Source organism: Agromyces zhanjiangensis, from assembly GCF_040496055.1.
GTDB lineage: Bacteria > Actinomycetota > Actinomycetes > Actinomycetales > Microbacteriaceae > Agromyces > Agromyces zhanjiangensis.
The window spans coordinates 115,344-171,336 of sequence record NZ_JBEPKB010000009.1; the positions used below are offsets into that span (position 1 = coordinate 115,344).

The following is a 55,993-nucleotide window of genomic DNA, read 5'->3' on the forward strand; positions in this document are numbered from 1 at the left end:
CGCGGTGAGGTCGTCGATGTGCGCCTTCGTGGCGACCTGCTCGGCCTCGTTCGTCTCGCTCACGCGTTCGACGATCCACGACGCGAGCGTGCCCGTGACCACGCCGATCAGCGCGATGCCGCCGACCATGACGCCGACCGCGACGAGCTGGCCGGTCGGCGTCACGGGGAAGAAGTCGCCGTACCCCACGGTCGTGATGGTCACGAACGCCCACCACAGGCCGTCGCCGAAGGTCTCGATCGAACCGCCGTTCCCGCGCTCGGCGTCGAGCACGGCGAGCGCGGCGACGTAGACGAGCAGCACCGAGGCGCCCGCCGCGTAGAGGATCACCTTGCCGCGGAGCATGGCGCCCGCCGTCCGGCCGATCACGGTGAGGATCGTCACCACACGCAGCAGCCGTAGTGGGCGCAGCACGGGCAGCACCACCACGGCGAGGTCGAGCAGGTGCCGCACGAACCATCGACGGCGTTCGTCGGCGAGCGCGAGGTTCACGACGTAGTCGAGGGCGAACAGCCCCCACGTGCCCCAGATGACGGACTCGGCGAGCACCGCGTCCGGCCCGTGCAGGTCGCCGATCACCTCCCACGAGTACGCCGCCAGGAACAGGAGGGCGGCGATGAAGAGGGGCCATTCGACGAGCTTCTGCCAGGACTGCTGGGACATCCGTCCACCGTAGGAAGCCGAGGTCACGGTTCGGTCACGTGCACAGGGGCACGGGATGTCGCGGCCGCCGCCTCGCGGCTCGGGCCCGCGACATCCGCCCCACACCGGACCGGACCTCGGGCGGCGCGCGCGTCAGCCGGTGGCGATGACGACCTGCTCCTGGTTGGCCCCCTTCTTGCCCGGCTTGTAGTTGCGTTCGACGTTGCCCGACTCGTCGACCGAGAACCACTTCACGGTCGTCGTGGCGTCGATCAGGATCGATTCGCCTCCCTCTCGGATGCCGGCCGACTCGTAGACGGGCGACGAGTACGTCGGGTTCGACCCGTCGAGCGTGTAGTGGATGGTGACGGGCTCGGTCGCGTCGAACTGGACCGCCACCGGTCCGGAGTACGGGCTCGATCCCGGCTGCACGAGCCACGAGCGCGGCTTCGTGCGGTCGTCGGTCCAGTCCTTCGCGACCTGGTACAGCTCGACGACGCCGTTGGAGAACTCCATCATCTGCTCGTACGCCTCGCTCCACTCCGGCTGGAACGAGGTGCCGACCTCGAAGTTCCAGGCGTAGATGTCGTGCACGTACCAGAGCTGGTCGCCCGAGTTGCCGGCGGCCGAGTAGAGGACGTCGGCGATGGGGCCGGTGCGCGCGGGCGTGACGCTCAGGCCGCGCCACTCCTTGATCGCCGAGAGGATCCGCTCGGACGAGTCGTAGAAGTACTGCTCCGTCCCGAGCGAGGGACGCGGGAGGGTGACGCGCCCCGGCAGCGAGTACGCGCCGGGCGACCACATGAAGTAGTTGCCGGAGCTGTGGATGTTCATCGCGAACTCGATGTTCGGGTATTCGGTCGCGATCCAGTCCAGGTTCCGGCTCTCCGGCTCCGACTGCTCGAACGGCCCGGCGTAGGTGGCGGAGGTGCACGACGTCGATGCTCCGTCGTAGCCGTCGAAGATCGACCCGTACGTCTGGTTTCGGTTGTTGTCGACGCCCCACGCGTTGCGGGCGTTGACGTCGTTCGCGTCTCCCGGCCCGCAGTAGTTGGTCATGTTCTTCCGCTGCGCCGCGAAATCGTAGTAGCTGTACAGGGCGCCGTCGGGGTTCACCGTCGGCACGATGAAGATGTCGAGGTTGTCGACGAGCCGGCGCGTGTCGGAGTCGAGCTGGTAGTTGTGCAGCATCCGGTACGCGCTCTCGATGTTCACCAGCGGCGTCTGCCATTCGCGAGCGTGCTCCTGCGAGTAGGTGAGCACCCCCGTCTTCGAGCCGTCGCGGTGCGTGCCGATCCGGAGCGCCTTGACCTGGAACGGCTCCCGCGGGGTGCTCTCGGACGCCCCGAGCTGGTCGTCGAGCGAGGCCGGTCCGGCGGCGACCACGGCGCCGCTGCCCGCATTGCCGCGGTAGGTGCTCGCGGTGACGAGCAGCGACGCCGCGGCATCCGCGTTGATCGCCGCGACCACCTGGGCCGCCGTCGATGTCGGCGTGCCGGCGGCATTCGTCGCCAGCCGCACCAGGATGTCGTCGCCGCTCACCGTGACGCCGAGGGTCGCGTTCGGACTGGTCGACGCGTACTCGATGGTGAGGTCGTTGCCGCCCTCGTGGCCCCAGGCCAGCGAGGTCAACACCACACGCTGCGACGTGCCGCCGCCCGAGAGGTGCATCGCAGCTCGGCGATACCCGTTCGTCTCGTAGGGCAGGTCGATGATCTCGGTCAGCTCGGGGAACTCGGCGTGCATCTGCTCGATGATGTCCATGAGCTCGTGCGCGTCGGGGTAGTGGTCGAGGAAGCCCGACTCGTACCCGATGCCCGGGGCGTGGGCCGGTGCGCTGCCCGATTCGGTGTCGGCCAGCCACTCGGTCACGTCGACCTCTGCCGATCCACCGCCGGAGCTGGTGACTCGGACCTGCGTCGGCGGCGGGAGAGCCGGCAGGACCGCGAGGGTGCCGGTGGCCGGGAGGCCGGTGCGGATGATCGCGCCGTCGTCCTGCGAGATCATCGCCGACGGAATGGTGATCGACGGGTCGGTGCCGGTCATCGCGAACGGCGCGCTCGCGTTGTTGTTCACCACGACGACCGCCGCGGCGCCGGCGGCCTGCGCGTTGGCGACCTTCACGACGAACGCGCAGCTGCCGCGATCGACGAGCGCGATGCTCCCCGGCGTGAAGCCGATCAGCGGGTCGCACGCGAGCGTCGATCCGCCCGCACCCTGGGCGAGTTCGACGGCACCCGCCAGGCCGATCTCGTCGAGCGGCGGGCCGAACGCGGACCCGACCGCGGTGTAGCTGCCGGCCGCGGAGCCGCCCGCGATCACGAGCGCGGCGCGGTTGTTCAGCTCGACCTGCACCCGGTGGTAGAGGTACTCCCCCGCGTCGACGAAGGCGTCCATTGTCGCGCTTCCGCCGTCGCCGATCGCGGTGCCCGGCCCGGCGTCCCACTCGACGGTGAGGTCGGCGGCGGCGGCATCGCTGCTCTTCGCCTCGACCGACAGGAACTCGGTGTCACCCGTCGACGTGAAGTAGTCGGCACGTGCGATGACGACCTCGTCGGTCGTGAGCAGGTTCGCCTCGGCCTCGGCCGCGGCCTCGATCGCCGCGTCGCGCTCGGCCATCCGGGCCTCGCGCGTCGCCTCGATCGCGCCCTCGTCGGCGACGATCTCGACGCCGACGCCAATGGCCTCGAGTTCGGCGATCTGGGCGTTCGTCACGATGCCGGTCACGGCGAACCCGTCGGCGGTGCGGTCGACGTCGTGGTCGAGGTCGTACCCGCCGCTCACGACGGCCCCGAGCAGCTCGCCGTCGGGCATCGTCAGCGTGACGATGGAGACGTCGTCGGGGTCGACCGGTTCGCCGGGCGGCTCGGCGTGCGCGCCCGCTCCGGTGAGCGAGGCGCCGAGCGCGAGGGCGGCGCTGACGCCGATGACGGTGAGGCGGCGGTACCAGGAGCGAGACATCGCGAGGTCCATCCCGGTGCGCATCCGGTTCGCCCGTCGGTGGACGACTCGCGACGCACCTGCGGCACACGATTCCGAGTCCCGACCGGCGCCTCAACCCCCAGAACCGGTGCCAGTGTCTGCGCGGTCTGCGGTCAGTGGAACACCGACCTGGCGTCGGCCGTCACCTCGATCGGGACGGTGACCGGCACGAGGTCGGTCGAGATGGGCGCGTGCCAGATGGCGCGGAGCGTCACGCTCGCGCTGCGGCCGTCGTTCGAGTCGGCGTGCACGAGTTCGAGCCCGTGCAGCGAATGGCGTGCGTCGCCGAGGTACTCGGCCGCGGCCGAGGCGACGGATGTCCCGTCGAGGTCGAACGCGAGCGCGTCACCCTGAACGCGGACCTCGTCGAGCCGCCACGACTCGGCCGCCGCCAACGCCGCACCGTCGGCGAGGGTGAACAGCCGCTTCCGTTCGAGGTAGAGCGAGGTCGCCGAGGTCACCACCATGATCAGGGCGAGCGCCACCACGCCGGAGAAGATCGTGAGCAGCAGCGTCGAACCGGCCTCGTCGTCGCGCAGCGGGTCGGGCAGCCGAGCACTCATTGCGCACCCGCGAACCGCGACATCGTCTGCGTCGCCCGCGACTCGAGCCGCACCGTCCCGATGCCGCTCGATGCCAGCACCTGCGGCACGAGGGGCAGGGCGACCGCCGCGCGCACGACGACGGTCACTCGCGTTCCCGACCTCGCGCACGCCCCGCCGCAGTCGACGCCGACGGATGCCGCTCCGGCATCGACCCCGTAATCGGCGAGCACCACGTGCACGGTGCGCTCGACGGAGGCCGCGGGCTCACCGGCATCGGCCCGCATCACCGCGACGCGCGCCGCCTGCCGCGCCGCACCCTCGACGCCGAGCGCGGCCGCCTGGATCGAGGACAGCGCGAGCACGAGGTAGACCAGCGGAACGAGGAGGATCATTCCGACGGTGAGGAACTCGAGCGAGGCGGATCCCGCCTCGTCGACGGGCCGGTACCAGCACCGGCTCGCGTCAGTCGATCGTCTCGATCGCCGCATGCCCCGTCACCTCCATGGCGCGTTCGGGTCCGAGCAGGCCGATGACGGGCAGCGAGGTCCGAACGGTGACCGCGATCGCGGGGACACCACCGACCGTGGCCGACGCGGCGGAGACATCCGCGGCGTAGTCGGCGGCGATCGCCGCGTCGATCAGCAGGCGGGTCCGCTCGACCCCCGCTGCGGGCGAGGACCCGGCGAGCGCCGCATAGCGGGCGCCCTCGGCGGCCGCGTCGAGCACCGTGTTGCGCACGTGGAGCGCGAGCGCGAGCTGCACGACCGCGAGCAGCAGCGCCGTCAGGAGGACGCCGACGAGCGAGAACTCCGCGACCGCGGATCCCCGATCGTCGGCGAGCCGGATCAGAATCCGACGACGCGGTCGATGGCCTGGTCGAAGACGCCCGAGAGGGCGGGACCGGCGAGCCCCCAGATCACGATCACCAACCCCGCGGTCATGAGCGTGATCAGCACCCATCCGGGCACGTCGCCGCGTTCGTCGGCGAGGCGTCGGGCGATCCAGCTGGGCATGCGGGGTCCTTTCGTCGGGTGGCGCGGTGCGGCGGCGCATCAGAAGCCCGCCTGGAGCACGAGGTAGCCGGGGAACAGCGCGAAGGCGATCGTGACCGGCAGGATGAGGAAGATCAGGGGCACCAGCATGGCGTTAAAGTACCTTCATGGACGCCGTCATCTACACCCGCGTCAGCCTCGACCGCGACGGCGAGGCTCTCGCCGTCGCCCGCCAGGAGCAGGAGTGCCGAGCGCTGGCTGAGCGCCTAGGGCTCGACGTACTAGCGGTGTACTCCGACAACGACATCAGCGCAACGAGCGGCAAGGCACGCCCAGGCTTTGAGGCCATGCTCGACGCACAGCCGGAAGCGATCATCGCCTGGCATCAGGACCGGCTGCTGCGCCTAACCCGCGACCTGGAACTGGTAATCGCGCTGAACGTGCCCGTGTACACCGTGACGGCTGGCACCCTCGACCTGACCACACCGGCGGGACGTGCCGTGGCGCGCACCGTGGCGGCGTGGAGCCAGTACGAGGGCGAGCAGAAGGCGACGCGGCAGGTCGCTGCCAATGTGCAGCGGGCAGCCAACGGGGTCCACTCGGGCCGCGTGGGATACGGCTACCGGCGCGAGGGTGCCGCCATCGTGCTGAACGACAAGGAGGCAGCAACGATTCGTATGGCGGTGCGGCGAGTGCTCGATGGTGAGTCGCTGCGGGCGATCTGCAAGGACCTGGACGCCGAGGAGACTCCGACCCCCGGCAATGGGGCGGGGTGGAACACGACGACACTCAAGCAGCTTCTCCTTCGCCCGAGCCTCGCTGGGCTGACTGTCCACCGCGGCGAGGTAGTAGGCCGTGTGCCGAGGGAAGCCCCACATGTGATTGACGAGGACACGCACGAGCGGCTCAAGGCGACGCTGACCGATCCGCTGCGCCGGACTGCACCCGTGGGCCGCGCACCCAGGTACCTGCTTGGGGGCATCGCCCGGTGTGGACGGTGTGGCGGGGCAATGCGGCGCGCGGTCGGGAGGATGACAAGCACTAGAGCAGGCGGGGCCAAGCGGCAGCCGCCGAGTTACGTATGCAGCGAGTGTTTCCGGGTGCGTCGCAAGCAGGCAGACGTGGACGCACTGGTCGAGGGCATCATCGTCGGCCGGTTGCAGATGCCCGACGCCGCACAGTTGTTCGCCACCGGCGACCCGAGCGCGCTCGCCGAGGCGCGCGACGCCATCGAGGCGATCGACGCACGGCTGGCGAATGCTGCCGACATGTTCGCAGCCGGCGACATCGACGCGGCTCAGCTGGCGCGTATCACGGAACGGCTGCGGGCCGACCGCGCTCGCGCTGCCGCGGACCTCGAAGCTGCACTTCCCGCCTCCGTGCCCGCCGACTTGATGGGCGACGCCGCTGCCGAGACATGGGCCGCGCTCAGCATGGACAGCAAGCGTGCCGTGCTCGACACCCTCGTCACCGTGACGATCATGCCGAGCGGCAGCGGCAAGGCGTTCGACCCGGCGACAGTGCACGTGGACTGGCGGAGCTGACTGTTCGGTCAGCTGCACAGGCAGAACAGGCCGCCCACGCCTTGTGCCTTAGAAGCGGCGGCCTGCGCAGGGGTTTTGGGCCCTGCGGGGGTCGGTGCCCGCGTCTCTCAAGTCTCGCCGGGTGCCGTCAACGGCCAGCCGCCGACCCAAAACCCATACCCTGGCAGCGCAACGACGCAAGCGGGCGTTGAGAGCCGCGACACGCGCGACTCGCCAGCTGACCTGGGATTTTACCCAACGCTTGGCCCCCGAGTGGGGGGCGGCAATAATTGTAGTCGTGGCTTCTACTGTCAACCTGCTCTCGCGCGGCACTCTCGTGTCGAGGTGGAACGACCGTCGAGGCGCGTGGGTGCCGTTGCCGGGCTTCGAGCCGAAGTTCGGTGAGGGCTATGCAATCATCTGGAGTCCGACAGACGACGACCTGAACGGTGAGATTCACGTTCGCTATAAGTTCCCGGGCGGCGCGGAGGTCACTCAGGCACGGCTCCACTCGCTCTTGGACACGGCACGCTCTCTCGGCCTCCCGGAGATCAGTCTCGACTGACCCCGCCTGCACTTGGTCCTCACGACCCGCATTGACGGGTAAGTCGACTGCTAACTGAAAAGACCTAAGGCTCCTCAGCGGGAACCTCCATGCCGGGCGCGTTTCGTAAGCGCCTCCCGCTAGAGGGGCCGTTCCTTTGAAATCCCAACTTCAGTCTGCCGCCATGAGGAAGGCGCAGGCGTATCGCTCTGAAGACCCCGAGCGCATCGCAGACGCCAGCCGCGATCTCGCTGAACTGCTCATCGAGCAGGCAATCGAGAAGGCACTCGCTGTCGCGCCGCCATTGAAGCCCGAGCAGGCCCGACGGCTCGCGGGCCTTCTGAAGGGTGCTCAGAGATGAGCATCCGCGTCAGTTGGCCCGGGAAGCACAACCTTACAGATCGCGAAGCGGATGAAGTGCTGCGTAGCGGTCCGAAGCCCAGCTGGTTCGAGCCTGCGTATCGGCGCGCCATCTTGCTGGCCGATGTGCGTCATCGCTACGGGCTTGTCCGCGTCTTCACCGACGGCACCGAATCGGTTCACTACGACTTCGAGTTCTTCGACGACCGACAGGGCCTCGCCTGGGCGCTGGACGCCCAGTGGGGGCGCCGCTCTCAGGAATCGGACAGACCGCGTCTGCCGTACGACGTCTACTACTTCGTCCCGGACGAACCGCTGCGGCTCCGACTGGTCATCGAGTACGACGACGAGGACGAAGCCGGCGAAGAGAACTCCGAGGAGGCCGACCAGTGAACCGCATGCTGCACGCCGCGTTGGAGCTCGCCGAGGCCGGTTGGGACGTGCTCCCCCTAAAGGGCAAGCAGCCGACGACCGGTCTCACCGCCCACGGCCATTACGACGCCACCCGACGACCGAAGCTGATCCGCGAGTGGTGGGCCGACGACGACTGGAACATCGGCTGCCCGGTGCCTGAGAACGTCGTCGTGTTCGACATCGACCCGCGCAATGGAGGCTCGCGTCGTGCACTGAAGTACGCAGCCGGGGTGCCGCTCCCTCCCACCCTGACCACCAAGAGCGGATCGGGCGGCTGGCATCTGTACTACGTCCGACCGTGGGACCGCGTCACCGGGCGGAGGCTGCCTCGAGGCATCGATTTCAAGACCAACGGCTACATGGTCATGCCTCCTTCCGTCCATCCCGAAACCGGAGAGGCCTATCGGTGGAACCGTCGTCCGATCGCGCACATGCCTCTGGAGCTCGCTCGACTCGTCCTTGAGATGCCGTCGGAGCGCCGCGCGACGAGCCAGGCAGGCACCTACGACATCGCCGGGCTGGTCTCGTGGGTCCGCGATCTGCCGAAGGGCGAGCGTCACAACGGCCTCCATTGGGCGGCACGGCGGCTCCATGAGGCCGACGCCGGTACGCGCCACATCGAACAGTTGATCGAAGCCGCCGAGGACATCGGCTTCCCCCCGTACGAGGCTCGCCGCGTGGTCGAGTCTGCAAAGAAAGGACCCCGCACGTGACTCCCGCCAATACCCCCGGCCAGTCCTCAAGCAAGGCCCCCCGTCGGCGTCGCCCCGTACCACGGACAGCCCTGAAGGATGTAGACCCCACCTTCGACGAGGAAGCCGCCGAGGCTCTCTCGAACCCCGCCCCGAAGAAAGGTAGCGACCTGCTCAAACGGGAGTTCCCCGAGCTGAACTGGATCGTGCCGGGAGTGATCCCGGACGGGTGCCACCTGCTGATCGCGGCTCCCAAGATCGGGAAGAGCCTGCTCACGCTCGGACTCGGCATCGCCTGTGCTTCGGGCGGGAAGGCTCTCGGGTTGGTCAAGGTCCGCGAACGACCGGTGCTCCTACTCGATCTCGAATCCGGAGAGCGCCGACTCCAGAACCGTCTGATGACGCTCCTCGGCGACCAGCCCCTGCCCGAATCCTTCGAGTACCACATCGACGCCGACACTGCGCTCAACGTGCTGCACACCTTCCTCGGGAAGCACAAGGGGCGGTCACCACTGGTGATCCTCGACACCCTCTCGGGAGTGATGGGTAGCCGCCCTCGCGACATGACTCAGTTCCAGCACGAGAAGGCGACCCTCCAGCCGTTGCAGAAGCTGTGCGCCGACGACCCCGGAGCGTCGATCCTCGTCGTGCACCACAACCGCAAGTCAAGGGAAGGCGACAGCGTCGATGCCTCCTCGGGGACGCACGGGCTCACGGCCGCCGTGGACGGCATCCTCGCGCTCAACCGTCCGTCACGGCGCGAGGCCGTAGCGACGCTGATCTGCGAGCTGCGGGACATCGAAGGCGACGAGTACGCCATTCTCCTGAGTGTCGACGGCTGGGTGTTCGACGGCGCGAGCCTCGTTGAGTCCCGGATGAACGCCATGGAGCGCCGCCGCCAGGAGAAAGCTGCGATACAAGGGGACCTCAACAGCGAGCTCATGGACCTCCTTCGGCTGCATGGCCCAATGACGCCCGCCGAGGCGTACGAGGTGTACCGGCGTGACCCGAAGGCGACCGCCAAGGATCAATCGGTTCGGAACGCGCTGGCCCGCCTGCGTAGTCGAGGGCTTGTGTCAAAGAACTCCGCTGGCCGGTACGCGCTATTGAATGCAACCCCTGAGTTGGGTGAGTTGCGAGTTGCAGAGCAGTCCCCTGATGTCAGTACCCCTGATTTGAAGAGAGTTGGAGGCACCTCCAACTCAGGCAACTCAGGGGCTAATGCTAAGCGCGCTGCTGCTCGGAGGACCCGCCGATGAACCGCCAGGAGCGTCGAGGGCGGGCGAAGAGCGCACCCCTAGACCGTCGAGCAGTCGAGTACGTCGAGTCGTACAAGTGCCCCGACTGCGACTCCGTCGTCGGAGAAGTGACGCGCGACCAGCGCGGCGTTCATCACGCCACGATCCTGCACGACCCAACGTGTCCCCGACTGAACGGCATCACGGGTTAGTCCCCCGGCTGTGTGGCGATCAATCGGACGGCGCAGGAAGGCACAGCCATGAACCCGTCGAGAAGCCACGCGAGTGCAGGCCGCGTACGAACGAGCGCCTCTCGCCGGCTCCGACGACGCACGACGGTCAGGCGGATTCGGGCACATACGACTTCCGCCTTCATCTGCCTCAGCCACCCATCACCTGAAAGGACATCTAGATCATGACCGAGCGTGACACCACCGACCTCGAGGCCCTGCACGGCCAGCACGTCGAGGTAGTCGACGTCGACTTCGTGGAAGACACAGATGGCATCCCGTCGTGGATCAAGGTCGAGCGCGAGATGGCTTCGGTCGTCATCTCGCCCAGGCTCCTGACCCATCCCACTTCCCAACCTGTCACCCCACCCTCCGCAGACCGCGAGGGCACCGCACCCAGGCACCGTCGAGAAGGAGTCGCATCATGACCGGCAAGCGCAAGACCACCGAGCCGACCGAGGCACCGGCCAACGAAGACGCTCCCCAGCAGGGCTTCAACGCGTTCCTCACCGTCATCGAGCTCGACGGAGACGCCCGCGCGCCCCGCATGACCGAGGGCTGGGAGGCGATCAAGGAGGTGCTGTCGGACCGCGAGGTTCACCCGCTCGAAGACCTCGTGACAGCGGCATCTGGTTTGGCGGAGAACTCCGTCAGGAAGTTGCTTCGCAGCGCGATCGACGCAGGCAAGGTCGTGGTCGTCTACAACGAACGGAAGGGGCGCAGGACCACGACAGGCCGTGCTCCGCGCGAGTACCGGCTTGCCAAGTGAACGTCGAAGCTGCGTGGGAGGCGCTTCGCGACGCGCTGCAGAGCTACACCCCGCCATGCAGGGGGAGCGCACTGTTCACGGCCAATCGACTCTCGCCCAAGGAGCGAGCGCTGTGTGCGTCGATCTGTGCTCGATGTCGCATCGCGGGTCTGTGCGACGCCTACGCGACGGCAGAGCCGGCAGCCGCTGGCTTCTGGGGCGGGCACTACTACGCCCAGAACGGGAAGCGGCAACCCGCTCCCCCGCGACCCCAGGCAGGCAAGCGGGCCGCGCCCTAGCCCCGCACCTAGGCCACATGCCCCCAACGACCCAGCGGGGCGCAGAGGACCGCTGAGAGAGACCCAGAGACCACCGCGCCGGGCGGTTCCCGGTACCCAACGAAAGGAAACACCAATGCGCACCTACAACTCGGCCACCGTCGAGAAGAACCTCAAGTCGAAGACCGAGGGCTTCCACGCTCGTGCACGCGCGGCCAAGGAGGCTCACCGCGCCAAGCGGGACGAGATCCTCGCGGACGACCGCCTGACCCGGGAGGCCAAGCAGGAGGACCTGACCAAGCTGGCCGAGCTGACCAACAACCAGCTCCGCTCGATCAAGGAGGAGCAGGTCGCATTCGTCAACGGCCTCCGGTCCGAGATCGAGCGCGCTGTGCTCGGCAACCAGCCCACGGACGCGAATAGCGTGCTGCTGCGCCGCGACGCCGCCGACCGAGCCCGTCGCATCAAGGACGAGAAGGAGGCGGTCGAGGTGCTGAATGACGCCGCCCGCAGCGGTGACGAGTCGCTCGCCCACGCGGTCGGCTACCGTGCCCGCAACTCCGGCTGGATCGACGCGCTCGAGGCGTACCGCGCGGTACAGCCGACCGGAGCTGAGAACGCGACCGCCCTGGCCGTGGTCGAGAACCTGTCGTCGGACACCGGTTACAACCTCGCCAACCAGATCAACTACGCGGAGGTTTCGGGCTCCTGACCGGAACCCCCGGCGCGGCACGAGAGACCCCTGGCAGTCGCTGGGGGTCTCTCGCGTACCGACTCTGCGCAGTCTGCACGGTTCGCCCGGTCTCGATTGAGCAGTTTGCGAGTATTCGTCACGTTCAGGCAAAGTTCAGGCGCAAGGCGAGTTCGTACGGTTCCGCCTCAACGTCACGCCATCAAGGAGCACAACATGACCCGCTACACCGCAGTCCGAACCCGGCAGGCTCACGCACGCACGACCATTGGCCGTGACTACGCGGCTATCGCCGAACACACGGCTGGCAATCAGGCTAACGTCGGTGAGACGGGCCTCAGCCGTGGAAGGGGGATCAGCGCATGACGAAGCGAGTCGACGCGGACACGAGCGTCCTGAGCTACCACGAGCGGATCGAATACCAGCGGCTCCTAGACGAGGCATCGAAGAACGGCCCTCTCCCGGACGCCAGCGCGCGTCGGCTGAAGACGGTGGGGTGGGTGTACGCGACCATCTTGGCGGTGTGCATCGCCGCTGCCGGGATCGTCGGGTATGCGATGTACGGCACGGGCTTCAGCGTCGGTGCCGCGATGTGCGTCGCATTCACGCTGGGGTGCCTGTTCGGCGTCGCTCACGAGATACAGACGGCTTTCGCGGTGGACCGCTTCAGGAAGGACCGCCTGCAGCGGGCCGACGCCTACCTCCAGCAGAAGCGTGTGGAGCGGCAGCAACACCGCACCGCCCACGCGAGTCGGGGCGACGACATTCCGTTTTGGTGGGTCGAGGGCTATGACCACTCGCGGCACCACGGCAGGTTCTCGCGGTCCGACCGGGCCTACATGAACGAGCACGGTATGGACGCAGACACGTACATCAGCAACGTCCTCGAGAACGACAAGGACTGAGGGACGAGCCGATGACCAAGCACATGATCGGCTACATCCGCGTCAGCACCGAGGAGCAGCACCGCTCCGGCCTCGGCATCGAGGCACAGGAGACCGCGATCATCGCTGAGTGCGAGCGCCGGGGCTGGACCTACGAGTTGTTCCGGGACCTCGGGTGCTCTGGCAAGCACGTGAACCCCGAGCTGCGCCGCGGCCTCGACATGCTCTCGTCGGGGCAGTTCGACGGCCTGATCGTCGCGAAGCTCGACCGCCTCGCCCGGTCGGTTCGGCACGCGTCCGCCATCATCGACTCGGCCATCACGCAGGCATGGGCGCTCGTCGTGTTGGACAACGCGCTCGACCTCACCACCCCAGGCGGTCGAGCGATGGCCAACATGCTCGCCACCTTCGCAGAGCTTGAGCGCGACCTCATCGCCAGCCGCACCCGTGAAGCCCTTGCGGCACGCAAGGCACGGGGCGAGCGCAACGGACGCCGCACGGCCATTCCGCCCGCAGTGCTGCGGCGCATCGTGATCACCCGCGAGCAAGAGGGACTGAGCTTCTGGCGGATCGCCCAAGGGCTGACGGCGGACGGCGTGCTGTCACCGACCGGCCTGCCCCATTGGCAGGAGTCCACCGTGCGCCGCGCCTATGCGTCAGCCACAGCGGCGCTCGCCGCTTGACACCGGCTGCAACCGAGACCCCTGGGACGCGCTCCTGGGGGGTCTCTTGCATGCGCGGGGCTACCCGCCACCTAGGACCGGCCACGCGGGCGACCCCTGGGTCGGTCTCAGCGACTGCGGGCGAGACATGCCCCTAGCCCACCCCGTGCGCTGGCCCCGGAGCTGGGGCGGAAACCTCCGGCTACGCCTTGTGCCTTGCCCTGAACCTCGCTCGATCTGCGGTTTGCGCACCCTGATCGACGTCAGGCAAAGTGCCCTTGTTCGAACACATGTTCGAGTTTCGGAACCTCAAGGAGAGCACCATCATGGCCACCAAGACCACCACAACGTCAGCCGTCGAGACCACGGAGACCGTCGAGCTCACGCCCCTGCAGATCGTCAACGAGGGCATCATGCGGGTAATTGACGACCACGACATCAACGTCCAGAAGAACCGCTACAAGGCCATGCGGGCCATCGCCTGGCAGGCGTTCGTCGAAGCCATCGAGGCCGGCGAGTTCGACGCGCTGGTCGAGCGGGCCAGCGCCAACGTGGACGAGCTGCCCTCCGGATGGGAGCTTGAAGCTGCATCCAAGCCTGCCGCGAAGCGGCCCCAGGCCAAGGCACCGGCCAGGAAGGCACCGGTCAAGCAGGCTCCCGCCGGGAGGGCTCCCGTCAAGAAGGCGGCTGAATGAAGGCCAACATCGCCTGAACGATCCCCTCGGGGCACTCCTAGTTCACGCGCTGGGGGTGCCCCGCTCCTGTGCTCGACGACGAAGGGCCGACCACTGCTACCGGGGCTCTCTGGTCATCCAACGCCGTCGCGAAGGTTCACAAGCCTCAACCGTATCGACCCCCATCGCGACGTCCTTACTCGTACGTGGACGACGCCAGCCGGTACACCTGCTCAGCGTCGATCGCTTCGAGGACATGCGCACGGACATCGGCGAGCGTGAAGTCGAGTACGCAGAGCTGCCCGTCCACGCGCGAGATCGACTCCACCCGGTGGAACCGGTCACCGTACAGCTCCGCGAATCGTGCCATCCCGCGCAGCTTCGCGAGGGCGTCCGGCAACCACGCGCCGTGCGGGTCGACGATGTTCGCGCGCACTCCCGCGTCGGTGTCGATGAAGAACAAGAAGTCGGGACGAAGGGTGCGCCAATCACCGTGGCGGTCGAGGTACGCGATGCTCATCGAATCGCGGCCCCCAGTGGGGTTGCGGTACCAGCCAAGCAGATTCCCCCGCCCGATCTCCGTGTCTAGAACCTGGATCTCGTCGGGGTTTAGCTTGCCGACAGGGAACATGCCCTCCTCATCAGAGAGCAGATGCATCGACCGGCGTTCGAGGAGCTCCTCGGACTCGCCGACGGCGCGTTTGGTTTCCTCCTGCCGGTTTTTCGGCAGCGCCATTGAGATCAACTGTGGGTCGGTGCTCATGGCGGTGATCTCGGCATAAAGGCTCTGACGAGACTCCGAGAGTCCCTTTACCGCGACGCGGTGCTGGTCGAGCCATTCCTTAGCGATAGCATCCGCCGTTGCGTCGAGGCTTCGCCGCGTTTGCGGAAGCATCGCGAGCGCGGCGACCTTCACGTGGGCGTCGCGGAGAGCATCCTCATCGTCCGCGTCCTCAGCGAGGTGGTCGATGTAGGTACGAGCGATGTCCGGGGTGATCGTTCTCGCGCCATGGCGATACGCTTCCTGGATCGCGCGATCGTCGGCGACTTCTGTCCACGACCCATCTGCACGCAGGCCGTGTCGCGCGCGGACCGTGCCGCCCTCCACGGTGAGGACATCTTCCTCGGCCTTCGCCATTTCCTTCGGGTACTGGGCGGCCAGCCCGTTGAGCACGCCATGGAGGCGCTCATGCGCTCGCCTGCCCGCATCAGGAACGAGCTTGTCCGCCGCCAGCGCATGCGCGAGGGATGTTAGTCGCTTGATGGGGTTGGCGTGCTTGCGCGGCAGCGTCTCGGCCGGAAGTGAGGCAAACAGCTCCCACACATCGCTGGGGATCGCCGAATTCGGCGTCATCAGCTGCGGGTCGATCAGCACGCGCTGGCCGGTTTCGCCCGCGTCGATGACATCGTTGCCCATGATCTTCTCGAGCACGAGGCTCGCGGTCGATCTGTTGAATTTCGGCAGGATGCACTCGACGCTGTTGAGGAGGTCGTCACCCTCGATTCGTCGGGCGAGCGGCGTCCGGATCATCCGACCGAGGAGCTGCGTGATGTGTGTCTCGTCCTTCGCCGGCCGGAAGGACACCATGACCTCGGCGCGTGGGCAGTCCCAGCCCGTGCTAATCGCGTCCTTCGCGAGCAACACCCGTATGTAATCGGCATCCTGGACGCGTTCGGGCGATATGTACGGCACGCTGTGCGCCTCGAACGTCTGGGCCGTGTGCTCGCCAAACACGTGCGCAATCGCCTCGGCGTCGAGTTCCGGCCATTCGTCCATGATCACGTCAATCGCGGCCGCGACCTCCGCCGGTGCTGGTTTGTTCGGCACCTGCAGGACGAGCAGCGGCTTGATCGCCTCGCTATCTCCCTGCTGCACGGCGTAACGTGCCCAGGCTTCGGAGAGCGCCTTCACCTTGCGGACGCCTCGTCGGAGCAAGACGGTGTTGAAGTCGCCGGTCTCGGCCGGGAAGTCGAGCACGATGTCGTCCTTCAGGAGACCGGACTCCTGGATGCGCACAGGATCGACCGTGACCGTACCAAGGTGTACGCGGCTGGCTTGGACCTCTGCAGCGCGCATCGCTTCCTCGAAGCGCTGAACCGTGGCCGAGATGCCCCAGACGATCGGCATCGGCGGGACGCCGCTGTGCCCATTAATGAGTCGCTTGACGATCGTGGGAGTGTCCGACGAACGCTTGCCCATCCCGCGGTGCGCCTCGTCGAGCACCATGAATAGATTGAGTCCCTCGTCTTCTATCGTGCTCCGCAAGGTGTCCCAGAACGTGAACGGGACGCTATCCGGGTGGGACTGCACCCCGTCGAGCATGTTCGTGTCGTCGTGCCCGCGGACCAGGAGACTGTTCTTGGACAGCTTCGAGGTGTTGAGGAAGTAGACGTGCCCCGCCTGCAGCTTCGGATATCGGAATGGGTGCTCGACCGTCACGAGCCTGCTACGGAGTCGATCCGACGCCTGCTGAAGCCGATGGCGAGTCTGCTGATTGAGCGAGGGGTCATCGCTGAACCAGAGCACGACTGCCCCGGGGTCGGGCACTACGTCGAAGTCGTCACTTCCCCAGAACAGCGCCTCGATGACGGCGGCGGCCATGACGGTCTTACCCGCACCCGTTGTCGCTGTCAGTGCGACGGACGAGACGCGTCGGCTTGCGCTCCGGAAGAAGTCACGCGCCGAGGCCAACTCGCGCAGTGAGTCCCCAACGGCATCGGCCTGATAGTCCTTGAGCGTGAAGCGCATCAGAAGTCACCCGTGCTCTCGCAGTTGCGAAGGTAATCCTCGTACAGTCGCACAGTCTCGATTCCTCGGATCTCGTTGGCCACCTGTTGGTAGCGCCCCTCGTCATCGGTGACGATGTACGCAATCCGTATGGCCGGAGCGTCGTTGAGCGCAGCGATGAACTCTGCAGAACGGTCCAAGTCGTTGATGATGCCGTAGGTCTCCGCGACGGCCCATCCATCGGCGATCTCATGGATCTGAGGGCCCTGCGCGCCAGCACGGAGCCAGAGCATCGGGGCGATGGCGGAGAACGCTCGGTCAGTGCTCACACGCCACGGCGACTCGTACATCAAGGTGAAAAACGCGGCGTTCTCGTCGAAACCGTCGGCCATCGGGAATTCGTCTGTGAACTTGTAGTCTCCCTTGATTGGCACGCCATCCGAAGTTCTGCCTGTAATCGCCGCTCGAATTCGCGGCTTCGTAATGAAGTCACAGATGCCCCATTTCTCCCACTCGGGATCACCGGGGCGCAGCCCCTCTTTGCGGAGCTTCGACTGATCATCAGCAGATACTTCGTTGTTGGTCACCAGGATGCACTGTCGACGGCCACCGTCCTGCTTGTTCAGCCGCATCACTGCGTGGGCGGTTGTGCCGGATCCGGAGAAGAAGTCGAGGATGACAGCGTCAGCTTTGTCCCCGACGAAGAGGCGCAGGGCATCCTCCACTGCGTAGAGCGCCTTTGGGAACGGGAACGAACGCCCAGGGAGGAGCGCGTTCACGATGGCAGTCCCGCTGGTCTCTGCGTTGTGAGAGGGACGAGCCCAAGTGGTCGTCGGAGCCTTCTTCTTGTTTGTCGCGTAAGTCGCGATAACGCTCCCATCAGGGTTCCTGCCGGTGACCGATGCACGACCGCTGACGATGTCATCGATCTTCCCTGAGGTCAGATACGAAATCTCAAACATCTGAGGCTTACTTGGGGTGTGGCGACCCACCCGAACGTACCCATGCTTGTGGATCTCGCGCAGAGCGGCGGCGGTTAGCCCCCAGTTCATTTCAAGGCCGCTCTCACGGATTGGAAACACAGGGGTGCAACCCGGGCGGCTGGGTGCGGATTCTCGAGATACTCCATGCGGGAGAGCCTCACCAATCTCAGCGATCCGCCCGTCCGCCGTGACATAGATCGGATAGAACTGAGCTGGGCCCCCCTTCGAAGAGCCTCGAGCGGAAGCGGCATCACTCCTGCGGAGCGTTCTCCAAGGGACACCCTCGCCCTCGCTGTAGTCGGGGTCATCCTCGGTGCCAACACGCGCAGCACCGATTCGAACGAAATAGAGATACTCGTCAGACCGTGCGAACCCGCCTGGACGGTAGCGACCCCGAGGGTTCACGATCGACGTGACCATGTCCACCGTGGCTTCTGGGAAGATCTGCCCGAGAAGCAACCCGAGGCGCAAATACTCCTTCTCGTCGATCGTGACGATCAGGACAGAATCATCTGGTTTCAAGAGCCGCTTTGCCAGCTTGAGTCGTCGCTCCATGAAGGCAAGCCACTTCGAGTGACGATAGAGGTCGTCATCCTCCACGTAGTCGTTGTTGTACCGCCAGTCCCGCGCGCCCGAGTTGTACGGCGGATCGATGTAGATCGCGTCGACGGAATGCTCATGTGTGAACGTGAGTTGTTCGAGCACGTGAAAGTTCTCGCCGTTTATGACGGTGTGGAACGGTTTATCGCCACCGTGCTCCACAGTGCCATCCGGCCGCAAACCTGGGTAGATCCGGTCGCGGAACTCGGCGACCAGGACCAGGTCCGCCATCGCCACTTCACGCCGCTCATCCTCCGCCGCGTCGAGAAGTGACACTTGCGCAACTTCGCCGGCAATCGACGAAACCCGCCAAAGACGTTGGTCGCCTCGCTCCGTCGATCCTCGCGGCGGGAGAACCCGAACCTTGCTCCCCTTGCGGATCGCGTGACCGGCCAGCTCGACAGCCTCCGGAGCATGCCGCTCGAAGTTAAGGCCGAACGGCAGGCGCTTCTGGAGCGGGACGATTTCCTCTTCGAGATCCTTGCCGAGTTCGGGATCGAGCTGCTTGGCAGCGCGTAACAGATCCGTCAGACGCGACATCCCTCATCCTTCCAATACGACAAGTTCGCGACCCACGAAGACGTGAGACGCGAACTGCTATTCACCCTACCGGCGTACGAGGAGGGGCACGAAAGCGGCCGGAAGGGGACCCTTCAGGCAAGTTCTCTGTGTCGTCGAACATCAGGCCCCTGAGCGAGTTCCACAACGTTCACGCCGCGAGAGCATCCGCGACCACGGCGGGTAGCGATACTCCCTCGAAGCCGCCGCGGATGAAGTCGCGGGCTTCAGGGTGCTCGCGGAGCATCCGAGCGACGATGGGGACGTACGCCGGGTCGCCGAGCGCCTCCCGCGCCACCTCAACAAAGCGCGAACGCACATACCAGCGGTTGTGTGAGTACCCGAGCAGGAGGAGCCGTTCCAGCAGCATCGTCCGGGTTTCAATGTCGCTAGTCGCACGGAACGCAGCCTGCATGAAGTCCGCGAGCGTGTCCGTGAAACTCCATGGGTGACCGCCGTCCGCGTAGCCATCGAATATGCGCATCGCCTCCTTGAACTCGACGGGGCCGCCAAGGGCAAATGCAGTCAACACGGCTTCGGGCGTCTGGACGAGAACCTGCATGTAGAGCTGCACGTCCTCGCTGTTGTCGATCAGCAGTCGGCCGAGTTCAGCGACTTTCGAACGGTCACCAGCCGCGATGGCAGCGATCAGAGTCGCGCCGTGCTCGGCTGGCGCGCGAAGCAAGCCGGATTCATTGGCGCTCGCGAGCAACGAGAGTTCACGCTGCAGCTCGACGGCGGACGAGAATCGCCGCTCGGGCTGCTGTTGCACGGCGGTCATGATGATGTACCGGTACTGGCCCGGGACCAACGCGTAGTCGATCCCGCTTGCGGCCACCTGACCCGTCAGGAGCTCATAGAAGACGCGCCCAAGCGCAAACACGTCCGCGGACGCGTCCACACCATGAAGATCGGTGAACTGCTCCGGTGCCGAATAGGCGTATGACCCCCAGCCAACGTTCGCCATCGTGAGGGTTGTACTACCTGAGAACATGCGACGGCCAAGGCCAAAATCAGAGAGGACCGGGTCGTTGTTCATCAGCAGGACGTTCTCGGGCTTGAGATCACGGTGGACAACACCCTCCGAGTGCGCATACGCGACGGCATCCACAATCCCCGCAAAGATGCGAACAGCTTCGGCTTCGGCGAGACCGTGCGGATTGCGCACGAGCAGGTCACGCAGGGATTCATCGGCGATCGGCATCACGAAGAATGGCTCGGTGTTGGCCAGGTTCATTGCGATGATCGGCAGGACGCCTGGGTGCGAGAGCGAACTCTGGCATGTGATCTCGCGCTTGAAGCGGCGGAGGTCCTCGTCCTGCTGTGCGGCGCTGCCTGCAAGGTGCATGTACTTGATTGCGACCTGCGAGCCGTCGTCACCGGCTGCCGCCCATACCTCGCCCTGCCCGCCCGCGTTGATGCGGTGCAATCGGGTGTAAGTCACCAAGCTGGAGCCTCCCTGCCGTCGAGTGTCGAAAGCATATCGGAGGCGTGGAATATGTTCGGCGATGACGTGGGATGCGAAGCGGCGGCAACGCACTTCCCCGGGGGGGCGACCCGATGGAGTCTAAATGCCCGCGCTCTGATCCCAAGCCATGTACTCAGCAGCGGCCTTGATCGCAGCCTGCTGCGCCTCGACGCCGCCCACCTGCCCGATGTACTGAACGAAGTACGTCGGGCTGTCGTATTGCTCGGCGACGGGGTCACGCGCGTTGTCCCGGGCGAGGGTGCCAACAGGATCGTCGCGATGTTGCTGGTCATCGAGCCATGCCAGGAACGGCACGAAGAAGCGCTCTTCGGTCAAGATAGTTCCTCTCGGGTGGGAGGGACGGGTTCGGCGCACCGGCCAGTATTTCATGGGAAGCCGAGCCTGCCGCCAAGTCGAAGGTGCCCTTTCGCATTTGTGCGGGGCACGAGCATCGCGATCTCCTTGCGGCCGGCGAGCTCGATGATCGTGCGCTTCGCCTCGGCGCGCGCGTCGCCCGCCTGCGCCCGGAGGACGTCGGCGAGCGGCGTGCCGCGATCGAGGGCCCCGAGCACCTGGTCGATCGCCCGTGAGAGCGCCGGATGCTCGAGTCCGTCGCGGACGTCGGCGAGCGCGATGCCGAGCGGGACGCCCGTGCCGACGGCCGCGACCGCGCCCGCGAACTCGCGGGCGAGCTCGCCGGAGCCCGTCCGTGCCACACGCCGGATCGCGTCGAGCAATGCCTCGCCTGCCGTGAGGCTCAGCGTGAGGAACTCGAGGACGGTGGGCAGCTCGCTCGTGATCCTCGCGAGCCGGCGGCGCGCCGATCGCTGCAGCATCCAGTCGGCCGCGACCGCGCCGACCATCGCTCCGAACGGTGGGACGGCCCAGCGAAGCATCACCGGGGCCGCCTCCATCGTGGGGGCGACGAGCGCGAGCAGGCCGGCCAGGGCGAACCCGACGGTCGCCCACACGAGCTGGCGTCCGCGGAACCGCTCGACGGTGGCATCCGCGCCGGCCTGCCTGAGCCGACGTGCGACCGTTTCGTTGCCGCCGAGGATCGACGAGAGGATGCCGCGAGCGCGCCGAGCCGCGGGCATCACCAGCATGCCGATGACCGAGCCGGGGTCCGACGCCGGCCTCGCCCGCATGGCTCGCGCTTCGGAGGAGATGTCGGTGATGTACGGCGCAACGCGATCGACCAGTCGGGCGCGGCCGATGCGGGGCACGGAGGCCGCGACGAGCCAGAGGCCGACCCCGAGGACCGCGCCGAGCCCGATGGCGACGAGCGGCGTCGCAGTCAGCTGAACCATCGACGCTCCTCGGGGAGGCGACCGAGGCCCAGCATGAGCCGGTAGGCGACGAGCGTGACTGCGACGCCGCAGAGGATGAGCACCGTGCCGGCCGGGGAGTCGTACGAGACGAGCGTCTCCGGCCTGGTGGCGAGCACGCAGAGCAGCAGCCATGGCGCCGCCACGCCGAGACGCGCGGCGTTCCGGATCCACCCCTGGCGGGCGACGACCTCGGCGCGCAGCGCCGCGTCCTCGCGGAGGTAGCTCGCGAGCCCCCGGAGCACCGAGGTCAGGTCGGTCCCGCCGATCTCGCGCGCCATCCGCAGCGTCTCGAGGATGCGATCGGCGACCGGGTCCGCGAGACGACCCTTGAGCGCGTCGACGGCCGCGGCGAAGTCACCAGTCCGACGGAACTCGTCGTCGAAGCCCGCGAAGGCGGTGCGGGTCTCCGCCGGGCCGAGGTCGGCGAGGGCGGCGATGGCGTCGGGGAGGCTCATCCCCGCGCGCACGCTGGAGACGAGATGGTCGACGACATCGGGCCAGGTCGCGCGATTCGCGGCGCGGCGGCGGTTCGCGCGCGACCTGATGACGATCGGAACCGTTGCGGCCCCGAGCAGTCCGGCGATGAGGGCCAGCAACGGCACGCCGAAGACGGCCTGTGCGATGGACGCGGCGAGCACGGCGAAGACGAGGCTCGTCGTGACGACGACGGCGATCGGGACTCCCGGGATGCCGGCGAGTGCGAACTCGTCCCGGATGGCGGCGAACGCGCCTCGGCTGGCACCGATGTCGGCGGGCGCCTGGCCGGCGCGCCCGCTCACAGGCCACAGCCAAGGCGACAGCATGAGGGTGAGGCCGGCGCCGAGCGTCGCGCCGAGGATGAGGCTCACGCGGCCGCACCCAGGACGATCGCCGGGTCGAGTCCGGCCGCTTCGAACTTGCCGAGCCGGACCGGGTGCACATCGGTGCGCACGAGTCCACCGACCGACCGGTCGAACCGGAAGATCGCCTCGGCCTCGACTCGAGCGCCGACGGTCTCACCGGTGGTCGCGGCGATCTCGGCGACGCGCCGCCGCCCGTCGCGATCGATGGCGAGGTGGACGACGAGGTCGATGCAGGATGCCACGGTCGGCACCACGAAGCCCGAGTCGATGTTCCGGCCGGCGAGGAGCGGGAGCGTGCAGAGCTTCGCGAGCGCGTCGGAGGCCGAGTTCGCGTGGATCGTGCACATGCCGGGGAGCCCGGAGTTCAATGCGATCAGCAGGTCGAGGCTCTCCGCCTCACGCACCTCGCCGACGACGAGCCGGTCGGGCCGCATCCGCAGGGCCTCCTTGACGAGGCGTCGCAGAGTGATCTCACCGCTCCCCTCCAGGTTGGGCTGGCGGCACTGCATGGCGACCAGGTCGCGCACGTCGAGGTCGAGCTCGAACGTCTCCTCGACGGTGACCACGCGCTCGCCGAGGCGCGTCGCGGCGAGCAGCGCGTTCAGCATCGACGTCTTGCCCGTGTGCGTCGCGCCGGACACGAGGACGTTGGCCCCGGCGAGCACGCCCATTCGCAGGAACTCGGCCGCGGGTCGCGTGATCGAGCCGAGCTCGACGAGCCGCTGCAGCGACCGGATGCGCTGCTGGAACTTCCGGATGTTCACGGCCCAGTGCGATCGCGTGACATCGGGGATCGCGACATGCAGCCTGGACCCGTCGGGCAGCGACGCGTCGACGAACGGCGAGCTCAGGTCGACCCTGCGGCCCGAATGCTGCAGCATCCGCTCCACGAGGTCGCGCACCTCGCGGTCGGAGAGCACGACGGTGGTGAGCTCGGCGACACCGGCTCGCGCAATGAACACGCGGGTCGGCGAGTTGATCCAGATCTCCTCCACGGTCGGGTCATCGAAGAACGGCTGCAGCGGCCCGTAGCCGGTGATGGATGCCACGACCTCGCGCGCCGCGCCCTGCTCGTCGGCGAGCGGAGCGTGCGCACCGGCGAGCGCCCGTTCGGAGTATCGCCGCACCTCTTCGGCGGCGAACCGGGCGGCGACCGCTTCGTCGCGTGCGAGGTCGACGCCCTCGCGGAGCACCCGCCCGCGCACGCGCTCGGCGATGGTGCGCACGGGGTCGGACATGCGCTCCATCTTGGAGATCGTCGCGCATCCGGCCGGGAAGTTATCCACACAGGCGGATCGGGCGACGGGAACGGGATCTTCGCCCGTCGCGTCGCCGCCGCGCCGGGTATACCCTGCGCGTGACGCGTGATCGACGACCGACGCCTGGGACGTCGCCAGAGGGGGCGCGATGGATCTCGTGTCGTGAATCAGCCTCGGCGGGGCCGTCGTCATCTCAGAGTTCGAGACGCATGCGAATGGGAGCAGGGAAATGACCGCCGAAGACGATGTGCGAGCCGCCTCGAAGGCGTTCTACGCGGCATTGAATCGCATGCTGTCCGGGGACGCCGGTTCGTTGACCGAGATCTGGGTGCACAGCCCCGAGGCGACGACGATGCACCCGATCGGCGATCGTCAGGTGGGCTGGGACCAGATCAGAGGGTCGTTCGAGCGCGTGGCCCGGTCGAGCACAGGCGGTCACGTGGAGATCGCGGATCAACTCTTCCGTGTTCGCGGGGACACGGCATACGAAGTGGGCGTCGAACACGCCGCATTCGGTGTCGGTGGCACGCAGCTCCTCGTGAACTCCCGCGTCACCAACATCTACTATCGCGAGGGCGACGGGTGGAAGGTCATCCATCACCACGGTGACATGTCGCCGGGGATCTCCGAGGCCCTCGACAAGGCGGAGCCGACCTGATCAGCACCGCCAGCCCGTCGACGTGAGAGCGTGGCGCGGAGCGGACCGCCCGATTCGTCGCGGTCGCCCGTCAGCCGCCACGAACACGCGGGTCGGCGAGTTGATCCAGATCTCCTCCACGGTCGGGTCATCGAAGAACGGCCGCAGCGGCCCGTAGCCGGTGATGGATGCCACGCCCTCGCGGAGCACCCGACCGCGCACGCGCTCGGCGATGGTGCGCACGGGGTCGGACATGGCTCCCATCATGGAGAAGCCGGCCGGATCGCCCGCTCGGTTATCCACACCGACACTCGCGGCGCCCGCTCACCGCCTCAGCGGCAACGGGCGCCGCGGCATCCGCGACTCAGGTCGCCGGCGAGCACACGTACCGGTACGGCCCCGGGAAGGGCGGAGCCAAGGGGCCGTTCGGCAGGTCGACCACCTCCGAGACGCCGCCGAGGGCGACGCAGTGTTCGTCGAGGCGGGACTTCACGGTCGGCGACGGCTCCGAGGAGAAGTCACCGCACGTGGCCTCGCTGGCGCTGAACGCGAACGCGACGCCGGCCAGTCCGTCGCACACGACGCCCATGGCGACCGTCGCCGGGCGGGCGCAGAGGACCGTGACGTGGAGCTCGTCGGTGCCCTTGAAGGGGTTCGGGATCGTCACGACGTCCCAGACCGCCGTCTCGGCCGGGCATGCCGGCGCGAGCGCCGACCTCAGGGTGAACTCATTGCCGGAGTACCCGGTCCACCGGCAGCCGAGCGAGGTGAACGTCACGAGGTACGCTCCTCCGGCCTCTGTGCAGGCCTCCTCGACCGTGGGCGGCGGAGGTGTGAACGTGATCGTCACCTGCCCCACGGCGGTGAGCGCGCCGTCGGAGAGCGTGTAGAGGAACCCGGCGGATTCCGCGTCCTCGTCCGGCGTGAACTCGATCGCGTCGCCGTTCAACACGGCGCTGCCGTACTTCGCGTCGGACACCGCGGTGATGGCGAGATCGGCACTGTCGACGTCCGAGTCGTTCGCCAGCAGGTCGGCGACCGGGATGACGACCGGGTCGCCGGCGACCGCCTGGACCGCATCGTCACCAGCGACCGGGGCGTCGTTGACCGGCACGACCGTGATCACGATCGACCCCTTCGCGTCGGCGGCGCCGTCCGAGACCACGTAGGGCAGCGTCCGCGTGCCGTTGAAGTCCTGGGGCGGCGTGTAGGTCAGTCCACCGCCGGCGGTGAACGCGAGCACCTCGTCCCCCGGTTTGCCGGTTGCGGTGCTCTCCACGTCGGTCGCCGAAAGCGCATCGCCGTCGACGTCGACGTCGTTGCCGAGGAACCCGGGCTCGGCGACCACGAGGGGCGCGTCCTCGTCGACAGAGTACTCGTCGAGGGTCGGCTCGGGGGCGTCGTTCACCGAGGAGACCGAGATCGTGGCGGTCGCGGGCGTGAGCGCCCCGTTCGCGTCGTCGACGAGGTAGCCGAAGGAATCAACGCCCGAGAAGTTCTCATCCGGGAGGTATTGGAACGAGCCGTCCGCGTTCAGTGCGAGCGTGCCGTGCGTCGGCGCGACGACGAGCGCCGCGGTCAGGACGTCGCCGTCGGCGTCGGCGTCGTTGGCGAGCACGCCCGGCGGGGCGACGGTCAGCGCGGCATCCTCGTCGGTCGCGTACTCCTCGCCGATCGCGACCGGCGGTTCGTTGACGAGGACGATCACCACTGAGCCGGAGGCCGAACCCCGGTCGCTGAGCCGGAGCTCGACGGAGAACGCCCACTCCCCCCGACCGAGGTCGACGAGCGTCGCCTGGTAGTCCGTCGACTTCGCCGTGGCGCCGACCTGCGACCCGCAGCCCACCGGGCCGATCGAGCCGTCGGGCGCGGTGAGTGCGCACGACATCGACACGATCGACTTCGGTGCGCGGTTGATCGTGTAGCCGACGGTGGCGGATCCGGTCGCGACGACCGGCTCCGCGAACTCCACGGTCGGCTTCGAGGATCCCGGAGCCGCCGATGCGGGCGTGGAGCCGATCATGCCGCCGAACACGACGAGCGCGACCGCCGCGACCGCGGCCGCCATCCTTCGTCGGTGTCGCGGTGGCGTGAGCGGACGACCGGGTGAGTCACCGGATCGGGCCTCGGGGCGACCGTGGGCGGTCGTCGTTCGGGTGGCGGGCAGGTGGGATCGCATGGTGCCTCCTACGGCATCCGGCCACGGCCCGCGGCATCCTGAGGCTAGCCGGTCCGAATTCGCGCGGCGGCCCCCAGTCCGCGGGCCAGCGGAGCATGTCACCCGGCCAGTCATCCGCACGGTCGAATGACGGTCGCGTGATCAGCCGTCGAACGTCGGCGGGATGTACCCGTCTGGCGAACGGACCTTCCCACAGCGGGCGCACTCGTAGTAGCGGTCGCCGGTCTCGGGTTCGTGCTGCAGCACCCACTTGTGGATGCCGATCCGGCATTCCCAGTTCCGCTCAGGCATGGCCCGCTCCCGTCCCCGGGTCAGGGGGAACGTGGCTCACGGTACTCCCCTGCGCGGCGCGCCGCGCCTCGGATCGGCTCAGCGGTCGCCGCCCTCGAGCTCGGCTTCCGCCTCGTCACGGGCGCGCGCCGACCGCGCGGCCTCGGCGGACGCCGCCTCCCGTGCGCGGGTCGCGAGGCGCACCTCGCGCTCGGCCGGGCGGAGCTCGTCGCGCACCTCGGAGAGCCTCCGCTCGAGTTCGTCGCGCTCGGTCTTCAGGTCGTCGAGCCGGCGCACAGCGGCCTCAAGGCGAGCGGATGCCTCGGCGAGCGCGTGCTCGTCGTCGTCCGCGCTCTCGCGTGCCCGGCGTAGTGCCTCGACGCGACGTTCGCGTTCGCGCCGAGCGGCCTCGGCAGCCGGGTCGACGTCATCGGTCCGCGGCGTGCCGCGGGAGGCGGCATCCGTTCGCCCCATCGCACGCCCATCGGCCCGCGAGGCCGGGCGCTTCCCGAGCCGGCGGGGCGGGCCGGGCTCGCCCCCGCCGACCGCGCCCGCGAGGTCGACCTCGACGCCGACGGCCCGGAGCGCACGGACGAGCCGGCCGCTCGCGACGGCGGCGCCCGCCTCCTCCGACACGCTCGCCGCGACGAGCGTCTGCTCGACCTCATCGAGCACGGCGCGGCTGGGTGCGCGGCCGGCGGCATCCGCCGCCGCAGTGGCGAGGCGCACCAGATCGGCGATGAGCTCGCGTCGCTCCGCCACCAGGGCGCCGAGCGCCCGCCCGTCCCCGGCGGCCTGCGCGTCGGCGAGCTCGCCGCCGAGTCCGACCAGGTCGCCCACGCGGTCGGGCTCGTCGCGGGCCAGGCGGTTCACGACCCACGCCGACGGCGACGGCCGGCGCAGGGCGCCGATCCCTCTGGCGAGTGCCGCGTCGCCCGCGGCGCGCACGTCCGCGGCGCGTTCGTTGCGCGCCGCGGTGAACTCCTCGGGCACGAGCGCGTAAAGCGCGTCGGCCGCCTCCGCCACCGGGTCGGTCGCCATGCGTCCATCATCGCGTCGTGGCCGGCCTCGTGGCGGAGTTCGCAGGATGGGCCGTGTGATGACCGCCGTCGGAGACGCGTTCGCCGCGCCATCCTGCGAACCGAGCCGCGGCCACGACGCCGCGGCGGCGCGACCCGGCGCGGCGGCGCCTCAGACCGTCTCGAGGTACTTGTGCACGAGGCTCACGGCCACCGACCCCTGCCCGACCGCCGAGGCGACGCGGCGCATCACGTCATGCCGCACGTCGCCCGCGGCGAAGATGCCGGGCACGCTCGCCTCCTGGAGGAACGGGTCGCGCTGCGGCGTCCACCCGCGGGGGCGGCGGCCGTCGCGCACGAGGTCCTGGCCGGTCAGCACGAAGCCGTGGTCGTCGAGCTCGACGAGGTCGTGGACGACGTTCGTGCCGGGCACCGCGCCGATGAAGACGAACATCGCGTCGGCCGGCAGTTCCTCCTCGCCGCCGGTCGCCATGTCGCTGACCGTGACCGCCTCGAGGCGGTCCTCGCCGGTCAGCGCGACGACGCGCGAGTGCGGGCGCACCGTGATGTTCGGCGTCGCCGCGATCTGGTCGATGAGGTAGCGCGACATCGACGACTCCAGGCCGTCGCCGCGCACCAGGATCGTGACCTCGGCCGCGTACCGTGACAGGAACATCGCGCCCTGCCCGGCCGAGTTCGCGCCGCCGACGACCGCCACGCGGCATCCGCTGTACGCCACCGCCTCCGACGCGGCGGCGCCGTAGTAGACGGATGCCCCGAGCAGCCGCTCCTCGCCGGGCACGTCGAGCGTGCGCGCCGACACCCCGGTCGCGAGCACGAGCGCGTGGCAGCGCAGCTCGCTGCCGTCGTCGAGGGTGACGATCTTGTAGGAGTCCTCGAGTCGGATGCCCGTGACTGACTGGGGGCTCAGGATCTCGGCGCCGAGTCGCTTCGCCTGGGTCACGGCGCGCCGCGCGAGGTCGGCTCCGCTGATGCCGTTCGGGAAGCCGAGGTAGTTCTCGATGCGCGAGCTCGTGCCCGCCTGGCCGCCGGGCACCTCGCGTTCGACGACCGCGGTGCGCAACCCCTCGGACGCGCCGTAGACGGCGGCCGCGAGGCCGGCCGGCCCGGCGCCGACGACGACGAGGTCGTAGAACGGCTGCTGCGCGGGCGCGCGCAGGCCGATGCGCTCGGCGAGCTCGTGCAGGTCGGGACCGAACAGCGTCGTGCCGTCGGGCAGGAAGACGACCGGGAGCTTCCGGGTCGTGCCGTTCGTGGCGGCCTCGACGAGTTCGCGCGCGCCCTCGTTCTTCTCGATGTCGAGCCACTGGTACGGGATCTGGCTTCGCGCGAGGAAGTCCTTCACGGCGTGCGTCGTCGGCGACCACAGCGCGCCCGCCACGCGGATGCCCTCGTACACGGGCGGCGACGACGCTCGCCAGTCGTCGAGCAGGTCGTCGATCACCGGGTAGAGCCGTTCCTCGGGCGGATCCCACGGCTTCAGCAGGTAGTAGTCGAGGTCGAGCGCGTTGATCGAGGTGATCGCCGCGCTCGTGTCGGCGTAGGCCGTGAGCAGCACGCGTTTCGCGTCGGGCACGAGCTTCAGCGCCTGCTCGAGGAACTCGGTGCCCGTCATGCCGGGCATCCGCTGGTCGACGATGAACAGCGCCACGGGCGTGCCGCGCTTGAGGTACTCGGCGACCGCGTCGAGGCCCTCCTGGCCCGACGCCGCCTTCACGACCCGGTAGTCGGCCCGGTAGCGCGCCTGCAGGTCGCGCGCGATCGCGTTGAGCACCTGCGGCTCGTCGTCGACCGTCATGATCACCGGCTTGGCCACGGGTCAGCCCTCCCCGTCGTCGCCGGGCGCGGGACCGCCCGGTGTCGAATCGATCGGCAGTCGCACCGTGAAGCACGTGCGCCCCGGCGCCGACTCGACCGTCATGTCGCCGTGGTGCTTCTTCACCACGATGTTCCGCGAGATCGGCAGGCCGAGCCCCGTCCCCTCGCCGACGGGCTTGGTCGTGAAGAAGGGGTCGAACAGCACGACCATGTTCTCCGGCGGGATGCCGGGGCCGTCGTCCTCGATCTCCACCTCGACGACGTCGCCGTCGCGCCGGGCGCGGACAGTGAGCGTGCCACGACCGCCCATCGCGTCGATCGCGTTGTCGATGAGGTTCGTCCACACCTGGTTCAGCTCGCTCGCGAAGGCCTGGATGGTCGGCAGGTCGGCGTCGTACTCCCGCACCACGCTCACGCCGCCCTTGAGCTTGTTGTGCAGGATGATCAGCGTGTTGTCGAGGCCGCGACGCACGTCGACATCCTGGACCGGGGTCTGGTCCATGTACGTGTAGGTCTTCAACGCCTTCACGAGGTCGACGATGCGGGTCGTGCCAACCGCGACCTCCGAGAGCAGCGTGTAGATGAGGAACTTCAGGCCGAGCCACTCGACGACGACCGGCGCCTCGTCGTCGGCGAAGGTCGCAGCGAGGTCGTCGAGGTCGTCGACCGACAGTCCGAGGCTGACCACGGCCGGGGCGAGCTCGCCTCCGTCGTCGACGTCGTGCTCCTCGAACCAGTCCTCGACGTCAGCCTCACGATCGCTGCGTTCGAGCGCGCCGAGCTCGATCGGCTGGTCGGCGCGCTCGACCGCCATCCGGTCCAGCTCCCGGAGCTGCTCCATCTTCGACCCGTACAGCCCGAGTCGCCCGAGCTGGAGCTGCGCCTCCTGCAGCTTGGCGAACACGGCCATCGCCTGCGATGCGCCCCGCTGGGCGGCGGACGCCGGGTTGTTCAGCTCGTGCGCCATGCCGGCGCTGAGCTTGCCGAGCGAGGCCATCTTCTCCTGCAGGATCAGCTGGTCCTGCATCTGGCCGATCTGGGCGAGCGTCTGCTCGAGCACCGAGTTCTTGCCGCGCAGCTCCTCGGTGCGTTCGCGCAGCTGCTGCTCGCTCTGCCGCAGCGCCTCCTCCGCCGCCTTGCGCTCGCCGATGTCGCGGATGATGCCCGTGTAGTAGCGGTCCTCGTGCACGGTCCACGTCGACAGCGAGAGCTCGATGGGGATCTGCTCGCCCGCCTTCGTGATCGCGGAGAGCTCGACCGTGGTGCCGATCACGTGCGCCTCGCCGGTCTCGGTGTAGCGCTTGATGCCGGTGCGGTGCAGTTCGTGGAACTCGGGCGGGATGACCAGCTCGAGCTGCTGCCCGACCGCCTCCTCCTCGGTGTAGCCGAGGATCCGCGTGGCCGCCGAGTTCCAGGACATGATCTTGCCCGTGTGGTCGGCGGAGATGATCGCGTCGATCGCCGACTCGGTGACCGAGCGGAACTTCTGCTCCGCCTGCTTGCGCTCGCTGATGTCGCGGATGATCCCCGTGTAGTAGCGGTCCTCGTCGAGGAACCACGTCGCGAGCGACAGCTCGATCGGGAACTCCGAGCCGTCACGGCGGATGGCGGCGAGCTCGACGGTCGAGCCGATGACGTGCGTCTCGCCCCCGCTGGTGACGCGGTGGATCCCGGTGCGGTGCAGTTCGCGGAACCGTTCGGGGATCACGAGCTCGAGCCGCTGCCCGATCGCCTCGGCCTCGGAGTGGCCGAACAGAGCGGTGGCCGCGCTGTTCCAGCTCCGGATGATGCCCTCGGCGTCGGCCGAGATGATCGCGTCGATCGCCGACTCCATGACGGAGCGGAACTTCGCCTCGGACTCGCGCAGCGCCATCCGCACCTTCGACACCGTGACCTGGCGCTCGATGCGGGCGAGCACCTCGCGGGCGTCGAAGGGGATGCCGATCAGGTCGTCGCCGGCCTCGAGCCCTCGCACGCGCGTCTCGACGTCGGCGTCGGCGGCCATGAAGATGACCGGCAGGTCGTGGGTCTCGTCGGCCCGGTGCAGTTCGGCGGCGAGCGCGAACGGGTCGGCGTGCTGCAGTCCGGCGTCGAGCACGATGAGGTCGGGGCCGTGCGCGAGGGCGGCGTGCGCGTGCGCCAGGTCGCCCTCGGCCGTGACCACCGTGTAGCGGTCCTCCTCGAGGATGCCGCTCAGGTCGGCGATCGCGCCGGCGTCGTCGGAGATCACGAGGATCGAGCCGAGCTGGGCCACGGAGGCCTCCTCTCCGGGTCCGCGTCGTCGTCGCTGGTCGTGTCCCGCCACCCTATCGACGGGGGTGGGGGCCGGACTGTCCCCCGTACGGGGTTGAGCCCACTCAGGCCGGGGTCGAGACCAGCGCGGTGACCAGGATCGCGATCTGGCCGAGGAGCACGAACGCGCCGAGGATGATCGCCGTGAGCGACAGCCACCCGGGCCCGGTGATCGGATCGGCGCGGAACTGACGGCGACCCACCACGCCGAGCACGATCGCGATGGCCGCCACGGGCAGCGCCCACCATGAGGGCAGGAGGAACGCGAACACGGCGAGCGCGACGCCGATGATCGCGGCGAGGGACGGCTGCCGCGTCGGCTCACCGTCGCCCGGGATGAGCCTGGGGGAACCGAACCCGCGGCCCGCGCCGCCGCTCACGTCGAGCCCGCCCGTCGTCCACGCTGCCGATGCGCCATGACCCCAGTCAACCGCACTCCCGGCGCAGTGCGGGCGGATGACGCGGCCCGGCGCCGTCCGGACGCCACGTGCCTGGCGGCACCGGGCCGACGCCGCATCATCTCGCGCGCAGAACCCCCGCGTTCGGGTGCCACCGCCCCGACACGCCCGCGCGTCGGGGTGCGCCCGAGTACCGTGCCTGACTACATTCGGCCAGGAGACACGGTCGCGGGGGGCGACGAGAACGGAGCGAGACGCGAATGACCGGACCCGAACCTGCACGCACCCCCGACGTCGACGCCGCGCCCACCGGCGACGACACCGGGTTCCGGAGCGACGCCATCGACGAACTCGTCGCACGCATCGTCGCCGAGGAGGTCGCGGAGCTCCGGCGCGGCTTCGCCTCGGGCGCCGAGTTCGCCGTGACGAGGGGCGGCTCCTCGAGCGAGCAGATGCTGCACCGCCTCGAGTGCGCCTCGATCGAATCGCACCTGGACCGTCCCTCCAAGTGGACCGAGCCGCACCGACGGCGCCTCGCATCGAACCCGGCCTACCGGATCCCGCTGCCGGCCCTCATCACGCGGCGGGTCGCCGGCGACCTGTCGGGCGTGCGTTCGTGCAAGGTGTGCTGGCCGAACCCGACGGGCGGCGAACCGCGACCCCTCCGCCGGCTGTCGGCCAGGAGCCTCGGGCCCCAGCACGTCGGCCACGTCCTCGCCAGGCCCGATGGCCAGTCGATCGGGACCATCGTGCGCTGGGGCGCGCGAACCGGCACCGACCTGTTCGGCGTCGAGCATGACGAGATCGAGATCGTGACCTCGACGGGCATCGAGACGGTCGGGCCCGACGATCAGGTCACGATCTGGGACCTGCCGACCGACGAGCAGGCGATCCGGCGCAAGGCCCAGCTGGTCCAGCGGCTCGCCGGCGACGGGTCCGCAGGCTGAGGTCTGCGGCGCGCCGAGGTCGGCGACCGACGGGCGTCACGCGTCGAGCCAGGGCTCGGGCCATCCGCCCCGGCCCTCGACCAGCGCGTCGGCGGCGGCCGGCCCCCACGTGCCCGGCTCGTACGGATGCACCTCGGGCGGCGCGTCGAGCAGGGGCTGGATGACCGCCCACTCGGCGTCGATCGTGTCCTGGCTGGCGAACCGCATCCCGCCGCCGGCGAGGGCCGCTTCGAACAGCACCTCGTACGGCGTCGGGGCCTCGCCCGGCGTCGCAGCGAAGCCGACGTCGAGTTCCGCCAGCTCGGGCGTCGCGGCATCCACGCGCTGCGCCGCGAGCGCGAGGCGGACGCCGAAGGTCGGACCGAGCCGCACGACCAGCTCGTTCGTCGGCGGGACCTCGGCGCGCAGGCCGAACCCGAGCGACGGCGCCTCGCGGAAGACGACGCGCACCTCCGTCTCGGTCGCCCGGAGCTTCTTCCCCGTGCGGATGAAGAACGGCACGCCCGCCCACCGCGGATTCTCGATCCGCAGCTCGAGCGCGGCGAACGTCTCGGTCGTCGAGTCGGCCGCCACGCCGTCGACGTCGCGGTAGCCCCGGTACTGCCCGCGCACGTACCTGGCGGGATCGGCCGGCACGATCTGGCGCAGCAGCTCGGTCCGCCGCCGTCCGATCGACGACCGGTCGCCGGGTTCCGGCGCCTCCATCGCCACCGCGACGACGACCTGCATCAGGTGGTTCACCACGACGTCGCGGAGCGCGCCGACCGGGTCGTAGAAGTGCCCCCGATCGTCGACGCCGAACGCCTCGGTCATCGAGATCTCCACGTGGTCGATGTGGTCGTGGTTCCAGACCGGCGCGAGCAGCGTGTTCGCGAAGCGCAGAAACGGGATCTCCTCGAGCCCGACCTTGCCGAGGTAGTGGTCGACCCGCAGCAGCTGCGATTCGTCGACGACCGAATGCAGCTCGGCGGCGAGTGCCTTCGCCGAGGCGAGGTCGTGCCCGAACGGCTTCTCGATCACGAACCGCGCGTTCGTCGCGAGCCCCGCGCCCGCGACGCCCTTCACGACGGTCGCGAACAGGTTCGGCGGCACCTCGAGGTAGAAGAGCGGATGGTCCGCCCCACCCATCGCGTCCTTCACGCCCTCGTACGTCTCGGACTTCCCGAAGTCGCCGTGCGCGTACGACATGCGGTCCATCAGGCGTGCGAAGACGGCCTCGTCGACGTCGCCCTCCTGCGCGGAGATGCTCTCGCGGGCGCGCTGCGCGAGCTGGTCCTTCGTCCAGTCCTCGAACGCGACGCCGACGATCGGGCAGTCGAGCAGTCCACGCCCCTCGAGTCGGTACAGCGAGTGGAAGGTCTTCACGCGTGCGAGGTCGCCGGTGATGCCGAAGATCACCATGACGTCGCGGCGCGCGGTCGTGTCATCCGTTGCCCCCATGGGCGGCAGTCTGGCCGAGCGAGCCGATGACGACAAGGGTCGGATGTCGCCCGCCCCCGGCGCCTCGGACCGGGTCGGCGCCTCGGCGCCGCCTAGACTGGACGGGCACTCGCGGGAGTGGTGAAATCGGCAGACACGCAGGATTTAGGTTCCTGTGCCTTCGGGCGTGAGGGTTCAAGTCCCTCCTTCCGCACCGAGTCAGAGGCCCCGTCGCCTCACGCGAGCGACAGCACGAACGAGAGCACGAACCCTGCCGCCGTGCTGAGCGCCACCGCCGGGCCGCCGTGCTCGTACGCCTCGGGCATGAGGGTGTCGGCGAGCGAGGCGATCACCGCACCCGCGGCGAACGCGAGCGGCAAGGAGATCGTCTCGGGGTCGGAGTTCGCGAGCGGTCCTGCCCCGACCACGACGGCGAGGACGAGCAGCGCGGCGCACGCGCTCCACAGGAGCACGATGCTCCGGGTCGAGCGCCCCTGGCTGCGCATCGACGACGCGCCCACGAGCGATTCGGGCAGGTTCGAGACGAAGATCGCGGCCAGGAGCGCGAACCCGCCGGTCCCGGCCTCCCCGAGGGAGACGCCGAGCGCGAGGTTCTCGGGCACGCCGTCGAGGGTCACGGCCGCGAGCAGCGCGAGGCCCGCGGCCCCGCGGGTGGTCGCCGCGGAGGGCGGTCGATCGGATGCCGCGGCATCCGTGTCGAGCTTCACGCTGCCCTCGACCTCTGCCGCGGGTCGCGCCTGCCGCCCCGGCTGCGCCCAGCGGTCGAGCAGCGCGCTCAGGACTGCGAAGACGATCGCGCCGACCAGGAGGCCGAGCGCCGCCCGGACGATCCCGCCGCGCTCGTACGCGTCCTCGAAGAGCTCGAACGCGAGTGCGGTGATGAGTGCGCCGGCGGCGAACGACAGCAGGATCGCGAGTACGCGCTTCGGCAGGCGGACCCGCGCACCGACGACCGCGCCGATCACGAGCGCACTCGACGCCACGAGCCCGAACCAGAGTGCCGTCACCACGCGCCAAGTCTCGGCCGGATACCGCGACCGGTGAAGGGGATTGACGCGCCCGAGCGCTCAGGCGTAGTCCGACCGGTGCCGACCCCCGGCCCGCGCGTCGAGGCCGAAGACCTCGGCCGCACCGAGCAGCGCCTCCGCGCGGGCGATGCGCGGCAGGTCGCTGCCGTCGCGGATGCCGTGGCGCTCGAGGGTCTCGAGCACCTCGAGGGCCCACGCGAGCTCGGCCGTCGAGGGGCTGAGCGCCCCGTTCACGGCGGCGACCTGCTCCTCGCGGAGGCACAGCCGGCCGGTCATGCCGACGGATGCCGCGTGCCGCGACGCTTCAGCGAGGGTCGCCGGATCGCGCGGGACCGTCGGGCCGTCGACGGGCCCGGGGAGGCCCGCCGCGCGGCTCGCGCTGACGAGCCGCGAGCGGGCGAACAACAGCGCGAGCGGGTCGTCGGCCGCGCCCGTGTCGCGGCGGAAGTCGCCGCTGCCGAACGCGAGCCGGGTGACGCCCGGTGCTTCGGCGATCTCGAGGGCCGCCTCGATCCCCCTCGCGCTCTCGACGAGGGCGACGATCGGCAGCATGCCACCCAGGGCGTCCTCAGCGGTCCGCACGTCGCGGTCCGACTCGACCTTCGCGAGCACGACGCCCGCGACCGGGCCGCAGTCGCGCAGCAGCGCGACATCCGCGCCCCAGTGGTCGCTGGCGACGTCGGCGATGCGCACCCACGGCCGCAGCCCGGAACCGACCGCCTCGGCGAGCGCGTCGCGAGCCGCCGGCTTGTCGGGCGCGGCGACGCCGTCCTCCAGGTCGACCACGACGGCGTCGGCTGCGGATGCCGCGATGCGGCGTCCGAGGCCGTCGGCCGATCCCGGCACGAGCAGCCATGAGCGCGCGACCGACGGATCGACGGGCGCGCGAACGGCGACGGGCGCCGCCGACGCGGTGCGACCCGCCTCGACGACGCCCGATCCCTCCGGGCCGACCGGCATCACCGGCGCGCCCCGGCCTTGTCGGCCTCGATCTCGCCCACGATCGCGGCGATCGCCTCGGTCGACGGGCGCTGCTCGCGGTCGACCTCGGCCCGCTCGTCGGGCGAGAGGTGGTCGTCGACGCTCATGGTGGCCTCGTCGAAGGGCCGCTCGCCCGAGAGCACCCCGGCCAGCTGTTCGCGATCGAGCTCCCTGGTCCAGGTGCCGACGAGGAGCGTGGCGACGGCGTTGCCGGTGAAGTTCGTCAGCGCGCGGGCCTCCGACATGAACCGGTCGATGCCGACGATGACGCCCACGCCGTCGACGAGGTCGGGTCGGTGCGCCTGCAGGCCGCCGGCGAGCGTCGCGAGGCCCGCACCGGTGACGCCTGCGGCGCCCTTGGACGCGACCATCATGAACAGCAGCAGCCCGACCTGCTCGCCGATCGAGAGCGGCGTGCCCATGGCGCTCGCGATGAAGAGCGACGCCATCGTCAGGTAGATCGCGGTGCCGTCGAGGTTGAACGAGTAGCCGGTGGGGATCGTGATGCCCGCGACCGGCTTCGAGACGCCCGCGTGCTCCATCTTCGCGATGAGGCGGGGCAGCACGACCTCGCTCGACGACGTCGAGACGATGAGCAGGTACTCGCGGCCGAGGTACTTCATCATGCGGAAGATGTTGACGCGCGCCACCGCCCAGAGCAGCGATCCGAGCACGACCACGATGAACAGCGCGCACGTGATGTAGAAGGCCACCATGAGGGTGCCGAGCGCGAAGATCGCGGCGACGCCGGTGTTGCCGACGACCGCGGCGATCGCGCCGAACGCGCCGATCGGGGCGACCCACATGATCATCGCCAGGATGCGGAACACGAGCGCCTGGATCTGGCGGATCGCGCCGAGGATCGGCGTGCCCTTCTTGCCCATCTTCTGCAGCGCGAAGCCGACGAGCAGCGCCACGAACAGCACCTGCAAGATGTTGCCGTCGACGAGCGAGGACAGCAGCGAGGTCGGGATGATGCCGAGGATGAACTCCTGCGTGGTCTTCGCCTCGGTCGTGCCGGCGTCGTATGATGCGCCGGCGATGTTCAGGCCCTCGCCCGGGTGGATGAGGTTGCCGACGACGAGGCCGATGCCGAGGGCGAACGTCGACATGACGATGAAGTAGAGCAGTGCGAGCCCGCCCACCTTGCCGACCGTCGCGGCCTTGGCGATCGATCCGACGCCGAGGACGATGGTGCAGAAGATGATCGGGGCGATCATCATCTTGATGAGCAGCACGAACGCGTCGCCGATGGGCTTCAGGCCGACCGCGAACGCGGGGGCGGCCAGGCCCACGGCGATGCCGGCGAGCACGGCGACGATCACCGCGATGTAGAGGTAGTGCGAGGGGTCGATCCGCTTCCGAGGCCTGGTGCCGTCGATGCGAGACTGGAGCGCCATTGCCGTCCCTGCCTTCCGTGGTCGGTCGTCGCCGGGTGCGACGAGTCGGGATGTATGGCCAGCATGTTCGAGCGGATGGCGCGGCGTCCGCTTGTGTTCATACTGTTCGCGCCACCACCGGCGGCACTCACGCCGACCGGACGTATCGTGAGAGCGGACGACGACGCCTGCGAGGTGGACATGGTGCGATGGGTGCGCGGATGGAGCATCGCCGCGAAGCTCTTCGCCCTGCAGCTGGCGGTGATCATCGCGCTCGCGGTGATCGCGGTCGCGTTGGTCTGGGCCGACGCGCGCGCCGACGTCGAGCGTGACGCGGCGGTGAAGTCGATGGCGATCGCGCAGACCATCGCGAACGACCCGTTCGTCGTCGACGCCGTGCGCACCGACGATCCGACGGCCGCGCTGCAGCCGTACGCGCTCGACGTCATGCGCGAGGCCGGGGTCGACTTCATCACGATCATGGCGCCCGACCGCACGCGCTATACGCACCCCGATCCGGCGCAGATCGGGCAGGAGTTCCTCGGCAGCATCGACCGGGCGCTCGACGGCGAGCCGTTCAGCGAGACCTACACGGGCACGCTCGGGCCGTCCGTGCGCTCGGTCGTCCCGATCGAGGATGCGGCAGGCGACGTCGTCGCGCTCGTGTCGGCAGGCATCACGGTGTCGAACACGCAGGTCGCGCTCGGCGCGCGGATCGCGACCGTGGTCCTCGCCGCCGCGCTCATGATCGCGCTCGGCGCGCTCGGGGCGTGGCTGCTCAGCCGCTACCTGCGGCGCGTCACCTGGGGTCGCGGCGCCGAGGAGATGAGCCGCATGTTCGCCTACTACGAGGGCGTGCTCCACTCGCTCGGCGAGGGTCTCGTGCTGCAGGACGACCGCAACCGCGTCGTGCTCGCGAACGATCGCGCGCAGGAACTGCTCCGGCTGCCCCGCGGAGTCGTCGGAGGGACCGCGCCCGCCGCATTGGACGGACTCGGCCTCGCGCCCGCGGTGGCGGAGGTGCTGGCACGGCCCGACGCCGTCGTCGACGAGATCGTGATCACGCCGACGCACGTGCTGGTCGTCGATCGCGACGTGGTCGTCTCCCGCGCGCGCCCCGGCGACCCGCACGCGCGGCGCGTCGGAACGGTGACGACCGTGCGCGATCACACGCGGCTGCAGGAGTTGACGGGCGAGCTCGCGACCATGACCACGCTGTCCGACGCGCTCCGCTCGCAGGCGCACGAGTTCGCGAACCGGCTCCACACGATCATCGCGCTCATCGAACTGGGCAGGCCGGAGGACGCGGTGGAGCTCGCGTCGAACGAACTGGCGCTCAGCCAGGCGCTCGCGGACCGCCTGCTCTCCGCGGTCGAGGAGCCGGTGCTGCTCGCGCTCCTGCTCGGCAAGGCGGCGCAGGCCGGCGAACGCGGCATCCGCTTCGAGGTCGACCTCCCCGAGCGACTCGCGGCGACGGGGATCGACCCGCGCGAGACGATCACGATCGTCGGGAACCTCATCGACAACGCGCTCGACGCCGCGAGCACGACGGCCGCGCCCGAGGTCGACGTCGCGATCGAGGCGGGTGAGGGGCGGCTCGTGATCGCGGTCGCCGACAGCGGTGCTGGGCCCGCCACCGGTGCGCGCGTGTTCGACTTCGGCGTGACGGGGAAGGCGGATGCCGCTGCCGGCGGAAGCCATGGACAGGGCATCGGCCTCGCGCTCGTGCGCCAGTCCGTCGACCGTCTCGGCGGGCGCATCCGCGTCGACGGCTCCCGGTTCGAGGTGACCCTCCCGCTCCCTGGCGACGTCGTCGACGCCGCCGGGCCTGGAGCGCCGGGAGCCGCGGATGCCTGAGGCCGACGCACCGATCCGGGTCCTCGTCGTCGAGGACGACCCGGTCACCGCCGAGGCGCACGCCGCCTACACGACCCGCGTCGCGGGCTTCGAGGTCGCCGGCATCGCCGGCACCGGCGCGGAGGCGCTGCGACTCCTCCGCGATGCCCGTCGTCCCGACGGGTCGATCTCCGGCATCGACCTGATCCTGCTCGACGTGAACCTGCCGGACACGACCGGCATCGAGCTCTGCCGAGCCCTCCGCGCCGCCGGGATCGAGATCGACGTCATCGCGGTGACCGCGGTGCGCGAGGCCGCCGTCGTCAGATCGGCGGTCTCGCTCGGCATCGTGCAGTACCTCATCAAGCCGTTCGCGTTCGCCGCCTTCGCCGAGAAGCTCGGCGCCTACCGCGACTACCGGGCCCGAGTCGGTTCGGCGATCGTCACCGACCAGCAGGAGGTCGACGCGTCGTTCGCGGCACTGCGCGTCTCGTCTGGTTCCGACCTGCCGAAGGGCCTCACCCGCGAGACGCTGGACCGGATCCGCGCGGCCGTGCGTGCGGCACCGGCCGGCACCGGCGTCTCGGCGGCCGAGCTCGCCGCACGGCTCGAACTCTCGCGCGTGACCGCGCGCCGCTACCTCGAGCACCTCGCCGACACCGGCGCGGTCGAGCGCGCGAACCGCTACGGCACGCCGGGCCGCCCCGAGGTCGAGTACCGGCCGCGATGAGCGCGATGCGCGTCGCGCCTGCGCCGGCCCTCCGTACGATGGGCCGGTGACCTCTTCGAGCGAGCCGCCGGCCATCTCCCCCGGCGTCTACGAGCACTACAAGGGCGCGCACTACGAGGTCCTGGCGCTCGCACGCCACAGCGAGACCGAGGAGTGGGTCGTCGTCTACCGACAGCTCTACGGCGATCGCGGCGTATGGGTGCGACCCGCCGAGATGTTCGCCGAGCAGGTCGAGGTCGACGGCGGGCTCGTCGCCCGCTTCCGGCGCGTCGACTGACGGCGAGCGGATGCCGCGGCGCGGCCGCCGGCGGGCGCGTCATCCTCACGGCGGATTCGGGGGCTGCCCCGATCGCCGCGGGGCATCCGCTCGCTAGACTGCACGGACACCCAGCAGACCGGGACCGGCTTCCGCCGGTCCGATGACAGGAGCACCACGCCGTGATCCACACCGCGCTCATCCCGTGGCTCGACCCGGAGACGATCATCCAGGGCGCAGGGCCGTGGGCGCTGCTCGTCGTCTGCTTCATCGTCTTCGCCGAGACGGGCCTGCTCGTCGGGTTCCTCCTGCCGGGCGACACGCTGCTCGTCATCTCCGGCCTGCTGTCGAACTCCGAGCTGGTGCCGCCGAACGGCGTGTTCGGCGTCTCGGTCTGGCTCGTCGCCCTGCTCATCGGCGTCTCCGCGTTCGTGGGCGGGGAGGTCGGCTACGAGATCGGCCATCGCGGCGGCCCGAAGGTCTTCGAACGCAAGGAGAGCGGGCTCTTCAGCGTCAAGAACGTCGAGCGGACGAACGCGTTCTTCGAGCGGTTCGGCGGGCTGACGATCATCCTCGCCCGCTTCGTGCCGATCGTGCGCACCTTCGCGCCGGTCGCCGCCGGCGTCGGCCACATGAACCGCGGGCGCTACACGCTCTACAACTTCATCGGCGCGGTGCTCTGGGGCTTCGGCCTGACGATGTTCGGGTACGCGGTCAGCTTCATCCCGCCGGTCGCGTTCCTCGTGCGCGAGTACATCGACCTGATCCTCCTGGTGGCGGTCGGCGGCACCGCGCTCGTCACCGCCTGGCACTACTTCAGCGAGCGCCGCAAGGCGAAGAAGGCCGAAGCCGCGGGCGAAGACGTCGTGACCGACGAGGAGGAGGCCGAGGAGCTCGTGCTCGACCCCGACGTGTTCGACCGGCCGCCGCACCTCGACGGCGACCACCCGCACCACGGCGACGCGCACGGCGACGACCGGCCGCCGCACGACGGCCGCTGAGGCCGATCAGCCCGCGAACCACCCCGTCGCGCCGACGGTCTCGCCCATGCGCGGCACGTACTGGTCGAAGTAGACCCGGGAGATGAGCTCGCGGCGGCTCCGCACGCCGGCCTTGTCGAACACCGACTTCAGGTGGTCCTGGACGGTGTAGGCCGACACGTGCAGCGTGGCGGCGATCTCCTTCGTCTCCACGCCCTGCAGCACCAGCCGCGTGACGTCGCGCTCGCGCTGGGTGAGGCCGAACGCGGCGACCACGAGCGAGACGATCTCGGGCGGCCGCGCCTCCTCGATGGTGACGACCACGTCGCCGGTCGCACCGGCGGCGCCGTGCAGCGGCGAGGCGTGCAGCAGCAGCCAGACACCGGACCCGGTGCGGACGCGCGCCCGAGCCGGCGGGGCCTCGGTCGAGACGAGCGTGCGACGCGCGGCGCCCACGAGCGACGTGACGAGGCTCAGCGGGTCGCCGCCGTGGGCGTTGCCGCGGAGCTGCTCGAGCCGTTCCTCCGCTCCGAGGCTGATCTGCGCGACCTCGTCGTTCGCGTCGATGATGACGACCGCGGGGCCGCCGGTCTCGCCGAGCGGCACCGAGTCGTGCGCGAGGCGGGTGAGGATGCCCGAGCGCACGCCCCGCGCGAACGACTCCGACAGCGAGCCCAGGAACTCGACCTCGTCGACGGCGAACACCGGATCGTCGCTGCCGCGGAAGATCGCGAGGCACCCCCAGACGGCGGTGCCGTCGCGGAACAGCAGGCGGGCCTCGTCGGCGAATCCGTAGACGGGCGTCATGAGCCGTGTCATCCGCTCGGACCGGTCGACCTCGTCGGCGGCGGACGCGTGCATGCCGATCGCACGGTGCTCCCCGACCGCGAGCGATCGGAACGACGTGGGCTCCTCCGTGCCGTACTCGATGATCCCGAAGAGCCGGTCGTGCTCGTTGTTCGCCTTCAGCGCGCCGTACTTGCGGGCGCTCGTGAGCATCATCGTGGCCGGGTCGTGGGTTCCGACGCACGCCCCGACCCAGGGCACGGCGCGACGCACGGAGTCGGTCGCCTCGCCGATGAAGTCGTCGAGATCCAGCCCGGCGCGCGCGAGCACGTCGAGGTCGCCCCGCACGCGGGCACCGGTCAGCTGGGGAATCACGCGTTCAGTATGCGCCTCGGCGGGCGAACACGGTATCCCAGATGACTGGGAGCCGCGCGAAGAACGCCGGTGGGATCGCGGATTCCCCCGTCGAGCGGGATACCGCCGACCGCGGCCGGCCGCGCACGATGTCCGACGTGACCACCACCACGACCATCGAGACCGGGTCCGTCGACGACCGCGGCGAGCTGATGCACGCCGACGACGCGACCGCGCAGCTGTGCCTCTCCCTCGTCCGGCTCGAGGCGGCGCTCGTCGAGCGCGGCCTGGGGCTCGGAGCGGTGACGCAGGTGCGGATCCATGCGCTCGAACCCGGGTCCGCGTCGGAACTCGTCGAGCTCGTGCTCGAGCGGTTCGGCACCGGCAGGGACGCGCCGGTCGTCGCCTGGGTCTCCGCCGCCCGCCATGACGTGCCGGGGATGCTCGTACGCCTCGCCGCGGACGTGGCGGTCCCCACCCCGACCGGAGAACCGATCTCCACCGACCCCTCGAACCGAAGGACCGACATGAACCCGTCCCCCACCGCCACCTCGACGCTCCGCGACGCCGGAACCGTGCACCTGCCCGGCGACCCCGGCTTCGAGGCCGCCACCGTCCCCTGGAACCTCGCCGTCGTCCAGCGTCCCGCCGCAGTCGCGGTGCCGCGCACCGTCGACGAGGTGGCCCGCGTCGTCGCTGCGGCGACCGAGCTCGGGCTGCGCGTCGCACCGCAGAGCACCGGCCACGGTGCCGCGGCGCTCGCGGCCGGCTCGCTCGCCGACGTCGTCCTGGTGCGACTGCACGAGCTGACCGGCGTGACCGTCGATCCCCTGGCCCGCACGGCACGAGTGCTCGGCGGCACGCTGTGGCGCGACGTGGTCGAGGCAGCGGCCCCGCACGGCCTCGCCGCACTCCACGGCAGCGCGGGCGATGTCGCCGTGGCCGGCTACGTGCTCGGCGGCGGCCTGTCGTTCTACGGTCGCAAGCACGGGCTCGCGTCCTCGCACGTGAGCGCGGTCGAGCTCGTGACCGCCGACGGCACGCTCGTCCGCGCGAGCGTCGACGAGCACCCCGACCTGTTCTGGGCGCTGCGCGGCGGTGGCGGCGGCAACTTCGGCGTGGTCGTCGCGGTCGAGATCGACCTCATCCCGGTCGGCGACGTGGTCGCCGGCATGCTGCTCTGGGACCTCTCGAAGGCGTCAGAGGTGACGCGGGCCTGGGCGCGGTGGACGGCCGACCTGCCGGATTCCGCGACCACGTCGCTGCGCTTCCTGCGGTTTCCGCCCGATCCCGCGATGCCTCCGTTCCTGAGCGGCCGGAGCCTCGTCGTGATCGACGGCGCGATCCTCGAGGACGACGACCGTGCGGCGGGGATCCTGGCGCCGCTCCGTGCCCTCGCACCCGAGGTCGACACGTTCGGGCGCATGCCGGCCGCCGGCCTCGTCGATGTCCACATGGACCCGCCTGGCCCGGTTCCGTCGGTGAGCGATCACGCGATGCTGGCCGAACTGCCCGACACCGCGATCGACGCGCTGGTGGCCGTGGCCGGCGCCGGCGTGGAGATCCCGCTCATCTGCGCGGAGCTTCGCCACCTGGGCGGTGCGCTCGCGCGGCCCGGCGACGGCGCACTCGCACGCCTGGACGGCGAGTACGCGCTGTTCGCCCTCTCGCCGGCCCCGACGCCCGAGATGGCGGCGGTCGGCGAATCGGTCACCAGCTCGGTCACGGCGGCGCTCGCTCCGTGGTCGAACGGCACCGTGTTCCTGAACTTCGCCGACCGCGGAATCGACGTCGCGACCGGGTTCGACGCCGACGCGTGGGCGCGACTCGTCGAGGTGCGTCGCACGGTCGACCCGGACGGCGTCTTCGTCGCCGCCCACCCGATCGGCGACCGCCGATGAACCCCACGACCACCGACACCACCGAACCGAAGGAGATCACCACCATGTCCATCCGTCGCCTCACGGCCGCCGGCGCGCTCGTCGCGCTCGCCGTCGCCGTCCCGACGCTGCCCGCGCAGGCCGCACCCTCGAGCGATCCCGCCCGGCCCGACCACGCGACCCAGTCCGCCCTCGTCGCGCAGGTCCGGGCCGCCACGGCGCACTTCCACGACGTCGACGTCGCCCTCGCGGAGGGCTACGTCGACACCCACGAGTGCTCGAGCAGCCCCGACGGCGCCATGGGCATCCACTTCGTGAACCCCGCGCTCATCGCGCCGGGCGCGCAGGTCGACCCGACGCGCCCGCCGGTGCTGATGTACGGTCCGTCCGCCTCGGGCGACCTCGAGCTCTGGGGCGTGGAGTTCTTCGAGCCGGATGTCGGGCAGCCCACGCCCATGTTCGGGACCGTCCCGTTCGACGGCCCGATGCCCGGGCACGACCCGGAGATGCCGGTGCACTACGACCTGCACGTCTGGACGGGCCAGCACAACCCGAGCGGCCTGTACGCGCCGTTCAACCCGTCGCTGTCCTGCTGAGCACGCGGATGCCGTGTGCCGATCGCACCCGTCCGGGGTCGGTCGGCGCGCGGCATCCGTCGCCCGACACCGGGCTCGCGGCGGGCGCCGAAGTCCGCACGCCACACACCATCCGTCGTCTATATCGCATTGCGATATAACGCCGAGCGTCATACACTGCGACCGGACCCGATACGCGGCATCAGCCGCAGTGGAGGTGGTCGAGATGGAGGAACGCAACGGACGCGCATGGTGGATCGCCGGCGCGGTCGTCGCCATCGCGGTCGGAACCCTGTCGTGGGTGCAGTCGATCGGCTACTGGGTGCAGCGCGGGACCGGCGCCGCCGAACCGGCGTTCCTGTTCGTCGACCACGACGGGCCGAGCGTGACCGGGGCGCTGCTCGGCACGGTGTTCCTGGCGATCGGCGCGCTCTGCGCGGCCATGGCCACGCGCCGCTCGCGGCGCCGCGCCTGAACCGACGGCCGGATCACGCGGGGCGGGGTTCGCGCTGCCGCGCCCGCGCGCCGGACGGGGCGGGCGTGAGCGCGAGACCGGCGCCGAGCAGCACCGACGTCACGGGCACGAGCCACACCGCGATCGCCATCGCGGGTCCGCGGAGGAACACCTCCATCGGCACGCCGCTCGCGAAGCCGAGGAGCGCGACGCCCAGGAGGAGCACGAGGCTGCCCACGACCGCGAGGGGCGTGAAGCTGAGCGCGCCGAGGGCGCGCGTGCGGACGGCGATGACCCCGGCGACGACGAGCACGCCGAGGATCGCGAGGAACCCAGCACCGAGCAGGATGCTGCCGACGAGGTCGAACGCCCCACGCCACGGCGAGACCGTCGGCAGCGCGTAGCTGAGCATGGTGACGCCCCCGAGGCCGACCATCGCACTGCCGACCGCGGCCGCGATGCGCAGCGTCGACACCGTCGCCGCTGCGGCGGCGGAGAGTCGATGCGCGAGCGCGAGCAATCCGATCGCGGTGAGCGCGGCGCCGACGAACACGATCGTCGGATGCACGGCGACGTCGGTCGAATCGAATCCGACCGCCGCACCGGTCTGGCGGACCAGCCCCCAGAACCCGTAGCTCGAATAGCTCGCCACGATCATGGGCAGGCCGATCGCCGTCGCGATCCCGGCTCCGAGGCCGGCGAGGTTGACGTGCATGACGGACTCCTTCCGTGCGTGTTCCCGCATCGCCGCCAGCAGCAGGTCGACGACGATCCGCGTCCGCGCCGATCGCGCGGAGGCGGTGCCCTGCGACTGCGCCTCTCGGACGGTGTCGCGGGCGAGCACCCGGATCTCCTCTCCGTACTCGGAGCGGAACTCCCCGGGCAGCATCAGCATCGCGGCGCCGAACAGCCGCCCCTCGACGCCCGGCGTGGACATCAGGCCTCACCCCACCCCGTGAGCAATCGCTTCAGGGCCGCCTGGCGGGCCAGGGCTGCGACGCGCGCGGCCTCGGCCGCCGCGACGCGCTCGCCGAGGCCGGTGATGCGGTAATACTTGCGACGCTCGTCGTCGAGCTCGGGGTCGACACGCGTGGCCGCCTCCTCGATGAGCCCGAGCGTGCGAAGCCGCTTGATCGCCCCGTAGAGCGTGCCGGGTGCGAGCACGATCGACCCCTCGGTGCGCTCGCGGACCTCGCGCATGATGCCGTACCCGTGCCGCTCCTCGTCGGCGAGCGACAGGAGGATGTGGAAGACCGGCTCCGTCAGCGGGAGCAGGTCCTTCGGCTGGGTCTCGGCGGTCATGCGCTCCTCGATCGTTCAATGTATCGAACTGCGGTATATCGCGTCACGATACATCTGGTAATGGTGCGCGTCAAGCATCGCGCCCCGCGCGACTCACGCGTGCGTCGTCGACTCGCGACGCCCGTGGCCCGAGGGCTCCAGCTGGAAGGTCGAGTGCTCGACGTCGAAGTGCTCGTCGAGGCATCCGCCCAGTTCGTCGAGCAGTGCACCGACCCGCCCCTCGGCGAACACGGCGGGCTCGACCTCGACGTGGGCGCTGAAGACGTGGGCGCCGGTCGTGATCGCCCAGACGTGGACGTCGTGCACGGCCACCACGCCATCGGTGCGGAGGATGTGGTCGCGGATCTCCGCGACATCCGTCTCGGCCGGCACCGACTGGCTGAGCACCCGCATGACGTCGCGCAGCAGCACGAGCGCGCGCGGCACGATGAGCCCCGCGATGAGCAGCGACGCGATCGGGTCGGCCGCGTCCCACCCCGTGACGAGGATCACGATCGCCGCGCCGATCACGAGCACCGAGCCGATCGTGTCGCCGAGCACCTCGAGGTAGGCGCCGCGCAGGTTGATCGACTGCGACGCGCCGCCGCGCAGGACCAGGAGCGCCGCGACGTTCGCGAGGAGACCGACGACCGCGATGACGAGCATCGGGCCCCCGGCGACCTCGTGCGCCTCGCCCGACGCGCCGGAGGCCAGCCGGCCGATCGCGCTCGCCGTCACCGCGATCGCGACGACGACGAGCAGCACGCCGTTGAAGAGCGCCCCGAACACCTCGAACCGGCGGAAGCCGTAGGTCTGCCGGTCGTTCGCGGGACGCGCGGCGACGATCGCCGCGCCGAGCGCGACCACCAGCCCGAGCAGGTCGCTCGTCATGTGCCCGGCGTCGGCGAGCAGCGCGAGCGAGCCCGTCAGCAGGCCGCCGACGACCTGGACGACGAGGAACGCCCCGATGATCGCGATCGCGATCCCGAGTCGTCGTCGGCCGGCGGCGTGCGCGTCGGCGGCGTGGTCGTGCGAGTGTCCCATCCCCTCAAGCGTAGGCACGGATGGCGCGCCTCGCCGGTGATGGGAATGAGTCCCGTTCTCGCCGGCGGCTCAGCCGAACCGGGTCACTCGCTCCAGCTCGGGCAGCAGCGCCCGGAACGCCCGTGCCCGGTGGCTGTGCGCGTTCTTCACCTCGGGCGCGAGCTCGGCGGCCGACACGTCGAAGCCGTCGGGCAGGAAGATCGGGTCGTAGCCGAACCCGTTCACGCCCGCGCGCTCGGTCGCGATGCGCCCGGGCCACGCGCCGACGGCGGCGAACTCGTGCGGCTCGCGCCCCGCGGCATCCGGCACCACCAGGGCGATGGTGCAGTGGAAGTGCGCGGTGCGGTGCGGGTCGCGGATGTCGCCGAGCTGAGCGAGGAGGAGCTCGAGGTTCGCCTCGGCGCCGCGGCCCGGGCCGGCCCAGCGCGCCGAGAAGATGCCCGGCGAGCCGCCCATGACGTCGACCGCGATGCCGGAATCGTCGGCGAGCGCGATGCGACCCGTGTGGGATGCCGCAGCGCGCGCCTTGATGAAGGCGTTCTCGTCGAACGAGGTTCCGTCCTCGACGGGCTCGGGGCCGTCGTACGCCAGCACCGTGATGCCGGGGAACTCGGCTCCGAGGATCTGCTGGAACTCGGCGACCTTGTGGGCGTTGTGCGTGGCGAGGACGACCTCGAGCGGCTGCGGCATCCGTCGGCCCTCGATCAGCCCGCGGCGCCCGCGGCCGCGCCGCCGAGCTGCGCCTCGAGCGCCGCCCGCTGGATCGCGGTGAGCTCGGTCGTGCCGGCGAGCGCGAGGTCGAGCAGTTGGTCGAGCTCGCGCCGGTCGAACGGCGCACCCTCGGCGGTGCCCTGCACCTCGACGAAGAGGCCGCGGCCGGTCGCGACGACGTTCATGTCGGTCTCGGCCCGCACGTCCTCGACGTACGCGAGGTCGAGCATCGGGGTGCCGTCGATGATGCCGACCGAGACCGCCGAGACGGTGTCGATGAGCGGCGTCGCCTTCTGCGCGATGAACTTCCTCCCGCGGGCCCACTCGATCGCGTCGGCGAGCGCGACGTACGCGCCCGTGATGGCCGCGGTGCGCGTGCCGCCGTCGGCCTGGAGCACGTCGCAGTCGATCTGGATGGTGTTCTCGCCGAGCGACTTCATGTCGACCACGGCGCGCAGGCTCCGGCCGATGAGCCGGCTGATCTCGTGGGTGCGGCCGCCGATGCGGCCCTTGACCGACTCGCGGTCGTTGCGGGTGTTCGTGGAGCGCGGCAGCATCGCGTACTCGGCGGTGACCCAGCCCTTGCCCTTGCCGGTCATCCAGCGCGGCACGCCGTTGGTGAAGCTCGCGGTGCAGAGCACCTTCGTGTTCCCGAACGAGATCAGCGCGCTGCCCTCGGCGTGCGTGCTCCATCCGCGTTCGATGACGACGTCGCGAAGGGCGTCGGGGGTGCGGCCGTCGGCGCGCACGATGTCGGGGGTCTCGGTCACTGGGTCCTCCTGTGGGTGGCGGATGCCGCGGCGGCGGCGGGCAGCGTGAGTGCGCCGGTCTGCACGAGCTCGACCTGCGAGATCTCGGGGCCGATGAGGCGGTGCGCGAGGTCGAGGAACGCCGCGCTCGAGTCGCCGGTCGCCTCGAAGCGGTGCACGGGCGGTTCGGGCGAACGCCGCTCGAGGCCCTGGGAGACCAGCACGCGGTAGACGTCGTTCGCGGTCTCGACGTCGCTCGAGACGAGGCTGACGCCCTCCCCCATGACGTAGGAGATCGCGCCCTTCAGGAACGGGTAGTGCGTGCAGCCCAGTACGAGGGTGTCGACGCCCGCCGTGCGGAGCGGTGCGAGGTACTCCTCGGCGACGGCGAGCACCTCGGGCCCGGTCGTGACGCCCGCCTCGACGAACTCGACGAAGCGGGGGCACGCGGCCGACGAGAGCTCGAGGTGCGGCGCGGCGGCGAAGGCGTCGTCGTACGCGCGCGACTGCACGGTCCCGGCGGTGCCGATCACGCCGACGCGGCCGGTGCGCGTGGTCGCGACCGCGCGCCGCACAGCGGGCTGGATGACCTCGACGACCGGCACGTCGTAGCGCTCGCGCGCGTCGCGGAGCATCGCCGACGACGCCGTGTTGCAGGCGATGACGAGCATCTTCACGCCCTGTCCGACGAGGTCGTCGAGCACGGCGAGCGCGTAGCGGCGCACGTCGGCGATGGGCTTCGGCCCGTAGGGCGAGTGCTCGAGGTCGCCGACGTAGAGGATCGACTCGTTCGGAAGCTGGTCGCGCACCGCGCGGGCGACGGTGAGGCCGCCGACCCCCGAGTCGAAGATCCCGATCGGTGCATCACTCACGAGCCACCAGCCTAGATCAGCCGCGCGAGGGCCCGCCTTCGTCCGCGGCCGCCGACCCGTAGGCCGCGCGCACGGCGCGCGCGATGCGGCCGGTCGAGGGATGGCGATGGGTTCGGTGCCAGGCGAGTCGCACCTCGAGCGGCGGCGCGTCGACGATCGGGACGAACACCACGCCGGGGCGCGGAAGGTGGTGCGCGGTCGCCTCCGAGGTGACGCCGATCGCGTCGCCCGCGGCGATGAGGTCGAGCCACTCCTCGACGTCGCCGCTCCAGGTGAGCGGCGGCGCCGCGACCCCCGTCGCCTCCCAGAGCTCGCGCGTCGTGGTGCCGGAGCGGCGGTCGACCGCGACCTCCCACGGCGTGAGGTCGGCGAGCGAGACGGCCTCGCGTTCGGCCAGGGGGTGGTCGATGGGCAGTGCGGCCACGCGCCGCTCGCGGCCGACCAGCTCAGACTGCAGTTCGGGCGGCAGCATCGGGTGGCGAACGACCGCGAGGTCGACGTGCCCGTCGAGGAGCCCGGCGTCGCGCGTATTGATCCGTACCAGCCGGATCGGGCTCGCGGGGTGCGCCCGGTTCCAGGCGCGGAGCACTCCCGTGGTGTGCGCGCCGAGCGCGGCCCACGCGTACCCCACTCGAATGACGGCCCGCTCGCCGCGGAGGGCGGCGACGGCGCGATCGAGCTCGGCGGTGATCCGGCGCGCGGTGCCGGCGAGCATCGTGCCGGCCTCGGTCGGCTCGACGCGCCGGGTGGTCCGGTGCATCAGCGTCGCGCCGACCTCGCGCTCGAGCGCCGCGAGCGAACGGGAGACGGCGGCCTGCGACATCCCCAGCCGGTCGGCCGCGGCGGTGAAGGATCGCTCGTCGTCGACGGCGATGAGGACGCGGAGATGCCGCAACTCCAGTTCCATGCGTTGAGCGTATCAATGACCGCGAATTGCATTTCTGGACGCGTCAATCTCCGCGTAGCCTCGGCATCATGGCACGGATGAACGCGGACGGGATCGGCGGCGCGACCGCGGTCGTCGGCGGAGCGACCTCCGTGCAGGTCGGTGCGGCGATCGGCGCCACCATCTTCCCCCTCGTCGGTCCGGCCGGCGTCGTCGCGCTCCGCCAGCTCGTGGCGGCCGTCGCCCTGCTCGCGGTCGCACGTCCGCGCCGCCGCGACCTCACCTGGACGACCCTCCGGCCGGCCGTGCTCCTCGGCGGAGTGCTCGTCGTCATGAACGTCACGCTCTACGCCGCGGTCGAGCGCATCGGCCTCGGCCCGGCGGTCACGATCGAATTCCTCGGTCCGCTGGCGCTCGCCCTCCTCGGCTCACGTCGCCGCATGGACGTCGTCGCCGCGATCCTCGCCGCCGCGGGCGTCGTGCTCCTCACCGGCACCGTGCCGGGCATCGACCCGCTCGGCATCGCCTTCGCCCTCACGGCGGGCGCGGCGTGGGCCGCGTACATCCTGCTCAGCCAGCGCGCCGGCCGATCGCTGCCCGGCGTCCAGGGCACGGCGATCGCGAGCACGGTCGCGGCGATCCTCACCTCCCCGCTCCTCGTCATCGCGCTCCTCCGCCTCGAACCCGGCGCGATCGCGCTGGTCCTCGGCGTCGGCACGATCGCCGGCCTGCTGTCCTCCGCACTCCCCTACTCGATCGACCTCGTGGTGCTGCGACGGATGCCCCGGCAGCGATTCGCCGTGCTGCAGAGCGTGCACCCCGCCGCCGCCGCGCTCGCCGGACTCGTCATCCTCGGCCAGGCGCTCGCGCCGTGGCAGGTCGTCGGCCTCGCACTCGTCACGGCCGCGAACGTGCTCGCGGTCGGGTTCGGCGCGCGCCCCGCGACCCGAGCCACCGCGCGCGCCGCGGCCGCGGCATCCTGACCCCCTCGCACTAGGCTGGCCGGGTGACCGGGTCTGCTGCGCTGTTCACCGACCGCTACGAACTCACCATGGTGGACGCCGCCCTGCTCGACGGCACCGCCCACCGCGAGAGCCTCTTCGAGGCGTTCGCCAGGCGCCTTCCCGACGGGCGCCGGTACGGCATCGTCGCGGGGACCGGCCGCATGCTCGAGCTCATCGAGCGATTCCGCTTCGAGGACGCCGAGCTCGAGTTCCTCCGCGAGCAGCGCGTCGTCCGCGACGAGACCCTCGACTGGCTCGCCGACTACCGGTTCCGCGGCGACGTCTGGGGCTATCGCGAGGGTGAGGCGTACTTCCCGGGCTCCCCGCTCGTGACGATCCAGGCGCCCTTCGCCGAGGCGGTCATGCTCGAGACGCTCGTGCTCTCGGTGCTGAACTACGACTCCTCCGTCGCGAGCGCGGCCGCGCGCATGGTGTCGGTCGCGCTCGGCCGGCCGATCGCCGAGATGGGCTCGCGCCGCACCAACGAGGGGTCGGCGGTGGCCGCCGCGCGGGCGGCGTACATCGCGGGCTTCGACGCGACGAGCAACCTCGAGGCCGGGCGGACCTGGGGCATCCCGACCATGGGCACGGCCGCGCACGCCTTCACGCTGCTGCACGACAGCGAGGAGGACGCGTTCAGGGCGCAGGTCGAGGCCATGGGCCCGGGCACGACCCTCCTCATCGACACGTACGACATCCGCACGGGCGTCGAGACCGCGATCCGGGTCGCCGGCACCGGGCTCGGCGCGGTGCGCATCGACTCGGGCGACCTGCCGACCGTGGTCGCCGCGGTGCGCGAGCAGCTCGACGGGCTCGGCGCCGTGAACACGCGCATCACCGTCACGAGCGATCTCGACGAGTTCACGCTCGCCGCCCTCTCGGGTGCACCCGTCGACGCCTACGGCGTCGGCACGTCGGTCGTGACCGGCTCGGGCTTCCCCGCGGCCGGCATGGTCTACAAGCTCGTCGCCCGCCGCGGCGACGACGACGAATGGGTGAGCGTGGCGAAGGCGTCCACGAAGAAGACGAGCGTCGGCGGGCGCAAGAACGCCGCCCGTCGCATCGACTCGACGCGAACCGCGCGCGAGGAGCTCGTGTTCGTCGGCGACGGGCCCGACGGCGAGGATGAGTTCGCCGACGACGACGAGCTGCGGCCGCTCATGGTGCGACTCATGCACGAGGGGCGAGCGGATGCCGCGTTCACGGGCCATGCGGGCGTCGAGGCCGCGCGCGCGCATCGCGCCGAGGTGATGCAGGAACTGCCGATCGAGGCGTTCCGCCTGGGCCGGGGCGAGCCGGTGATCCCGACGACGTACCGCTGACTGGTACGCCATTGAGCGGCGCGGCGCCGAACGGGGCAGCGCTGCGCGGGGCTCAGCCCTTCTTCATGCGGTTGTAGATCTCCTTGCACGCCGGGCACACCGGGAATTTCTCCGGGTCGCGGCCGGGGGTCCACTTCTTGCCGCACAGCGCGCGGACCGGCTTGCCGGTCATCGCCGACTCGAGGATCTGCTCCTTCTTGACGTAGTGCGAGAACCGCTCGTGGTCGCCGGGCTCGATGTGCTCCTCTTCGAGCAGCTTCTCGAGTTCCCGGTCGAGGACCGAGGTGCCGCCACCGGGCGCGTCGGGGTCGGCGATGCTCGCCTGCGCGGGTCGGATCATGCCGAGAAGTCTACGCCGCGATCAGGCCCTGACGGCCGACGCGACGATCTCGGGCGCCCGGCGTTCGAACACGCGACCTCCCGCGAAGACGCCGATCACGAGGATGAGCAGGCCGCCCCCGGCTCCCGCCGCGAGCGACGCCGCGTGCCATGACGGGTCGTCGAAGATGCCGAGTCCGGCGAACCAGATCGCGGGCGCCGCCACGAGCAGCGCCGCGAACATCGTGAGCGACTGCACGAGCGCCGTGATCCCACCGGTCGACTGCGGCTGCTGGAACGGGCTGTCGCCGGGCTTGACGACCGGATAGGGCATCGCGGCCGAGGTGATCGACCCGATCCCGAGCCCGCCGAGGAGCAGGGCCGTGCTCACGCCGAGCAGCGACGGCAGGAGGCGCCAGTCGTCGAGCACGAAGACGGTCACGGCGCTGCCGAGTCCGATCACGAGGATGCCCGCGACGAGCACGGGCACGAGCCGGCCGAACCGGTCGGCCGCACCGCGCACGCCCGAGGCGACGTGCAGCCAGATCGCGGTGTTGTCGTACGCGGTGTCGTTGTGCAGGCTCCAGCCGAGCAGGAGGCACACGAGCGGCACGGGGATGAGCCCGAGGTACATGGACGGCACGCCGGCGATCCCGAGCGGCAGCATCACGAGGAGCGGTGCGATGGGCACCATCACGAGCGACACCCAGTACCGCGAGTCGCGGAACCAGTAGGTGGTGCTGCGCGCGGCGATCGCCCCGGTCGGCCCGCCCGTCGTGCGGCCGAACCAGCCGAGTCCGTGGTAGCTGCGCACGCTCGCCTGCCGCCCCGGCGTCACGAGCATCTTCGCGACGAGCGCCTTCCAGGCGATCCAGCCGAACCACACGGTCGCGCCCGCGATCAGGAGCTTCAGGAACGCGGGCCCCCATGCGCCGGACGCGGCCTCGCCTGGTGCGGCGAACGCGGCGCCGAGGGGCGTCCACGACAGCGCGCCGGCGATCGCTCCGATCGCGAACCGCCCGGACGCCGCCCAGTCGACCGTCGTCAGCGCGACCGCGATCGGCGCGAGCATGACGACGAAGAGCACGCCGAGCACGGCGCCGACGTCGCGCGCCCGGCGCGTCTCGAGGAGGAGCCCGGCGATGCCGGCCGCGAGCCGGGCCGCGAGCAGGCAGGTCGCGAACGCGAGCAGCGCGCCGAGGATCGCGAACACGGTCGTGCCGAATCCGCGCGACCAGGTCACGACGGTTCCCGTGAGCACGATCGCGAGCGCGACGGCGGGCACGCCGATCATCGCGGAGAGCGCGAGCCCGAGGGCGATCGTCCGATCGGGGATGCCGAACAGCGCGAACCGCCGCGGGTCCATGGTGTCGTCGACGCCGAAGACGAGCGGCACGACGAGGAAGCCGACCACGGTCGCGGCGCCGCCGACCACGAGGATGTCGCGGACGAGCGCCACGTCGTCGATCGTCCGGAGCCCCACGAGGATCAGGAAGAGCAGCGCCGAGATCCCGAGCCCGTAGACGATCGCGATCGCGAGCCCGACGACCTGCCAGGCGCTCCGCTTGAAGATGTTCCCGAGCAGCCGCAGCTTCAGTCGGAGAAGCTGTGCAACCATTCCATGCCCTCCGCTGCCTTGCGTCCGCCCGCGAGCTCGACGAACCGGTCCTCGAGCGTG

At 70.1% G+C, this 55,993-nt stretch carries 58 protein-coding genes and 1 tRNA gene (2 of these 59 only partly in view); 24 read left to right on the forward strand and 35 right to left on the reverse strand.

Annotated features, from left to right (window positions below; translation table 11 throughout):
• From ABME02_RS15720 to ABME02_RS15745, 6 genes are all read right to left on the reverse strand, one after another.
• A protein-coding gene (locus tag ABME02_RS15720; RefSeq protein ID WP_353816275.1) for a potassium channel family protein crosses the window boundary here: on the reverse strand, window positions 1-663 show its 5' portion. It extends 42 nt beyond the left edge of the window; only the first 663 of its 705 coding nucleotides appear in the window; it begins with the start codon at window positions 661-663; its stop codon lies off the left edge, out of view.
• A 132-nt stretch (window positions 664-795) separates the two neighbouring features.
• Window positions 796-3,603: a M14 family metallopeptidase gene (locus ABME02_RS15725; protein ID WP_353816276.1), complete on the reverse strand. Its 2,808-nt coding sequence runs from the start codon at window positions 3,601-3,603 to the stop codon at window positions 796-798.
• Between the two features lie 134 nt (window positions 3,604-3,737).
• Window positions 3,738-4,187, reverse strand: a complete 450-nt coding sequence (locus ABME02_RS15730) for a pilus assembly protein TadG-related protein (protein ID WP_353816277.1) — start codon at window positions 4,185-4,187, stop codon at window positions 3,738-3,740.
• On the reverse strand, window positions 4,184-4,657 hold the full coding sequence (locus ABME02_RS15735; RefSeq protein WP_353816278.1) for a hypothetical protein: 474 nt from the start codon (window positions 4,655-4,657) through the stop codon (window positions 4,184-4,186). The genes ABME02_RS15730 and ABME02_RS15735 overlap by 4 nt, the downstream gene beginning before the upstream one ends.
• Window positions 4,632-5,084, reverse strand: a complete 453-nt coding sequence (locus ABME02_RS15740) for a TadE/TadG family type IV pilus assembly protein (RefSeq protein WP_353816339.1) — start codon at window positions 5,082-5,084, stop codon at window positions 4,632-4,634. The genes ABME02_RS15735 and ABME02_RS15740 overlap by 26 nt, the downstream gene beginning before the upstream one ends.
• Window positions 5,015-5,182, reverse strand: a complete 168-nt coding sequence (locus ABME02_RS15745) for a hypothetical protein (protein ID WP_353816279.1) — start codon at window positions 5,180-5,182, stop codon at window positions 5,015-5,017. Before ABME02_RS15745 ends, ABME02_RS15740 begins: the two co-directional genes overlap by 70 nt.
• 146 nt (window positions 5,183-5,328) lie before the next feature.
• On the opposite strand from ABME02_RS15745, the gene ABME02_RS15750 reads away from it, so the two are divergent.
• From ABME02_RS15750 to ABME02_RS15805, 12 genes are all read left to right on the forward strand, one after another.
• Entirely contained in the window at window positions 5,329-6,705 is a 1,377-nt protein-coding gene (locus ABME02_RS15750; RefSeq protein ID WP_353816280.1) for a recombinase family protein, read from the forward strand.
• A gap of 277 nt (window positions 6,706-6,982) precedes the next feature.
• Window positions 6,983-7,249, forward strand: coding sequence for a hypothetical protein (locus ABME02_RS15755; protein WP_353816281.1), 267 nt, complete (start codon window positions 6,983-6,985; stop codon window positions 7,247-7,249).
• A gap of 163 nt (window positions 7,250-7,412) precedes the next feature.
• Window positions 7,413-7,589 carry a hypothetical protein gene (locus tag ABME02_RS15760; RefSeq protein ID WP_353816282.1) on the forward strand — a complete coding sequence of 59 codons (177 nt, stop codon included), beginning with the start codon at window positions 7,413-7,415 and terminating at the stop codon, window positions 7,587-7,589.
• Window positions 7,586-7,981, forward strand: coding sequence for a hypothetical protein (locus ABME02_RS15765; RefSeq protein WP_353816283.1), 396 nt, complete (start codon window positions 7,586-7,588; stop codon window positions 7,979-7,981). Before ABME02_RS15760 ends, ABME02_RS15765 begins: the two co-directional genes overlap by 4 nt.
• Window positions 7,982-7,986: 5 nt before the next feature.
• Window positions 7,987-8,715, forward strand: a complete 729-nt coding sequence (locus tag ABME02_RS15770) for a bifunctional DNA primase/polymerase (RefSeq protein WP_353816340.1) — start codon at window positions 7,987-7,989, stop codon at window positions 8,713-8,715.
• On the forward strand, window positions 8,712-9,953 hold the full coding sequence (locus ABME02_RS15775; RefSeq protein ID WP_353816285.1) for an AAA family ATPase: 1,242 nt from the start codon (window positions 8,712-8,714) through the stop codon (window positions 9,951-9,953). The genes ABME02_RS15770 and ABME02_RS15775 overlap by 4 nt, the downstream gene beginning before the upstream one ends.
• Window positions 9,954-10,347: 394 nt before the next feature.
• Window positions 10,348-10,590, forward strand: coding sequence for a hypothetical protein (locus ABME02_RS15780; protein WP_353816286.1), 243 nt, complete (start codon window positions 10,348-10,350; stop codon window positions 10,588-10,590).
• On the forward strand, window positions 10,587-10,931 hold the full coding sequence (locus tag ABME02_RS15785; protein WP_353816287.1) for a hypothetical protein: 345 nt from the start codon (window positions 10,587-10,589) through the stop codon (window positions 10,929-10,931). The genes ABME02_RS15780 and ABME02_RS15785 overlap by 4 nt, the downstream gene beginning before the upstream one ends.
• Before the next feature lie 393 nt (window positions 10,932-11,324).
• A complete protein-coding gene (locus ABME02_RS15790) occupies window positions 11,325-11,900 on the forward strand; it encodes a hypothetical protein (protein ID WP_353816288.1) in 576 nt (191 codons plus the stop codon).
• Between the two features lie 341 nt (window positions 11,901-12,241).
• Window positions 12,242-12,784 carry a hypothetical protein gene (locus ABME02_RS15795; RefSeq protein ID WP_353816289.1) on the forward strand — a complete coding sequence of 181 codons (543 nt, stop codon included), beginning with the start codon at window positions 12,242-12,244 and terminating at the stop codon, window positions 12,782-12,784.
• An 11-nt stretch (window positions 12,785-12,795) separates the two neighbouring features.
• Window positions 12,796-13,446, forward strand: a complete 651-nt coding sequence (locus ABME02_RS15800) for a recombinase family protein (protein WP_353816291.1) — start codon at window positions 12,796-12,798, stop codon at window positions 13,444-13,446.
• A 305-nt stretch (window positions 13,447-13,751) separates the two neighbouring features.
• Window positions 13,752-14,120 carry a hypothetical protein gene (locus tag ABME02_RS15805; protein ID WP_353816292.1) on the forward strand — a complete coding sequence of 123 codons (369 nt, stop codon included), beginning with the start codon at window positions 13,752-13,754 and terminating at the stop codon, window positions 14,118-14,120.
• Window positions 14,121-14,295: 175 nt separating this feature from the next.
• Here ABME02_RS15805 and ABME02_RS15810 read toward each other — a convergent pair whose 3' ends face one another.
• The 7 genes from ABME02_RS15810 to ABME02_RS15840 form a co-directional block, all read right to left on the reverse strand.
• Window positions 14,296-16,848: a DEAD/DEAH box helicase gene (locus ABME02_RS15810; RefSeq protein WP_353816293.1), complete on the reverse strand. Its 2,553-nt coding sequence runs from the start codon at window positions 16,846-16,848 to the stop codon at window positions 14,296-14,298.
• A complete protein-coding gene (locus tag ABME02_RS15815; RefSeq protein ID WP_353816294.1) occupies window positions 16,848-18,950 on the reverse strand; it encodes a site-specific DNA-methyltransferase in 2,103 nt (700 codons plus the stop codon). Before ABME02_RS15815 ends, ABME02_RS15810 begins: the two co-directional genes overlap by 1 nt.
• A gap of 169 nt (window positions 18,951-19,119) precedes the next feature.
• Complete coding sequence (locus tag ABME02_RS15820; protein ID WP_353816341.1) at window positions 19,120-20,412, reverse strand: serine/threonine-protein kinase; 1,293 nt, start codon at window positions 20,410-20,412, stop codon at window positions 19,120-19,122.
• Window positions 20,413-20,535: 123 nt separating this feature from the next.
• Window positions 20,536-20,772, reverse strand: coding sequence for a hypothetical protein (locus ABME02_RS15825; RefSeq protein ID WP_353816295.1), 237 nt, complete (start codon window positions 20,770-20,772; stop codon window positions 20,536-20,538).
• A 50-nt stretch (window positions 20,773-20,822) separates the two neighbouring features.
• Complete coding sequence (locus ABME02_RS15830; RefSeq protein ID WP_353816296.1) at window positions 20,823-21,746, reverse strand: type II secretion system F family protein; 924 nt, start codon at window positions 21,744-21,746, stop codon at window positions 20,823-20,825.
• Window positions 21,734-22,615, reverse strand: a complete 882-nt coding sequence (locus tag ABME02_RS15835; RefSeq protein WP_353816297.1) for a type II secretion system F family protein — start codon at window positions 22,613-22,615, stop codon at window positions 21,734-21,736. Before ABME02_RS15835 ends, ABME02_RS15830 begins: the two co-directional genes overlap by 13 nt.
• Window positions 22,612-23,847 (reverse strand): TadA family conjugal transfer-associated ATPase, encoded by a 1,236-nt coding sequence (locus ABME02_RS15840; protein WP_353816298.1) that lies wholly within the window; start codon window positions 23,845-23,847, stop codon window positions 22,612-22,614. Before ABME02_RS15840 ends, ABME02_RS15835 begins: the two co-directional genes overlap by 4 nt.
• A 250-nt stretch (window positions 23,848-24,097) precedes the next feature.
• Here ABME02_RS15840 and ABME02_RS15845 point away from each other — a divergent pair, with 250 nt between their 5' ends.
• The gene (locus ABME02_RS15845; protein ID WP_353816299.1) at window positions 24,098-24,526 is read left to right on the forward strand and encodes a YybH family protein; all 429 of its coding nucleotides are present in this window, start codon (window positions 24,098-24,100) and stop codon (window positions 24,524-24,526) included.
• Here the strand turns inward: ABME02_RS15845 and ABME02_RS15850 are convergent, their stop codons facing one another.
• The 7 genes from ABME02_RS15850 to ABME02_RS15880 form a co-directional block, all read right to left on the reverse strand.
• Entirely contained in the window at window positions 24,527-24,760 is a 234-nt protein-coding gene (locus ABME02_RS15850) for a hypothetical protein (protein ID WP_353816345.1), read from the reverse strand.
• A 109-nt stretch (window positions 24,761-24,869) separates the two neighbouring features.
• Window positions 24,870-26,573: a cadherin-like domain-containing protein gene (locus ABME02_RS15855; RefSeq protein WP_353816300.1), complete on the reverse strand. Its 1,704-nt coding sequence runs from the start codon at window positions 26,571-26,573 to the stop codon at window positions 24,870-24,872.
• Between the two features lie 252 nt (window positions 26,574-26,825).
• Entirely contained in the window at window positions 26,826-26,975 is a 150-nt protein-coding gene (locus ABME02_RS15860) for a hypothetical protein (RefSeq protein WP_353816301.1), read from the reverse strand.
• Window positions 26,976-27,053: 78 nt separating this feature from the next.
• Window positions 27,054-27,995, reverse strand: a complete 942-nt coding sequence (locus tag ABME02_RS15865) for a hypothetical protein (protein ID WP_353816302.1) — start codon at window positions 27,993-27,995, stop codon at window positions 27,054-27,056.
• Window positions 27,996-28,145: 150 nt separating this feature from the next.
• On the reverse strand, window positions 28,146-29,810 hold the full coding sequence (locus ABME02_RS15870) for an FAD-dependent oxidoreductase (protein ID WP_353816303.1): 1,665 nt from the start codon (window positions 29,808-29,810) through the stop codon (window positions 28,146-28,148).
• 3 nt (window positions 29,811-29,813) lie between these two features.
• A complete protein-coding gene (locus ABME02_RS15875) occupies window positions 29,814-32,066 on the reverse strand; it encodes a PAS domain S-box protein (RefSeq protein WP_353816304.1) in 2,253 nt (750 codons plus the stop codon).
• A gap of 103 nt (window positions 32,067-32,169) precedes the next feature.
• Entirely contained in the window at window positions 32,170-32,484 is a 315-nt protein-coding gene (locus tag ABME02_RS15880; RefSeq protein ID WP_353816305.1) for a hypothetical protein, read from the reverse strand.
• 278 nt (window positions 32,485-32,762) lie between these two features.
• Here ABME02_RS15880 and ABME02_RS15885 point away from each other — a divergent pair, with 278 nt between their 5' ends.
• Entirely contained in the window at window positions 32,763-33,449 is a 687-nt protein-coding gene (locus tag ABME02_RS15885; RefSeq protein ID WP_353816307.1) for a hypothetical protein, read from the forward strand.
• 36 nt (window positions 33,450-33,485) lie between these two features.
• Here ABME02_RS15885 and zwf read toward each other — a convergent pair whose 3' ends face one another.
• On the reverse strand, window positions 33,486-34,889 hold the full coding sequence (gene zwf / locus ABME02_RS15890; RefSeq protein WP_353816308.1) for a glucose-6-phosphate dehydrogenase: 1,404 nt from the start codon (window positions 34,887-34,889) through the stop codon (window positions 33,486-33,488).
• A gap of 111 nt (window positions 34,890-35,000) precedes the next feature.
• Between zwf and ABME02_RS15895 the strand changes: the two genes are divergently transcribed.
• A tRNA-Leu gene (locus ABME02_RS15895) sits at window positions 35,001-35,082 on the forward strand.
• Window positions 35,083-35,104: 22 nt separating this feature from the next.
• Here ABME02_RS15895 and ABME02_RS15900 read toward each other — a convergent pair.
• From ABME02_RS15900 to ABME02_RS15910, 3 genes are read right to left on the reverse strand one after another with little or no spacing between them, the layout of a single operon-like run.
• Complete coding sequence (locus ABME02_RS15900; protein WP_353816309.1) at window positions 35,105-35,899, reverse strand: ZIP family metal transporter; 795 nt, start codon at window positions 35,897-35,899, stop codon at window positions 35,105-35,107.
• Between the two features lie 57 nt (window positions 35,900-35,956).
• Window positions 35,957-36,877: an HpcH/HpaI aldolase/citrate lyase family protein gene (locus ABME02_RS15905; protein ID WP_353816310.1), complete on the reverse strand. Its 921-nt coding sequence runs from the start codon at window positions 36,875-36,877 to the stop codon at window positions 35,957-35,959.
• A complete protein-coding gene (locus ABME02_RS15910) occupies window positions 36,877-38,298 on the reverse strand; it encodes a cation:dicarboxylate symporter family transporter (protein WP_353816311.1) in 1,422 nt (473 codons plus the stop codon). The genes ABME02_RS15905 and ABME02_RS15910 overlap by 1 nt, the downstream gene beginning before the upstream one ends.
• A 147-nt stretch (window positions 38,299-38,445) precedes the next feature.
• Here ABME02_RS15910 and ABME02_RS15915 point away from each other — a divergent pair, with 147 nt between their 5' ends.
• The 4 genes from ABME02_RS15915 to ABME02_RS15930 all read left to right on the forward strand — a co-directional run bounded on the left by ABME02_RS15915 (window position 38,446) and on the right by ABME02_RS15930 (window position 42,100).
• Window positions 38,446-40,134 carry an ATP-binding protein gene (locus ABME02_RS15915; protein WP_353816312.1) on the forward strand — a complete coding sequence of 563 codons (1,689 nt, stop codon included), beginning with the start codon at window positions 38,446-38,448 and terminating at the stop codon, window positions 40,132-40,134.
• On the forward strand, window positions 40,127-40,843 hold the full coding sequence (locus ABME02_RS15920; RefSeq protein ID WP_353816313.1) for a response regulator: 717 nt from the start codon (window positions 40,127-40,129) through the stop codon (window positions 40,841-40,843). The genes ABME02_RS15915 and ABME02_RS15920 overlap by 8 nt, the downstream gene beginning before the upstream one ends.
• Before the next feature lie 46 nt (window positions 40,844-40,889).
• Window positions 40,890-41,120 (forward strand): DUF1653 domain-containing protein, encoded by a 231-nt coding sequence (locus ABME02_RS15925; RefSeq protein ID WP_353816314.1) that lies wholly within the window; start codon window positions 40,890-40,892, stop codon window positions 41,118-41,120.
• A gap of 161 nt (window positions 41,121-41,281) precedes the next feature.
• Complete coding sequence (locus tag ABME02_RS15930; protein WP_436408285.1) at window positions 41,282-42,100, forward strand: DedA family protein; 819 nt, start codon at window positions 41,282-41,284, stop codon at window positions 42,098-42,100.
• Window positions 42,101-42,106: 6 nt separating this feature from the next.
• Here ABME02_RS15930 and ABME02_RS15935 read toward each other — a convergent pair whose 3' ends face one another.
• On the reverse strand, window positions 42,107-43,240 hold the full coding sequence (locus tag ABME02_RS15935) for a helix-turn-helix transcriptional regulator (protein ID WP_353816315.1): 1,134 nt from the start codon (window positions 43,238-43,240) through the stop codon (window positions 42,107-42,109).
• 137 nt (window positions 43,241-43,377) lie between these two features.
• Here ABME02_RS15935 and ABME02_RS15940 point away from each other — a divergent pair, with 137 nt between their 5' ends.
• The 3 genes from ABME02_RS15940 (at window position 43,378) to ABME02_RS15950 (ending at window position 46,149) form a co-directional block, all read left to right on the forward strand.
• A complete protein-coding gene (locus tag ABME02_RS15940) occupies window positions 43,378-45,120 on the forward strand; it encodes an FAD-binding oxidoreductase (protein WP_353816316.1) in 1,743 nt (580 codons plus the stop codon).
• Window positions 45,117-45,695 carry a hypothetical protein gene (locus ABME02_RS15945; RefSeq protein WP_353816317.1) on the forward strand — a complete coding sequence of 193 codons (579 nt, stop codon included), beginning with the start codon at window positions 45,117-45,119 and terminating at the stop codon, window positions 45,693-45,695. Before ABME02_RS15940 ends, ABME02_RS15945 begins: the two co-directional genes overlap by 4 nt.
• Window positions 45,696-45,900: 205 nt before the next feature.
• Window positions 45,901-46,149, forward strand: a complete 249-nt coding sequence (locus ABME02_RS15950) for a hypothetical protein (RefSeq protein WP_353816318.1) — start codon at window positions 45,901-45,903, stop codon at window positions 46,147-46,149.
• Between the two features lie 13 nt (window positions 46,150-46,162).
• Here the strand turns inward: ABME02_RS15950 and ABME02_RS15955 are convergent, their stop codons facing one another.
• The 7 genes from ABME02_RS15955 to ABME02_RS15985 form a co-directional block, all read right to left on the reverse strand.
• Window positions 46,163-47,065, reverse strand: a complete 903-nt coding sequence (locus ABME02_RS15955; protein ID WP_353816319.1) for a hypothetical protein — start codon at window positions 47,063-47,065, stop codon at window positions 46,163-46,165.
• Window positions 47,065-47,430 carry a PadR family transcriptional regulator gene (locus tag ABME02_RS15960; protein WP_353816320.1) on the reverse strand — a complete coding sequence of 122 codons (366 nt, stop codon included), beginning with the start codon at window positions 47,428-47,430 and terminating at the stop codon, window positions 47,065-47,067. Before ABME02_RS15960 ends, ABME02_RS15955 begins: the two co-directional genes overlap by 1 nt.
• 93 nt (window positions 47,431-47,523) lie before the next feature.
• Window positions 47,524-48,453, reverse strand: coding sequence for a cation diffusion facilitator family transporter (locus ABME02_RS15965; RefSeq protein ID WP_353816321.1), 930 nt, complete (start codon window positions 48,451-48,453; stop codon window positions 47,524-47,526).
• A gap of 69 nt (window positions 48,454-48,522) precedes the next feature.
• Entirely contained in the window at window positions 48,523-49,143 is a 621-nt protein-coding gene (gene rdgB / locus ABME02_RS15970) for an RdgB/HAM1 family non-canonical purine NTP pyrophosphatase (RefSeq protein WP_353816322.1), read from the reverse strand.
• 14 nt (window positions 49,144-49,157) lie between these two features.
• Window positions 49,158-49,934, reverse strand: coding sequence for a ribonuclease PH (gene rph / locus ABME02_RS15975; RefSeq protein ID WP_353816323.1), 777 nt, complete (start codon window positions 49,932-49,934; stop codon window positions 49,158-49,160).
• Window positions 49,931-50,785, reverse strand: a complete 855-nt coding sequence (gene murI / locus ABME02_RS15980) for a glutamate racemase (RefSeq protein ID WP_353816324.1) — start codon at window positions 50,783-50,785, stop codon at window positions 49,931-49,933. The genes rph and murI overlap by 4 nt, the downstream gene beginning before the upstream one ends.
• 16 nt (window positions 50,786-50,801) lie before the next feature.
• Complete coding sequence (locus tag ABME02_RS15985) at window positions 50,802-51,692, reverse strand: LysR family transcriptional regulator (protein WP_353816325.1); 891 nt, start codon at window positions 51,690-51,692, stop codon at window positions 50,802-50,804.
• Between the two features lie 68 nt (window positions 51,693-51,760).
• On the opposite strand from ABME02_RS15985, the gene ABME02_RS15990 reads away from it, so the two are divergent.
• Complete coding sequence (locus tag ABME02_RS15990) at window positions 51,761-52,654, forward strand: EamA family transporter (protein ID WP_353816326.1); 894 nt, start codon at window positions 51,761-51,763, stop codon at window positions 52,652-52,654.
• A 23-nt stretch (window positions 52,655-52,677) separates the two neighbouring features.
• The gene (locus tag ABME02_RS15995; RefSeq protein WP_353816327.1) at window positions 52,678-53,997 is read left to right on the forward strand and encodes a nicotinate phosphoribosyltransferase; all 1,320 of its coding nucleotides are present in this window, start codon (window positions 52,678-52,680) and stop codon (window positions 53,995-53,997) included.
• A 52-nt stretch (window positions 53,998-54,049) separates the two neighbouring features.
• Here ABME02_RS15995 and ABME02_RS16000 read toward each other — a convergent pair whose 3' ends face one another.
• The 3 genes in view from ABME02_RS16000 to ABME02_RS16010 are tightly spaced (at most 21 nt apart) and all read right to left on the reverse strand, a layout consistent with a single transcriptional unit that may run on beyond the window.
• Entirely contained in the window at window positions 54,050-54,337 is a 288-nt protein-coding gene (locus ABME02_RS16000) for a DUF3039 domain-containing protein (protein WP_353816328.1), read from the reverse strand.
• Window positions 54,338-54,358: 21 nt separating this feature from the next.
• A complete protein-coding gene (locus tag ABME02_RS16005) occupies window positions 54,359-55,933 on the reverse strand; it encodes a hypothetical protein (protein WP_353816329.1) in 1,575 nt (524 codons plus the stop codon).
• Window positions 55,909-55,993, reverse strand: partial view of an ABC transporter ATP-binding protein gene (locus ABME02_RS16010; protein ID WP_353816330.1) — the 3' portion only. It continues 1,250 nt past the right edge of the window; 85 of the gene's 1,335 nt are visible here — the last part of the coding sequence; its start codon lies off the right edge, out of view — the gene reads right to left on this strand; it ends in the stop codon at window positions 55,909-55,911. Before ABME02_RS16010 ends, ABME02_RS16005 begins: the two co-directional genes overlap by 25 nt.

Excerpts from the sequence above, each read along its gene's own strand:
- ABME02_RS16000 (WP_353816328.1), bottom strand. The coding sequence starts at position 54,337 with ATGATCCGACCCGCGCAGGCGAGCATCGCCGACCCCGACGCGCCCGGT.
- ABME02_RS15855 (WP_353816300.1), bottom strand. The coding sequence starts at position 26,573 with ATGGCGGCCGCGGTCGCGGCGGTCGCGCTCGTCGTGTTCGGCGGCATG.
- ABME02_RS15830 (WP_353816296.1), bottom strand. The coding sequence starts at position 21,746 with ATGGTTCAGCTGACTGCGACGCCGCTCGTCGCCATCGGGCTCGGCGCG.
- ABME02_RS15910 (WP_353816311.1), bottom strand. The coding sequence starts at position 38,298 with ATGGCGCTCCAGTCTCGCATCGACGGCACCAGGCCTCGGAAGCGGATC.
- ABME02_RS15950 (WP_353816318.1), top strand. The coding sequence starts at position 45,901 with ATGGAGGAACGCAACGGACGCGCATGGTGGATCGCCGGCGCGGTCGTC.
- ABME02_RS15810 (WP_353816293.1), bottom strand. The coding sequence starts at position 16,848 with ATGCGCTTCACGCTCAAGGACTATCAGGCCGATGCCGTTGGGGACTCA.
- zwf (WP_353816308.1), bottom strand. The coding sequence starts at position 34,889 with ATGGGGGCAACGGATGACACGACCGCGCGCCGCGACGTCATGGTGATC.
- ABME02_RS15860 (WP_353816301.1), bottom strand. The coding sequence starts at position 26,975 with ATGCCTGAGCGGAACTGGGAATGCCGGATCGGCATCCACAAGTGGGTG.
- ABME02_RS15765 (WP_353816283.1), top strand. The coding sequence starts at position 7,586 with ATGAGCATCCGCGTCAGTTGGCCCGGGAAGCACAACCTTACAGATCGC.
- ABME02_RS15745 (WP_353816279.1), bottom strand. The coding sequence starts at position 5,182 with ATGCCCAGCTGGATCGCCCGACGCCTCGCCGACGAACGCGGCGACGTG.
- ABME02_RS15730 (WP_353816277.1), bottom strand. The coding sequence starts at position 4,187 with ATGAGTGCTCGGCTGCCCGACCCGCTGCGCGACGACGAGGCCGGTTCG.
- ABME02_RS15800 (WP_353816291.1), top strand. The coding sequence starts at position 12,796 with ATGACCAAGCACATGATCGGCTACATCCGCGTCAGCACCGAGGAGCAG.
- ABME02_RS15840 (WP_353816298.1), bottom strand. The coding sequence starts at position 23,847 with ATGTCCGACCCCGTGCGCACCATCGCCGAGCGCGTGCGCGGGCGGGTG.
- ABME02_RS15760 (WP_353816282.1), top strand. The coding sequence starts at position 7,413 with ATGAGGAAGGCGCAGGCGTATCGCTCTGAAGACCCCGAGCGCATCGCA.
- ABME02_RS15770 (WP_353816340.1), top strand. The coding sequence starts at position 7,987 with ATGCTGCACGCCGCGTTGGAGCTCGCCGAGGCCGGTTGGGACGTGCTC.
- ABME02_RS15780 (WP_353816286.1), top strand. The coding sequence starts at position 10,348 with ATGACCGAGCGTGACACCACCGACCTCGAGGCCCTGCACGGCCAGCAC.
- ABME02_RS15920 (WP_353816313.1), top strand. The coding sequence starts at position 40,127 with ATGCCTGAGGCCGACGCACCGATCCGGGTCCTCGTCGTCGAGGACGAC.
- ABME02_RS15985 (WP_353816325.1), bottom strand. The coding sequence starts at position 51,692 with ATGGAACTGGAGTTGCGGCATCTCCGCGTCCTCATCGCCGTCGACGAC.
- ABME02_RS15850 (WP_353816345.1), bottom strand. The coding sequence starts at position 24,760 with ATGTCCGACCCCGTGCGCACCATCGCCGAGCGCGTGCGCGGTCGGGTG.
- rdgB (WP_353816322.1), bottom strand. The coding sequence starts at position 49,143 with ATGCCGCAGCCGCTCGAGGTCGTCCTCGCCACGCACAACGCCCACAAG.
- ABME02_RS15965 (WP_353816321.1), bottom strand. The coding sequence starts at position 48,453 with ATGGGACACTCGCACGACCACGCCGCCGACGCGCACGCCGCCGGCCGA.
- ABME02_RS15815 (WP_353816294.1), bottom strand. The coding sequence starts at position 18,950 with ATGTCGCGTCTGACGGATCTGTTACGCGCTGCCAAGCAGCTCGATCCC.
- ABME02_RS15960 (WP_353816320.1), bottom strand. The coding sequence starts at position 47,430 with ATGACCGCCGAGACCCAGCCGAAGGACCTGCTCCCGCTGACGGAGCCG.
- ABME02_RS15805 (WP_353816292.1), top strand. The coding sequence starts at position 13,752 with ATGGCCACCAAGACCACCACAACGTCAGCCGTCGAGACCACGGAGACC.
- ABME02_RS15955 (WP_353816319.1), bottom strand. The coding sequence starts at position 47,065 with ATGTCCACGCCGGGCGTCGAGGGGCGGCTGTTCGGCGCCGCGATGCTG.
- ABME02_RS15990 (WP_353816326.1), top strand. The coding sequence starts at position 51,761 with ATGGCACGGATGAACGCGGACGGGATCGGCGGCGCGACCGCGGTCGTC.
- ABME02_RS15845 (WP_353816299.1), top strand. The coding sequence starts at position 24,098 with ATGACCGCCGAAGACGATGTGCGAGCCGCCTCGAAGGCGTTCTACGCG.
- ABME02_RS15945 (WP_353816317.1), top strand. The coding sequence starts at position 45,117 with ATGAACCCCACGACCACCGACACCACCGAACCGAAGGAGATCACCACC.
- ABME02_RS15865 (WP_353816302.1), bottom strand. The coding sequence starts at position 27,995 with ATGGCGACCGACCCGGTGGCGGAGGCGGCCGACGCGCTTTACGCGCTC.
- ABME02_RS16005 (WP_353816329.1), bottom strand. The coding sequence starts at position 55,933 with ATGGTTGCACAGCTTCTCCGACTGAAGCTGCGGCTGCTCGGGAACATC.
- ABME02_RS15750 (WP_353816280.1), top strand. The coding sequence starts at position 5,329 with ATGGACGCCGTCATCTACACCCGCGTCAGCCTCGACCGCGACGGCGAG.
- ABME02_RS15790 (WP_353816288.1), top strand. The coding sequence starts at position 11,325 with ATGCGCACCTACAACTCGGCCACCGTCGAGAAGAACCTCAAGTCGAAG.
- ABME02_RS15725 (WP_353816276.1), bottom strand. The coding sequence starts at position 3,603 with ATGTCTCGCTCCTGGTACCGCCGCCTCACCGTCATCGGCGTCAGCGCC.
- ABME02_RS15885 (WP_353816307.1), top strand. The coding sequence starts at position 32,763 with ATGACCGGACCCGAACCTGCACGCACCCCCGACGTCGACGCCGCGCCC.
- ABME02_RS15905 (WP_353816310.1), bottom strand. The coding sequence starts at position 36,877 with ATGCCGGTCGGCCCGGAGGGATCGGGCGTCGTCGAGGCGGGTCGCACC.
- ABME02_RS15795 (WP_353816289.1), top strand. The coding sequence starts at position 12,242 with ATGACGAAGCGAGTCGACGCGGACACGAGCGTCCTGAGCTACCACGAG.
- ABME02_RS15785 (WP_353816287.1), top strand. The coding sequence starts at position 10,587 with ATGACCGGCAAGCGCAAGACCACCGAGCCGACCGAGGCACCGGCCAAC.
- ABME02_RS15735 (WP_353816278.1), bottom strand. The coding sequence starts at position 4,657 with ATGCGGCGATCGAGACGATCGACTGACGCGAGCCGGTGCTGGTACCGG.